A 57,671-nucleotide genomic window follows, 5' to 3' on the forward strand; every position below is an offset into this window, starting at 1 on the left:
CGTCAGCGCTTCAGCTCCGCGTACGCCTCCGGGCTGCTGTCCTGCAGGAACTGCCAGCAACGCTCCTGCTCGTCCTTCTCGCCGACCGCCCCGGCAGCGCGGGCGAGGGCGGCGAGGCAGCGCAGGAAACCGCGGTTGGCCCGGTGGCTCCAGGGGACGGGCCCGTGCCCCTTCCAGCCGGCCCGCCGCAGCGCGTCCAGACCGCGGTGGTAGCCGGTGCGGGCATAGGCGTACGACTCGACCACTCGCCCGGCCTCGAAGGCGTCGTCGGCGAGCATGGCCCAGGCCAGGGAGAACGTGGGGTACTTCGCCGCGACCTCGGCCGGCTGCAGGGACTCCTCGCCGAGCAGGCGGTAGGCCTCGTCGTTCTCCGGCAGATGCGTCGGCTCGGGACCGTCGAGCAGGTTCTTGTGGGTCGTCATGCCGCCAGTCTGCCACCCCCGTCGCCCCGGGCGAGGTGCGCCCGCAGGCCCGGCGACGGCACGCACGATCAGGGCGGGGCGCCGGGCGGTGAGGGCCGTGCGGAGGACCCGCCGCCGTGCCGTCCCGCCGCCCCGGACCCCGCGCGCGGCGGACCGGCGGGGCGTGCGCCCGCGAAACGGGTGAGTACGGGTGCGGCCACGGCGAGCACGACCACGTAGGCCGCCACCAGTGCGCCGAGCCGGTCCTGGCCCACCCCGGCCAGGCCGATGATGATGATCGAGAACTCGCCGCGGGCGACGAGGACCGTTCCGGCGCGGATCCGGCCCGCGCGCCGGACGCCCTCGCGGCGCGCCGCGTACCAGCCGGAGGCCAGTTTGGTCACCGCCGTGACCAGGGCCAGGACCAGAGCGGCGGGAAGCACCGGGAGCAGGGCGCTCGGGCTGATGGAGAGCCCGATGGCGAGGAAGAACACCGCGGCGAACAGGTCCCGCAGCGGGCTCAGCACGTCGCGTGCCCGTCGGGCCGTCTCACCGCTGAGGGACAGCCCGATCAGGAACGCCCCCACGGCCGCGGACACGTGGACGGCCTCGGCGAGGGCCGCGACGATCAGCGTGACCCCGAGCACCCGCAGCAGCAGTTGCTCCGACTCCGGGTGCGATAGCAGCCGTCCCAGGTGATGACCCCACCAGTACGACACGGTGAACGCGGCCAGCACCGCGCCGAGGGCCAGCAGCACTCCCAGCAGCGCCTCCCGCCAGGTGCCGCCGGTGGCGACGACGGCGAGCAGCGGAAGGTAGGCGGCCATCGCGAAGTCCTCCAGCACCAGCACCGACAGCACCGCCGGGGTCTCCCGGTTGCCCAGGCGCCGCAGGTCGGCCAGCAGCCGGGCGATGATGCCCGACGAGGAGATGTACGTGGCCCCGGCGAGGGCGAGGACCGCGACCGCGTCCCAGCCGAGCAGCCAGCCCGCCACCGCTCCCGGAAGCGCGTTGAGCACCAGATCGACCGCGGCGGACGGCAGGTGGCGGCGCATGCTGACGGCGAACTCCGGCACCGAGAACTCCAGGCCGAGGGTCAGCAGCAGGAGGACCACGCCGATACCCGCGCCGGTGTCCACGAAGGCGCCGGCGGCGGGGACCGGCAGGACACCACCCTCGCCCAGGGCCAGCCCCGCCAGGAGGTAGAGCGGGACGGGGGACAGCGAGTAGCGCCGGGCCAGTGCTCCGAGCACGCTCAGCGCGGTGAGGATGACCCCCAGTTCCAGCAGGAGGGAGACCGAGATTCGCACCTGGTCAGCCCCGGATGAGCTGTTCCACCGCGCTGATCCCGTCGTGGGTGCCGATCACCACCAGCACGTCCCCCGCGCGCAGTACCTCCGTGGGGCCCGGGGAGGGGATGACCTCCGTGTCGCGGACGACCGCCACGATCGAGGCGCCGGTGCGGGTCCGGGCCCTGGTCTCTCCCAGCGGGCGGTCGGCGAACGGCCCCTCCGCCCGGACCTCCACCTGGCCGGCGTTCAGCCCGGGCACCTCCCTGGTGAGATCGGCGAACCGTTCCGCGATACGCGGGGCGCCCATGATCTCGGCGAGGGTGTCGGCCTCCTCCCCGGTGAGCTGCAGAACCGTCCGCGCCTCGTCGGGGTCCGTGCTTTCGTAGACCATCAGGTCGAATCCGCCGGAGCGCAGGGCGACCACGCCGATCCGTTCGCCCGCGCGGCTGTCGAACTCGTAGCGCAGCCCGACCCCCGGCAGCAGCACCTCGTTGACGTCCATCCCCCCATGATGCAGGCCGTGCCCGGCCCGCGACCGCCCGGCCACGCGCGGCGCCGCTGATCGCCGGGAGAACCGGTGACACCCCATCGGAGGAATCCCCGGCCCACCCCGGGCCGCTCGGCCCGCGCCCGGCAGCTCGTCCGGCTCCCGGGGCCCCGGCCAGGGCCCCGGGGACAGGGCGGGTGCCGACGACGGGACGGGGGCCGGTTCTTGGGACAGAGTGGGGTGAGGAGGTCTTGCCGATGACGAGTGCCGGACACCTGCACGTGCCCCCTCTGCACGTATCCCCTTTGCCCCTTCTGCGCGTATCCCCTCTGCGCGTATCCCCTCTGCACGGCCCTTCCGCCGTGCCCGTGCCCGTGCCCGTGCGCCCGGGCCGGAGCGGCGGCGGCCGCGCGTCGGGGGCGGTACCCGGGCGGACGGAGGGCGCGCGGTGAGCCGGCCGGTCGTGGTGGGCGTCGACGGCTCGGCCGGCAGTGCGCAGGCCGTGGCGGTCGCGGTGCACGAGGCGCGGCTCCGCGGCTGCGGACTCGAGGTGGTGCACGCGTTCTTCTGGCCGGCCGTGCACGTGCCGCTCGGGCCCTGGCAGCCGGGCTCCCCGGAGGAGATGCTCCGTGAGACGGCGCGCCGCCTGGTGGCCGAAGCGGTCGAACACGCCCGGGCGGTGGCGCCCGACGTCGAGGTGAGCGGCGCGGTGGTGGCGGGCGGGCCGCCGACGGTGCTGCAGGACCGGTCGCGGACGGCGGAACTGGTGGTCGTCGGCAGCCGCGGGCTCGGAGGCTTCGCGGAGCTGCTGCTGGGGGCGACGGCGGTCCAGCTGGCCGCGCACGCGGCCTGCCCGGTCATGGTGGTGCGCGGCCGGCTCGAGAGCACCGCCAGCACCACCGCCAGCGCCAGCACCCCCACCGGCACCCCCACCGGCACCGGCACCAGCACCACCACCGGCACCGGTGGCAGCACCGGCCCGGTCCTCCTCGGCGTCGACGGCTCACCGGCCGGAGCGGCCGCCGTCGAGTTCGCCTTCACCGAGGCCGCCCTGCGCGGTACCGGAATCGTCGCCCTGCACGCGTGGACGCCGTGGAGTGTGCCGCCGTCGCCGCCACCGGATCCGTCGGCGCCCTACGCCGCCGGTCCCGGCGAGCTCGCCGAGGGCGAGCGGCGCCTGCTCGCCGAAGCCACCGTCGACTGCCGCGCGCGCCACCCGGACGTCCCGGTCGAACAGGCGCCGGTCCGGGGCGGGGTCCGCGAGGCGCTGATCGAGGCGAGCGCGGGCGCCGGACTGGTCGTCGTCGGCGCCCGGGGCCGAGGCGGGTTCACCGGGCTGTTCCTGGGCTCGGTCAGCCAGGCCGTACTGCACCACGCCCACTGCCCGGTCGTCGTCGTCCGGGGCTCCCGTGCCCGCTCATGATCCGGCGGGCGCCGCGCCCCGGCGGACTCCCGGTCCCGCGGCGGAAGCGCACCACGCCCTGGCGGCCCGTGAGGTCGTGCTGCTGCTGGAGACCGACGCGGACGGCGGACTGAGCGGCGAGGAGGCGGCGCTGCGGCTGGAGCGGTACGGGCCCAACGAGCTTCCCCCGGCGGCCGGCGCCGGCCTGCTGCGCAGGGCTGTGGCCCAGTTCCACCACCCGCTGGTGCACGTCCTGCTGGCCGCCGGCGTCATCACCGCTGTGCTGGGCGAGTACGTCGACTCGGCGGTGATCTTCGGTGTGGTGCTGGTGAACGCGCTCGTCGGGTTCGTGCAGGAGTCGAGGGCCGAGACCGCGCTCGAGGGGCTGCGGGCGATGGTGCGCACGACGGCGACCGTGGTGCGCCGGGGCCGGCAGCGGCAGGTGCCCTCCTCCGCCCTGGTCCCGGGGGATCTGGTGCTGGTGGAGGCGGGGGACAGGGTGCCCGCCGACGTCCGCCTGGTCCGGGCCGACGACCTGCGCGTGGACGAGTCGGCGCTGACCGGTGAGTCCGCCCCGGTGGCCAAGGACGAGGTGGTGCTGCACCCGCGGACCCCGGTCGCCGACCGGAGGAACATGCTGCACTCCGGGACCCTGGTGACCGCCGGGCGGGGGGCCGGGGTCGCGGTCGCGACCGGCCCGGAGACCGAACTGGGTGCCATCCACCGGCTGGTGGGGGCCGCGGAGACGCTGGCGACCCCGCTGACCGCCAAGCTCGCCGCCTTCAGCAGGATCCTCACCGCGGTGATCCTCGCTCTGGCGGCGATGACCTTCGCGATCGGCCTGGTGCGCGGGCAGGAGGCGGTGCCGACCTTCACCGCGGCCGTCGCCCTGGCGGTGGGCGCGATCCCGGAGGGGCTTCCCGCCGCGGTCACCATCACCCTGGCCATCGGGGTCGCCCGGATGGCCCGGCGCCGCGCGGTGATCCGCAGGCTTCCCGCCGTGGAGACACTCGGCAGCACCACGGTCATCTGCTCCGACAAGACCGGGACGCTCACCGAGAACCAGATGACCGTGCGCACGGTCCGGACACCCGACGCCGCCTTCGACATCACCGGTTCGGGGTACGCGCCCGACGGCGACGTACGGGGCCCGGACGGCTCCGCCGCCCCCGCCGAAGCGGACCGCGCCCTGTGGTGGAGCCTGCTGGCGGGCGCCGGCTGCAACGACGCCGTTCTCACCCGCAGGGACGGCCGGTGGGACCTGCTGGGCGACCCCACGGAAGGAGCGATGCTCGCCGCCGCGGCCAAGGGCGGCCTGCCCGCCGCGGAGGTGAACGAGCGCTTCCCCCGGATCGACACCATCCCCTTCAGCTCCGAGCGGCAGTACATGGCCACCCTCCACCGCACCACCGGCGGCCCGGTCGTGCTGGCCAAGGGATCCGTCGAACGGATCACCGGGATGTGCCGGCGCCAGATGGCCGCCGACGGCGGCGTCCGGCCGCTGGACCCCGCCGCGGTCCTCGCCGCCGCCGAGCAGCTGGCCTCCGCCGGCATGCGGGTCCTGGCCACCGCCGTGCGACCGCCCGGCGAAGCGGACACCCTCGGTGAGCGGGAGCTGCCGGGCACGCTGGTCCTCACCGGACTGCAGGCCATGCTGGACCCTCCGCGCGAAGCCGCCACCGCCGCCGTGGCCGCCTGCCGGACCGCCGGCATCACCGTCAAAATGATCACCGGGGACCACGCGGCGACCGCGTCCGCCGTCGCCGACCGCATCGGACTGCTCGACCGGCCGGGCGGGAACGGGCGGCGGGTGCTCACCGGAGCCGACCTGGCGGCCCTGCCCGCCCAGGAGTACCCGGGCGCGGTCGACCGGGCGCACGTCTTCGCCCGGGTCTCACCGGAGCAGAAACTCGGGCTGGTCCGCGCTCTGCAGGACCGCGGGCAGGTGGTGGCGATGACCGGCGACGGTGTCAACGACGCCCCGGCCCTGCGCCAGGCCGACATCGGCGTCGCCATGGGGCGCGGCGGCACCGAGGTCGCCAAGGACGCCGCCGACATGGTCCTCACCGACGACGACTTCGCCACCATCGAGGCCGCCGTCGAGGAGGGCCGGGGCGCCTTCGACAACCTCACCAAGTTCATCGTGTGGACCCTGCCGACCAACATGGGCGAGGGCCTGGTCATCCTGGTGGCGATCCTGCTGGGCGCCACCCTGCCGATCCTGCCCACCCAGATCCTCTGGATCAACATGACCACCGCCGTCGCCCTGGGCCTCATGCTCGCCTTCGAACCCAAGGAGGCCGGCATCATGAAGCGGGCGCCCCGCGACCCCGCCCGCCCCCTGCTCACCGGCGCCCTGGCCCTGCGCGTCCTGCTCGTCTCCGCGCTCCTCGTCGCCGGCTCCTGGTGGCTGTTCACCTGGGAACGCGGCACGGGCGCCGGACTGCCCGGGGCGCGTACCGCGGCGGTGAACCTCTTCGTCACCGTCGAGGCCTTCTACCTCTTCAGCTGCCGGTCCCTGACCCGCTCGGCGTGGCACCTCGGCCTGTTCACCAACCGGTGGATCATCGGCGGCCTTCTCACCCAGGCGGCCGGACAGCTCGCCCTCACCTACCTTCCGGCCATGAACCGCCTCTTCCACACCGCCCCCCTCACCGGCCGGGCCTGGCTGCGCATCCTCGGCGTCGCCGCTCTCACCGCACTCGTGGTGGCGGCGGACAAGCGCCTGCGCCGCCGCCCCATGTGAGCGGTGCACCGATCCGCCGCCCCGGGCGCGCGGCCTGCGCTGGTGTGCGGCCCCACCGTCCGGCGAGCATCCTGTGATCGTGACTGTCGCCGTCGCCGTACCGGCCGCGCTGCTGGCGGCCTGCTGCTTCGCCGTGGCGGCCGTGCTGCAGCAGGAGGCCGCGGCGACCGTGCCCGAGAAGGAGTCCCTGCACCCGCGGCTGATCCTCGTACTGGCCCACCGGCCGCTGTGGCTGGCCGGTATCGCCCTGTCGGCCTTCTCCTTCCTCGTCCAGGGGGTGGCGCTCGCCGTCGGCCCGCTGGTGCTGGTGCTGCCGCTGGCGTCGACGGACCTCCTGTTCGCCCTGCCGCTCCTCGCCCGGCGCCACCGCCGGCGCCTCACCCGCCGCGAGGTCGCGGGGGCGGTGTGCACAGCGGGCGGGGTGGCCGCCTTCCTGGCCGTGCTGCCCTACTCCGCAGCGGAGAGCCGGCCCGGCGCGGCGGAGTGGCTGCCGCTGCTGGCGGTCGTCGCCGCCTGCCTCACCGTGCTGGTGCCGACCGGTCTCCGCTCCTCCGGCCGGGTCCGCGCGGGCGTGTACGCGGCGGCCGCCGGGCTCCTCTTCGCCCTGCTGGACGCGCTGACGAAGAGCGCGGCCGTACTGTTCCGGGACCGGGGTGCGGCGGCGCTGGGGCACTGGGAGCCGTATGCGCTGCTCCTCGTCGGCTCGGCGGGGCTGCTGCTGGCGCAGAGCTCCTTCCAGGCCGGATCCCTGGCCGTCGGCCTGCCCCTCATCGACACCGTCGAACCCATCGGCGCCGTCCTGATCGGTGCCGCCGTCTTCCACGAGCGGCTGGCCGCGTCCGGGTTCCTCGCCCTGCAGATCCTCGGTGCGGCCCTGGCCGTGACCGGCATCGTCATCCTGGACCGGTCGCCGCTGGTGCGGGAAGGACCGGGGGCGCCCACCACCGGGTGACGCGCCGCACCACGGCACGCACCCCGCGCGGCGAGGACGTTCGCGGGCCGCTCCACGCGGGTTGCTCCATACGGGTTGCTCCATACGGGTTGCTCCATGCGGGTTGCTCCATGCGGGTTGCTCCATGCGGGCCGCGGGCGGCACCGGCGGACGGGCGGGCCGGGCGCACGTCGAACGGGTGAGTCGGGCGCCGCCGGACGGGCGGGCCGGGGAATCGCCGGACGGGCGGGCCGGGCGCTTGCCGACCCGGCGGGCCGGGCGCGCGCGGCACCGGCTGCCGGTGCCGGCCGGGGCGGTCTGTGACCAGGCGGGCCTTGCGGTCGCCGGAGTGATTGCCGAGGATTCGGATGGGGACCGGGGCCCCCGTGCCGGCATCGGCAGGGGCGGACCGCTACCCGGAGCACAGCAGGAGACAGCGATGTCCCAAGAGGCTCTTGAGCCCGAGACCCCGCATCTCGATTTCCACGGCACCACGCCGTACGAGGACTACGTCAAGGCGGACGTCCTCACCCACCTCCAGCACACCCTCTCCGACGACCCCGGGGAGATGGTCTTCCTGGTCACGACCCAGGTGATGGAGCTGTGGTTCACGGTCATCGTCCACGAGTGGGAGACCGCGGCCCGCGCGCTGAGGTCCGACGACGTGCCGACGGCGATCGCCGCGCTGAAGAGGTCGGTCCGCGAACTGGAGGCGCTGAACGCCTCCTGGACGCCGCTCGGCCAGCTCACCCCGGCCCAGTTCAACTCCTACCGCTCCGCCCTGGGCGAGGGCTCCGGGTTCCAGTCGGCGATGTACCGGCGTATGGAGTTCCTGCTCGGCGAGAAGTCGGCGTCGATGCTCGTGCCGCACCGGGGCGCCCCCCGGGTGCACGCCGAGCTGGAGAAGGCGCTGCACGAGCCGAGCCTGTACGACGAGGTGGTCCGGCTGCTGGCGCGGCGCGGTCACGCCGTCCCCGCGTCCGTCCTCGACCGCGACGTGACCCGGCGCCACGAGTCCTCGGATGCGGTGGAGGAGGCCTGGGCGGCCGTCTACTCCGGTGACCAGGACGACGAGCTCGTGCGGCTCGGCGAGGCGCTGACGGACGTGGCCGAGCTGGTGTGGCGCTGGCGCAACGACCACCTGGTGGCCACCCGCCGCGCGATGGGCGCCAAGCAGGGCACCGGCGGCTCGGCCGGGGTCGCCTGGCTGGAGAAGCGGGCCCGGAAGAACGTGTTCCCGGAGCTGTGGACGGCGAGGTCCCATGTCTGACACGGCGGAGCGCGCGGAGGAACTGGACGCGGCGGACGGGCTGGCCGCGAAGCGGGCCGAGTTCGTGCTGGACGACGTCGTCTACCTGGACGGCAACTCGCTGGGCGCGCTCCCGGCCGCCGTCCCGGAGCGGGTGGCGGACGTGGTCCGCCGGGAGTGGGGCGAGCTGCGCATCCGCTCCTGGGAGGAGAGCGGCTGGTGGACGGCGCCGGAGCGGATCGGCGACCTGATCGCGCCGCTGGTCGGTGCGGCCCCCGGGCAGATCGTGGTCGGCGACTCCACCAGCGTGAACGTCTTCAAGGCGCTGGTGGCGGCGGTCCGGCTGGCGGGTGAGGACCGGGACGAGGTCCTGGTCGACGCGACCACCTTCCCCACCGACGGCTACCTGGCGCAGTCGGCGGCCCGGATGACGGGCCGCACGCTGCGGCCGGTGGCGCCGGCCGAGGTGTTGGGCGCGCTGGGCGACCGCACGGCCGCCGTACTGCTCAACCAGGTCGACTACCGCACCGGCCGGCTGCACGACCTGCCGGCGCTGACGTCGGCGATCCGCTCGGCGGGCGCGGTGTCCGTCTGGGACCTGTGCCACAGCGCGGGCGCGCTGCCGGTGGGGCTGGACGAGCACGGGGTCGACCTCGCCGTCGGCTGCACCTACAAGTACCTCAACGGAGGTCCCGGGTCGCCGGCGTTCCTGTACGTCCGCCGGGGCCTCCAGGACGCCTTCGACTCCCCGCTGCCGGGGTGGAACTCGCACGCGGAGCCGTTCGGCATGCGGGCCGGCTACGAGCCGGCGTCCGGCGCCGTGCGGGGCCGGGTCGGCACCCCGGAGATCCTGTCCCTGCTGGCCCTGGAGGCCGCCCTCGGGGTGTGGGAGGGGGTGTCGATCGAGGCGGTGCGCGCCAAGTCGCTCGCCCTGACCGACTTCTTCCTGGAGTGCGTGCGCGCCCACGTCCCCGAGGACCGGGTGGAGTGCCTGACGCCGCTCGCCCACCGGGAGCGGGGCAGCCAGGTCGCGCTGCGCTGCCCGCCCGGCCCCGGCCGGGCCGGGGCCGGGCGCGAGTCCCTCGCCGGGGCCGTGATGAAGCGGCTGATCGAGCGGGGCGTGGTCGGTGACTTCCGCGCCCCGGACGTGCTGCGCTTCGGGTTCACGCCGCTGTACGTGGGATTCGCGGACGTGGAACGGGCGGCGCGGGTGCTGGGCGAGGTTCTGGCGGAGTTCCCCGCGCAGTAGCCGCGGTCGCGGTCGCGGCGGGCCCGGGGCCCGGCACCTGCCCGGCCCCGGGACCCGGCGCGACCGCGTCAACCCGGTGCCCGCGCGGTGGCCGGGATCCGGGCCCGGCGGGCGCGGCCGGTCCGGTACGCGGCCGCCGGGGTACGCGGCCGCCGGGGTACGCGGCTGTCGGGGTGCCGGGGTGCCGGGGTGCCGGGGTGCCCGCCCCTCTTCCGGGCGAGGGTGGTCGGACGTGTGCTCGGCCGGGTGCGGTCGGCGGTCCGGGCCGCCGACCGCCGGGGGAGGCGCGGTCGGCCGTCCGCATCCCCCGGTATCGGCGTGGGCGCGTACCGCCGTCCGCGCACGTTCGGTGGGCGGTTCGTGGCGCAGGGTCGCGGCCGTGGTGGACATGTCGGGCCCCGGGGGACATGCGGTCGGCGGGACCGGATCGCAGAACCGTTTACCCCTCACCCTGCGTGACATCCCCGTATCCGCGCACGTCACCGGCCTGATAACGTCCCGGCCAACGGCCTGATTCACCCCTGGTCCGCCACACCGGTTCACCAAGTCCGTTTCGTCGTTGAGAGGTTGGAGCATGCCGGACGACGTCGCCGTATCCCGGGCCGCCGCCGAGGAGGAGTCCGCCTTCGCGCACTCGCCGGTCGAGCCCGACGCCGCAGCCGCCTACGGTGACCACCCCGACCAGGTGATCGACTTCTACGCACCGCGCGGCGGCGACGCCGTCCCGGCCGGACTCGCCCCCCTGGTGGCCGTGCTGCACGGCGGCGCGTGGCGGGCGCCGTACGACCGGCGGCACGTCAGCCCCTTCGCGGACTTCCTGGCCCGCAGGGGCTTCGCGGTGGCAAACGTGGAGTACCGGCGCGGCCCCGGCGAGGACGCGGGGGACGCGGGCGGCGAGCCGGTCGCGGGCCGCTGGCCGGACACCTTCGACGACGTGGCGGCCGCCCTCGACGCCCTCCCCGCGCTGGTCCGCGAGGCGCTCCCGCAGGCCGACCCGCGCCGCACGGTGCTCACCGGCCACTCGGCGGGCGGCCACCTCGCCCTGTGGGCGGCGGCCCGCCACGTCCTGCCCGCGGACGCCCCCTGGCGCACCGCGCACTCCGCCCCGCTGCGCGGGGTCGTGGCCCTCGCCCCGATCGCCGACTTCGCGGTCGCCCAGAAGCTCGACGTGTGCGGCGGCGCGGCCCGGCAACTCCTCGGCGGGGACGACGCGTTCGCCGAGCGGCAGCCGTACGCCGACCCCGCGCTGCTGCTGCCCACCGGCATCGCCACGGCACTGGTGCAGGGCCGCACCGACCTGGTCGTCCCGCAGGCGGTCGCCGAGTCCTACGCGGAGGAGGCGGCGAAGGCCGGCGAGGTGGTGGGGCTGACCCTGCTGGAGGACGTCGGCCACTTCCCGCTGATCGACCCGGCGGCGGACGCCTGCGCGGTGGTGGCGGAGGAGATCGCCCAGTTGGCGTGGTGAGGCGGCCGCGGACGGCCTGCGCGGTCCGTCCGGCCCGCGCGGCCCGGTCCGGGCCCCAGCGGTGCGGCCCGGACGGCGGCCGAGACGGCGGCGGCCCGCGCGGCGGTGGCCGGTGAACCCTGGCCGACCCGGGGGCTGAGCGGCTAGCGTCCCGGCATGGCAGCCCCCTCCGAGCTTCCCTTCCGCCCCTGGGATCCGGCGTTCGTCGCGGATCCCTACCCCGCCTACGCCGAGCTGCGGGAGCGCGGGCGCGTGCTGTACCACGAGCCCGGCGACCAGTGGCTGGTGCCGCACCACGCGGACGTGGCCGCCCTGCTGCGGGACCGCCGGCTGGGGCGCACGTACCTGCACCGGTTCAGCCACGAGGAATTCGGGCGGACGCCGCCCCCGCCCGAGCAGGAGCCGTTCCACACCCTCAACGACCACGGCATGCTCGACCTGGAACCCCCGGACCACCCCCGGATCCGCCGGCTGGTGTCGAAGGCGTTCACCCCGCGGACGGTGGAGCGGCTGGCACCCTACATAGAGCGGCTGGCCGGCGAGCTGGTGGACCGGCTGGTGGCGTCCGGCGGCGGCGACCTGCTCGCGGAGGTCGCCGAACCGCTGCCGGTCGCCGTCATCGCCGAGATGCTCGGCATCCCGGAGCCCGACCGGCCCCGCCTGCGGCCCTGGTCGGCGGCGATCTGCGGGATGTACGAGCTGGACCCGCCGCCGGAGACCGCCGCACGCGCGGTGCGAGCCTCCGAGGAGTTCTCCGGGTACCTGCGCGCGCTCATCGCCGCCCGGCGGGCGGACCCCGGCGACGACCTGATCTCCGGGCTCATCGCGGCGCACGACCGGGACGACCGGCTGACCGAACAGGAGATGGTCTCCACCGCCGCGCTGCTGCTCAACGCCGGCCACGAGGCCACCGTGAACGCCACGGTCAACGGCTGGTGGGCACTGTTCCGCAACCCGGAGCAGCTCGCCGCACTGCGCGCCGACCACACGCTGGTGCCGTCCGCGGTGGAGGAACTGCTGCGCTACGACACCCCGCTGCAGCTCTTCGAGCGCTGGGTGCTGGACGAGGTGGAGATCGACGGGACGGTCCTCCCCAGGGGCGCCGAGATCGCGCTGCTCTTCGGGTCCGCGAACCACGACCCGAAGGCCTTCCGGGCACCCGGCCGGCTCGACCTCGCCCGCCGGGACAACCCCCACATCTCCTTCAGCGCCGGTCTCCACTACTGCATCGGCGCGCCCCTCGCCCGTATCGAGCTGGCCGCCTCCCTGCGGGCGCTGCTGCGACGGGCGCCCGCACTCGCCCCGGCCGCCGAGCCCGAGCGGAAGCCGAACTTCGTCATCCGGGGGCTCCGCGCACTCGACGTGGTGGTCTGACCCCGCCGGGCAGGCGGACGCGCCGCCTGTTCAGCGGCCGCGGTGCGGGTCCGCCGTCCTCCGGCGCAGGCCCCGCACGACCAGCGCCCAGACGGTGAGGGCGGCGGCGGTGCCGCCGAGGACCGCGAGCGGCAGCTCGGCGTACAGGACGCTCCAGTCGGGCATCTCCTCGAACCGCCACAGCCGTGCGCGGGCGTCGAGGGACCACAGCGCCAGTCCGGCGCCGGCCCCGGCGACCGCGGTCACGCATCCCGTGGCGGCCTGTGCACGTTCTCCCATGGGGGAGGGGACGTGCCCGGGCCGCCCCGAGGTTCCCGGCGGGCCCCTGCACCGGCCGGGCGGTGTCGGGCCCCGTGCCCGTCGGGCGGTGTCGGGGTCCCTGTGCCCGTCGGGCGGTGTCGGGGTCCTGCGTTCGTGCAGGTCGGACCGCCCGGTCGGACCGCCCGGTCGGACCGGGCGGTCGGACCGGGCGGTCAGGACGACGACGTCAGGTCGCGCCGTCGCAGTGCCGCGAGTCCGCCCGCCGTGGCCGCCGCCGACATGGCCAGCAGCACCAGCACCGGCTGCCAGCGCATCGGCCCCCCGGGCAGCCTGGGCAGATGGCCGAACGGGGAGAGGTCCAGGACGAACTGCGGCGCGTCCAGGGCCGGGCCGATCCAGCCGATCAGCAGGACCGCGCCGGCCGCGGCCCAGGCCGCGGGCGCCAGCCGGGGCGACAGGCCGTACAGCAGCACCGCCGCACCGCCGACCGTCCACACCGCCGGGATCTGGACCAGGCACGCCCCGAGGATCGGGCCGGCGTCCCCGCCGTAGCCGGCGGTGAAGCCCAGCCCCGCGAGCAGCATGATCCAGATACTGCCCGCGAAAGCGGTCAGCAGGTGGCCGGCGGCCCAGCCGAGGCGGCCGACGGGCGCCGCCAGGACCGGTTCGGCCCGCCCCCCGGTCTCCTCGCCGTGCAGCCGCAGCACCGAGGCGACCGCATACAGCGAAGCGACCAGCCCCAGCAGGCCGATCACCGCGGCGAGGAAGGCGTCCGTGAGCCCGGCCTGCCCGCCCATCCGCCGGAAGACCTCACGGGCCTGCTCGTTGTCGCCGACCAGGTCGACCGCGCCCTGTGTCATCGCTCCGTAGACGGCCCCGGCGAGGAGGAAGCCGGCGCTCCAGCCGAGCAGGGTGCCGCGCTGGAGCCGCCAGGCCAGCGCGGCCGCGGTGCCGAGGCGGCCGGCCGACGGGCCGGGGCGGGTGGGCAGGAAGCTCGAACCGAGGTCCCGGCGGCCGGCGAGCGCGTACGCCACCGCCGTCTGCGCGGCGACCGCCGCGGCCGGCAGCAGCAGCACCCACCAGCGGTTCCCGGCGTACGCCCGTACGTTCTCCAGCCAGCCCAGCGGGGACAGCCAGGTCGCCGCGGACGAGCCGCCGTCCGTGGCCGAGTCGCCCGCCGCGCGCAGCACGAAGGCCGCTCCGAGCGCCGCCGCCGTCATACCGCGGGCCAGCCGTGCGCTCTCGGTGAACTGCGCGGCGATCGCCGCCACGGCGGCGAAGACCATGCCGGTGCCCGCGACGGCGAGGCCGAGGGCGAGCGCGCCGGAGTACCCCTGCCCGGACAGGCCCGCGACCACCAGCAGCGCCAGGACGGCGTCGGAGACCGCCGCGGCGAGCAGTGCCGCGGTCAGCGGCGCCCGGCGGCCCACCACACCGGACGCCACCAGTTCCTGGCGGCCGCTCTCCTCCTCGTCCCGGGTGTGCCGCACGACGACGAGCATGCTCATCACCGCCGCGAGCACACCGGCGTACACGCCCACCCGCCAGGCGGTGAGCGCGCCGAGGGAGTCGCCGAAGACCGGGCCGATCATGGCGCGCAGTGAGGAGTCGGCGGACATCTGCCCCGCCAGGGCGGCGCGCTGGGCGTCGGTGGAGTAGATGCCGGCGAGGGCGTGCGGCATCGATCCGACCATGAGTGCCGTGACCGCGATCCACATCGGCAGCATCAGCCGGTCGCGGCGCAGGGCGAAGCGGAGCAGGGCGCCGGTTCCGGCGAGCCGGGGGCTGCCGGCGGCGCGGGCCGGGAGGACGGCGGTCACCGGGACGCCTCCGGCCGGCGCAGGTCCTCCCGGTAGTGGCTCAGGAACAGTTCCTCCAGCGTCGGCGGGGTGGAGGTGAGCGAGCGGACCCCGGTCGCGGCGAGCTGCCGCAGTACCGCGTCCAGCCGGTCGGTGTCGACCTGGAGGCGCACCCGGTTCCCGCGGACGTCGAGGTCGTGCACGCCGGGCAGCGAGGCCAGCCCGTCGGGCGGGCCGGCCAGGTCGGCTGACACGCTGGTCCGGGTCAGATGGCGCAGTTCGGCGAGCGAACCGCTCTCCACGGTGCGCCCCTTGCGGATGATGCTCACCCGGTCGCACAGCTCCTCCACCTCGCTGAGGATGTGCGACGACAGCAGGATCGTGCGGCCGCGCTCGCGCTCCTCGGCCACGCAGCGCTGGAACACCGCCTCCATCAGCGGGTCCAGGCCCGAGGTCGGTTCGTCGAGGACGAGCAGGTCGACGTCCGAGGCGAACGCGGCCACCAGGGCGACCTTCTGCCGGTTGCCCTTGGAGTAGGTGCGGCCCTTCTTGGTGGTGTCGAGTTCGAAGCGTTCGACCAGTTCGGCGCGGCGGGCGCCGTCGAGGCCGCCGCGCAGCCGGCCGTACAGGTCGATGACCTCGCCCCCGGAGAGGTTGCGCCACAGCGTCACGTCGCCGGGGACGTAGGCGATGCGTCGGTGCACCTCCACCGCGTCCCGCCAGGGGTCGCGGCCGAGTACCCGGGCGGTGCCGGCGTCGGCGCGCAGCAGGCCGAGCAGGACGCGGACCGCGGTGGACTTGCCGGACCCGTTGGGGCCGAGGAAGCCGTGGACCTCTCCGGTCTCGACGTCGAGGTCGAGGCCGTCCAGCGCGTGGGTGCGGCCGAACGACTTGTGCAGACCGGAGACGGTGATTGCCTTCGTCATGAAGCAGAACGTACGCTTCTTTCAGAAGTTTGTGAAGTTAAGGAACTCAGTGAACGGCGGATAGACTCACCGGGGAGCCACCGGCCGGTTGCAGCAGGGGAGATGATCGAGGCATGGCGGAGCCGGAGACGGCGGAGCGGGATCCGGAGGCGGTCTCCCGCTTCGTGGAGCGCTTCGCGGCGCAACTCGTCGAAGCCGGTCTGCCGCGGATGCCGGCACGGGTCTTCTCCGCGCTGCTCGCCTCGGACGACGGTGCGCTGACCTCCGCCGAACTGGGCGGGCAGCTCAAGATCAGCCCGGCTGCCGTGTCCGGCGCGGTGCGCTACCTCTCCCAGGTGCACATGCTCTCGCGCGAGCGGGAGCCCGGGTCCCGCAGGGAGCGGTACCGGGTGCACGGCGACCAGTGGTACCAGGCGCTCACCAACCGCGAGGCGATCATCAAGCGGTGGGAGGCCGCCCTGCGCGAGGGCGTCAGCAGCCTCGGACGCGAGACCCCGGCGGGGCGGCGGCTCGCGGAGACCCTGGCGTTCTTCGAGTTCATCGAGCGGGACGTGGCCGAGATGATGGAGCGTTGGCAGGCACACCGCCGACGCCTGTTCGGGTGAGGGCGCGTCGAGAGTGCGCGCCGGGCCCCGCGGGCGCCGCGCGGGAATCGGTATCTCGGAACGCGCCCTAGCCCGGCACCACCAGCCCCAGCTCCCCCTCCCGCACCGTCCAGGTCCGCCGGCGTACCGGCCCGCACACCCCGGCGTCCGCCCGGTACCGGAAGTCCTCCCCCGAGACGGACACCGTCCGCCCCACCGTCCGCACCGGCTCCTCCTCCGAGCCCGCCGGCGCCGACCGCACCTCCACCTCGGCCACGCCCGAGTCCCCCGGTGTCACGGACACCGCCGCCACCGGCTGACCGAGGTCCACCACCGTCACCCCGTCCACCTCCACGCGGATCCGGGACGGGCCCGGTGCGCCCCCGTCGGCCCGGCCGGGGCGGGCGGGGACCAGGGTGCGCACCAGGGAGCGGCAGGTCCGCAGCCAGGGAGCGGCCTGCGCCGGCGCCTCCCCGGTGTCCTGCGGTACGGCGGCCGGGGGAATGCCGACGGCGCCCAGCACCACCCCGTCGCTGTCGTCCACCAGCAGGTCCCGCCGCTGCTCCACCCCGTCCAGCACGGCCCGCGCCGCCGTGACCGCGCCGGTCGGCAGGCCCAGCGAGCGGGACACCGACAACCTGGGGCCCACCGGCACCACCGAGAGCGGGCAGCCGGCCAGTTCCCGCTGCCGGTGCAGCAGCGACACCGTGCGCAGGAAGGCCCGGTCGTCGCCGACCACCACCGGCCGGCGCGAGCCGCGGCGCGCCAGCGCACGGGCGAACTCCTCCGGGTCGTCCGGCAGGCACACCTTGGTCGCCGCACCCGCGCTGAGCACGTCCTTCGCGATCCGTACCGCCTCTCCGTCGGCCCGCCGGGCCACCGGATCGATGATCACCAACAGCTGGTCGGACGTCGCGAAAGTCGCCACCTCGGTCCTGCCTCGCTTCCTCGGGTAGCATCTTTGTGCAAGAGCCCCTTGCGCTATTGCGCCAGGGGCTTCGTCTATTCCGGGGCATCCGGTCCGACGGTCGGGCGGCCGAAGACGGTCGCGGCGGTCCGCGGTGGGAACCCTCCGCGGACGCGGCGGGAACTCTACGCGTACGCCCCCGGCCTTGGACATGCCCCGCCCGGAAGGGGTGTACGCGCGTGCCCGCACTTGTGCTGCTCGGTGCTCAGTGGGGTGACGAAGGCAAGGGGAAGGCGACCGACCTGCTCGGCGGGTCGGTGGACTACGTAGTGCGCTACCAGGGCGGCAACAACGCCGGCCACACGGTCGTCGTCGGCGACCAGAAGTACGCACTGCACCTCCTTCCTTCCGGCATCCTGTCGCCCGGCTGTACGCCCGTCATCGGCAACGGCGTCGTCGTCGATCCCTCGGTCCTGCTCTCCGAGCTGAGCGGCCTGAACGAGCGCGGCGTCGACACGTCCAAGCTGCTGGTCAGCGGCAACGCGCACATCATCACGCCGTACAACGTCACGGTCGACAAGGTGACGGAGCGCTTCCTGGGGAAGCGCAAGATCGGCACCACCGGACGGGGCATCGGCCCCACCTACGCGGACAAGATCAACCGCGTCGGCATCCGGGTGCAGGACCTGTACGACGAGTCGATCCTGACGCAGAAGGTCGAGGCGGCCCTCGACGTCAAGAACCAGGTCCTGACCAAGCTCTACAACCGGCGCGCGATCGCCGTCGGCCAGGTCGTCGAGGAGCTCCTCGACTACGCGGAGCAGCTCCGGCCGTACGTCGCGGACACGGTGCTGGTCCTGAACCAGGCGCTGGAGCAGGACAAGGTCGTGCTGTTCGAGGGCGGGCAGGGCACCCTGCTCGACATCGACCACGGGACGTACCCCTTCGTCACCTCCTCCAACCCCACCGCGGGCGGCGCCTGCACCGGTGCCGGCGTCGGCCCGACGAAGATCAGCCGGGTCATCGGCATCCTGAAGGCGTACACCACACGCGTCGGAGCCGGCCCCTTCCCGACCGAGCTCTTCGACGAGGACGGCGAGGCGCTGCGCCGGATCGGCGGCGAGCGGGGTGTGACCACGGGGCGCGACCGGCGCTGCGGCTGGTTCGACGCCGTCATCGCCCGGTACGCCACCCGCGTCAACGGCCTCACCGACTTCTTCCTCACCAAGCTCGACGTCCTCACCGGCTGGGAGCGGATCCCGGTCTGCGTCGCCTACGAGATCGACGGCAGGCGGGTCGAGGAGCTGCCCTACTCGCAGACCGACTTCCACCACGCGAAGCCCGTCTACGAGACGCTGCCGGGCTGGTCCGAGGACATCACCGGGGCGAAGTCCTTCTCCGACCTGCCGAAGAACGCGCAGGACTACGTGAAGGCGCTGGAGGAGATGTCCGGCGCGCCGATCTCCGCCATCGGCGTGGGCCCGGGCCGGAACGAGACGATCGAGATCAACTCGTTCCTCTGACCCGACGCCGGCCCGGCGGGCGGACCTCCTGCGAGGTGCCGCCCGCCGGCCGCGCCCGGACGTCCGGTACCTGACGCTGCGGCCGGGCCGTCCCCCGCGACGGGGACGGCCCGGCCCGGCCGGCGCTTCGCCGCCGTGCGCGGTGTGGTCCGCACGTGCGGTCTGACCACGTGCGGTCTGACCACGTGCGGTCTGAGCGCGCGCACGGACCGGCGGATGCGCTGCCGGGGGTGCTGTGGCCGCCGCGGATCAGGCTGAACGACCGTCCCTGAGACGGGGTATGCCCGACATCGACTGTTCCTCCGCTGTTTCCCGGGGCACCCTGCTGACCGATCCTTGACCTGGACATGGTTATCTCCTGGTTTTCGGCCCCGGCGGGCGCTAGCACGATCTACGCGAGTAGCCCCGCACGGCAAGCCCGTCTGCACGCGTCGCCACAGCCCCAGGAGCACTGCATGCCCGTCAGCCCCATGAACCGCCGGGAGTTCGTGAAGAAGTCGGCCGTCACCACCGCGGCCGTGGCCGCCGCGGGAGCGGTCGGCACCACCACCGCCGAGGCCGCGGAGCGAGGACCGCACCACCACCACAGGCCCCCGCACACCTGGTCGTTCTCCATCCTCGGCACCACCGACCTGCACAGCCACGTCTTCGACTGGGACTACTACACGGACGCCGCCTACACCGACAGGGCGGGCAACTCGGTCGGTGTCGCCCGCGTCGCCACCCTCATCAAGCAGCAGCGCGAGGCCAAGGGCGACGACCGCGTGCTCCTCGTCGACGCCGGCGACATCATCCAGGGCACCTCGCTGGCCTACTACTTCGCCCGCGTCGACCCGATCACCGGCGACGACGCCCCGCGGCACCCGATGGCCGTCGCCATGAACGCCATGCGGTACGACGCCGCCGCCCTCGGAAACCACGAGTTCAACTACGGCATCGAGCTGCTGCGGAAGTTCGAGAGCCAGTGCCGCTTCCCGCTGCTGGGTGCGAACGCCTGCGACGCGAAGACGCTGCGGCCCGCGTTCCAGCCGTACACCATCAAGCGCGTACGGGTGCCGCACGGACCGGACATCAAGGTGGGCATCCTCGGTCTGACCAACCCGGGCATCGCGCTGTGGGACAAGGACAACGTCGCCGGGAAGATGGTCTTCCCCGGCCTCGTCGAGCAGGCGAAGAAGTACGTGCCCCGGCTCCGGGCCCTCGGCTGCGACGTCGTCTTCCTCACCGACCACTCCGGACTGGACGGCTCCACCTCGTGGGGCGACGAACTCCCCTACGTGGAGAACGCCTCCAACCTCGTGGCCGAGGAAGTGCCGGGCATCGACGCGATCCTCGTCGGCCACACCCACGTCGAGGTGCCCTCGTACACCGTGAAGAACAAGCACACCGGCAAGGACGTCGTCCTCTCCGAGCCGTTCTGCTACGGCAAGCGGCTCACGGTCTTCGACTTCGACATGGAGTTCGTCCGCGGGCAGTGGCGGGTCGTCGGCATCGAGGCGGCGACCCTCGACCCGGCCGGCGTCGACGAGGACGAGGAGATCACCAAGCTCCTCCGCGCCGACCACGAACTGGTCGTGTCGTACGTCAACACGCCCGTCGGCACCTGCACCGCAGACCTCTCCGCGGCCGAGGCCTGCTGGAAGGACGTGCCCGTCATGGACTTCATCCACGAGGTCCAGATGAAGCAGGTCGCCTCCGGGCTGTCGGCGGCCGACGCGGCCCTGCCGCTCATCTCGGTGGCGGCCCCCTTCAGTCGCACCGCCGACATCCCCCAGGGCGACGTCACCATCCGCGACATCGCCGGCCTCTACATCTACGACAACACCCTCTACGGCAAGAAGCTGACGGGCGCCCAGCTCAGGGACTACCTGGAGTACGCGGCGAAGTACTACCACCAGGTGCCGTCCGGCACGGCGGTGGACACCGCGACGCTGACCAACGCCAACAGCTTCTGGGACTACATGTACGACACGGCGGCGGGCGTCTCCTACGAGATCGACATCGCCCGGCCCGAGGGGTCCCGGATCAGGAACCTCACCCACGACGGCGCCCCGGTCGCCGACGACCAGGTCTTCGTCGTCGCCGTCAACAACTACCGGGCCAACGGCGGCTCCGGCTACCCGCACATCGCCGGCGCCGACATCGCCTTCAGCTCCACCACCGAGATCCGCCAGCTCATGATCGACTACGTGACCGAGAACGGGACCCTCGACCCGGCCGACTTCGCGGCCACCAACTGGCGTCTGACGCAGGACGGCACACCGGTGTTCTAGTCCCCCTCCGGCAAGGGGCCGGCGAGCAGGGGGTCCGCCGGCAGGGAGCCCCGGGCGGCGGCGTCCGGCGCGCGCGGCAGGACTGCGCGCCGGGCGTCACCCCCCGGCGGGCACGCAGTCGAGGCAGTCGGGCGGCAGCCCCAGGCAGGCGTGGAGGGTGAGGCCCAGTCGGCGGTCCACAACCGCGCGCGCCTCGGCCGCCCGGCCGGCGTCCGCCGCGGCCGGCGGAGTGAGCGCGTAGGGAAGCGCGGCGGTCAGGACCGCCAGGGTCACCGCGTCCCGCCGGGCACCCGCGGGCAGATCCGCGGTCACGTGCGCGCACAGCCACTCCCACGCCGTTCCGTGCCAGACGGTGCCCGTGTCCAGCACGGCCGCGTGCACCGCCTCGGGTTCCTGCCGGGCCAAGGCCCCCACGACCGGGTGCTCGCGCAGCAGCCGTGCCGCGCGCAATACCAGCAGCACCGGGAGGCAGCGCGGCGGCGGCAGCCTGCCCGGCACCTCGCGGGCCACGAGGAGCAGGCGGTGGAACTCCCTCAGCGCGGCTTCCCGGAGCAGGGTTCCGGCGTCCCCCCAGTGCCGGTACAGGTACGACCGGTCGCAGCGCGCCAGCCGGGCGATGTGCGTGATGCCGGTCCGCCGGGGGCCGTGCCTGGCCAGGGCTTCCAGGGCGGCGCGATGCACCGTCCCGACGCCGGTCCCGGGCGGCGAGGCGGAGGGGCGCGATCCGGTCATGGCGGGCAGCATGGCAGGCGGGGAGGGGTGCCGCACGAAAAGCCGCTACAGATCCTTCGGAAGTGTCGCAGTTTTTCGAGGAGGGACTCCGAAGTCCCCCGAAGCGCCACCGGGAAGGAGCCCGCAGAGGAGCCTGCAGAGGAGGCCACGGAGGAGGCCACGGAGCGGGCGGCCGGTGGATGCCGCCGTGTCCTCGCGCCCGCGAAGGCGCCGCCCCCCGAGGTCAGGCGGCGGCGCCGAGGCGGACGTGCACCTCGGTGGCGTCGTCGGGCACGCTCCCGCCGCCCGGACCGGTGACCGACTCGACCTCCAGGCCGGCCTCCCCGGCCAACTCCTCGAACCTCCGCCGCCCGTACCAGTGCACGACCCACGGACGCTCCAGGACGTCGTACCGCGAGCCGTGCAGGCGCTCGTAGCGCAGCAGCGTCGTCCGGGTCCGCGCGGTCTCGTCGCGCTGCTCGGCGACGACCGACACCCGCAACTCCGCGCCGTCCGGGGCGACGGCCGTCCGGACCCGCCCGACGTCCTCTGCCGGGGTCGGCCCGGGAGTGAACAGGGGCACCAGGAACCTGCCTCCCTCCGCCAGGTGGGCGCGGACACCCCGCAGCGCGGCGAGCGCCGCGGCGTCGTCGGGGAGCAGCGTGAACGTCGGCCCGGCGAGGAAGACCGCCCGGTAGCGGCGCGGCAGGTCGAGCTCCTCCATGCGCTGGTGGTGCACGGTGACCGGGGTCCCCTGCCCGGCAGCCCGGCGGCCGAGGCGCGCCAGCATGTCGGCGGAGGAGTCCACGCCCTCGACGTCCAGGCCTCGCCGGCGCAGCTCCAGCAGCGGGTCACCGTCCCCGCACCCCAGCTCCAGGGCGGGCGCCCCGGCCTGCAGCACGAACCGCGCATACGGTTCCGGATCCTGCGGGAAGGACTTCAGCGGGCCGTAGAGGTCCGCCACGAGACCGGTGTAGAAGTCCGCAGGCTGCATGGCCGGCACCCTAGACGGCCACCGGCCCGCGCCGCACCCGGATTTCGCGGGGGCGGGGCGCCGCCCTCCGGACCGGGAGCGGACGGCGGCGTACGCCCGGGAACACGTGGGGGAGGGGGCTCAGCTGAACACGATCATCGAGCCCTGCGCCAGGCTCCGGGTCGCCGCCGCGTGCAGGCCCAGCCACACGTGGCGCTCCCGGGCGAAGGGACTCGGGTCGGGCGGAGCCGGGGCGGCCGGCTGCTCCAGGTCGGTGGGGCCCGCGGGGGGCGCCGGCGCCGCCGGGGGGTTCGCGGGGTCGATGCCGATAGCCGGGGCGACCGCCTCCAACTCCCGCAGCAGCGCGTGCGAGGAGCCCAAAGGCCCGCCGCCGGCCAGGAGTTCGTCGTTGAACAGGGGCGCCGGGAAGTCCAGGGGGACATAGGCGCCGGCATGGTCGTAGTGCCACACCAGATGGGACTGCTGGGCCGTCGACTCGAACATCTCCAGCAACTGCTCGTAGTCCCCGCCCAGTTCGTCGACCGGCGTCACCTGCAGTCCGCACAGCTGCAGCAGGTGGGCGCGGCGCAGGAAGTGCAGGGCGTCGTAGTCGAACCCGGCCACCGGCGCGACGTCGCCCGACAGGCCCGGCATGTACTGGTACACCGGCACCGGCGGCAGTCCCGCCTCGGCGAGCGCCTTGTTGTATTGCGCGAGTTCCTCGGCGAACGGGTTGTCGGGCGTGTGGCACAACACGTCGACGAGCGGTACCAGCCACAGGTCACAGGCCAAAAGAGGGCTCCTCACACAGCGTCCCCGAACGGCACGGCGGTCACGGCACGATCAGCAGTTATGAAGGGTAGTCCGTGCCGCCCGGCGCGGCTCCCGCCGTGCGTCGGGGCGGGCCGTCCGCCCTCGGCCCCGCGGCTCAGCCCGCGGCCAGCCGTTCGATCAGCGCGAGGGAGTGCGCGTTGTGGCCGGCGACGATCGTCCGGGCCGCGGCGGTGTCGCGCCGTACCAGGGCGTCCACCAACTCGGTGTGGCCGGACCACAGATGGCCCCGCAGGTCGGCCAGCCGCCGCAGATGCTGCACCGCGCACACCCACGACTGGACCCGCAGCCGGTGCAGGAAGTCGCCGAGGTACGGGTTGCCGAACAGGCCGCTCAGCTCCCGCCAGAAACGCAGGTCGTAGCCGATCAGCACGGCGAGGTCACCGGCCGCGGCCGCGCGCCGCGCCTCGTCGCCGCGCCGCCGCACGCCCGCGACGGCTCCGGCCAGCCGCGGATCCGCCAGGCGCTCGTAGCTCCGGTGCCCGCCCTCCAGGGCGAGCAGCATGCCCTCGGTGACCAGGCTGCGGGCCTCGACGATGCCGCGGTAGTCGCCGAGCGAGTACTCGTGCACCCGGAAGCCGCGGTGCTGGTCGGCCTCCAGCAGGCCCTGCGCGGCCAGATCGACCAGCGCCTCGCGCACGGGCGTCGCGGAGACGCCGTACTGCTCGGCGATCTCCTTCACCGTGAACTCGCGGCCCGGCCCGAGCCTCCCGCCCAGCACCTCGTCGCGGAGCGCGTCGGCGATCTGCTGCCGCAGGGTGCTGCGGGTGACGGCGCCGTTGCCGGTGCTGCCGGACATGATGGGGTGGCTCCCTCGTGCGTGCGGGTGTCGTGCTCGTCCGAAACGGTGCGTTCCTGTGAGCACGTCACCTTACGCGGTGGCCCGCCGGCCCGCGCGGCCCGCCGCAGCCCCCGCCGCCCGCGCGGCCCCCGCGGTCGCCGCCCGCCGCGTGCTGCCGCGGGCGGCGGACCGTTCCCCTCAGTCGGTGTACGTGTCGGCGACGGACAGCGCCGCGTCCAGCGCGGCGAGGCCCTCCTTCAGCTCGGCCTCGGTGACCGTGCACGGCGGCACGACATGCGTCCGGTTCATGTTCACGAACGGCCACACCCCGTGCGCCTTCGCGGCGGCCGCGAAGGCGGCCATCGGCGCGTTCGCCTCGCCGGTCGCGTTGTACGGCACCAGCGGCTCGCGCGTCTCCCGGTTCCGCACCAGTTCCAGCGCCCAGAACATGCCCACCCCGCGGACCTCGCCGACGCTGGGGTGCCGTGCGGCCAGCTCGCGCAGGCCGGGCCCGAGGAAGGACCCGCCGAGCCGCGCCGCGTTCTCCACGACGCCCTCCTCGGCCATCACGTTGATGGTCGCGACGGCGGCGGCACAGGCCAGCGGGTGCCCGGAGTAGGTCAGGCCGCCCGGGTAGGGCCGCCTGCCGAAGGTCTCCGCGATCCCGCCGGACAGGGCCACACCGCCGAGCGGTACGTAGCCGCTGTTCACGCCCTTGGCGAAGGTCATCAGGTCGGGCACCACCCCGTAGAGGTCCGCGGCGAACCACTCGCCCGTCCGCCCGAAGCCGGCCATCACCTCGTCGAGCACGAAGACGATGCCGTGGCGGTCGCAGAGCTCGCGCACCCCGGCCAGGTAGCCGGGCGGCGGGGCCATGACGCCGGCCGTGCCGGGGATGGTCTCCAGGACGATCGCGGCGATCGTGCCCGGCCCCTCGAAGGCGAGCGTCGTCTCCAGGTGCTCGAGGGCCCGCGCGCACTCCTGCTCCTCGGTCTCCGCGTAGAAGCGGGAGCGGTACAGGAACGGAGCCCAGAAGTGGACCACGCCGCTGCTGCCGCTGTCGCTCGCCCAGCGGCGCGGGTCGCCGGTGAGGTTCACCGCCTGCTGGGTGCCGCCGTGGTAGGAGCGGTAGGCCGAGAGGACCTTGGGGCGCCCGGTGTGCAGCCGGGCCATCCGCACGGCGTGCTCCACGGCGTCCGCGCCGCCGTTGGTGAAGAAGATCTTGTCCAGGTCGCCGGGCGTGCGCTCGGCGATCAGCCGGGCCGCCTCCGAGCGGGCCTCCACCGCGAAGGCGGGCGCGAACGTGGCCAGGTGTGCGGCCTGGTCCTGGATCGCGGCGACGACCCGGGGGTGCTGGTAGCCGACGTTGGTGTAGACGAGACCGCTGGTGAGGTCGAGGTAGCGGTTGCCGTCGTAGTCCCAGAAGTACGACCCTTCGGCACCGGCGACGGCGAGCGGGTCGATGAGGTCCTGCGCGGACCAGGAATGGAAGACGTGCGCACGGTCCGCGGCCTTCACGGCGGCGCCGGTCCGGGGCTGAGGGGCGGGCTGAGGGGTCATGCCGCCGAGCGTAGGCGCCGGGATCGCGGGCCCGGTATCGGCGACCTGTCTGCCCGGCGCGGGTTTCCGGCGACAGGTTGTCGACGAGGCGCCCCACCCCGCCGTGCCGCCACCCCGCCGTGCCGCCACCCCGCCGTGCCGCCACCCCGCCGTGCCGCCCTGCCGCCGCGCCGACCCGTACCGGCCGCGCCCCGGCGTGCCGGACCGCCGCGGCCCGACTGCGGGGACCACCCCGCCCACCTGCCCGGACCCGGCACTATCCTCATCTCGTCGGAGGGCGCACACGGGGGAGGGGCGGTCGGCAATGGAGGGACTCGGCCCGGGGGACCCGCAGAGCATCGGCGCGTACCGGTTGCTGGCACGACTCGGATCCGGCGGCATGGGGCAGGTGTTCCTGGCCCGCTCCGACCGCGGCCGCACCGTCGCCGTGAAGCTGGTCCGCGAGGAACTGGCCGCGCGGGAGGAGTTCCGGGCCCGCTTCCGGCAGGAGGTCCGGGCGGCCCGGCGGGTCGGCGGCCACTGGACCGCCCCCGTGCTGGACGCCGACACCGAGGCCGCCGTGCCGTGGGTCGCCACCGGGTACGTCGCCGGACCCAGCCTGCAGCAGGTCGTCGGGCACGACCACGGCGCGCTGCCCGAGCGCTCGGTACGGATCCTGGCCGCGGGCCTGGCCCACGCCCTGCTGGACATCCACCGCGCCGGCCTCGTGCACCGCGACCTCAAACCGTCCAACGTACTCGTGACGATCGACGGCCCCAGGGTCATCGACTTCGGCATCGCGCGGGCGCTGGAGTCCGTGGCGGAGGAGGGGATGACGAGCACCGGGTCCCTCGTCGGCTCGCCCGGGTTCATGGCCCCCGAGCAGGTGCGGGGCGAGCGCGTCACACCCGCGTGCGACATCTTCTGCCTCGGTTCCGTCCTCGCCTACGCCGCCACCGGCAGACTCCCCTTCGGCGCCGCCCACAGCGGTGTCCATGCCCAGCTGTTCCGCATCGCCCAGGAGGCCCCCGACCTGGAGGGCGTCCCCGAGGGCGTCGCCGACCTGGTCCGCGCCTGCCTGAGGAAGGACCCCGCCGCCCGCCCCGCACCCGCCGAGGTCCTCGAACGCACGGGAGCCGAGGACACCGTCGCCGACGGCCGCTCCCGCGACCCCTGGCTGCCGAGCGCCCTCGTCGCCCAGCTCGGCCGGCACGCGGTGCGGCTGCTGGACGCGGAGAACCCGGTCGACCCGTCGTCCCCGGCACCCGGCACGGGAGGCCCCGGGGGAGCGGCGGACGAGGCCGCGCCGTCCGGGACGCCGACTCCGCCCGGCCCCCCGGCAACTCCTGAACCGCACGGGACTCCCGGGGAGGCCCAAGCCCAGGCCCGGCACCAAGCCCAGGCCGGGAACCAAGCCCAGGCCGGGAACCAAGCCCAGGCCGGGAACCAAGCCCAGGCCGGGAACCAAGCCCAGGCCGGGAACCAAGCCCAGGCCGGGAACCAGGCCCAATTCCGGGCCCAGGCCCCAGACCGGCCGGCTCACGGGGCTCCGGCCTCCACGCCTCCGCTCGGCCCGGCGGGCCCCGTCGGCCCCGCTGGCCCCGTCGGCCCCGCCGACCCGTTCGGGGACGCGGGGCCCGCACGGCCCGCGGCCGCCGGTACCGGGCCCGCGGACCGGGGTGCACCGGCCGGCTCCGGCGGACCGGTTCACCAACCGGGCGACTCCGGGCGTCCGGCCCCGCCTCACACCACGCCCGCGCAGGACCCGGCCGCCACCACCCCGGCGCCCGGCACCCCCATGCCACCCGGCGCACCGCACTCCTACGGCCACGGCCGGCCGCAGCCGCCGGTGCAGCCGCAACCGCAGGCCTACGGCTACCCGCCCGGGCCCGCGCAGGCACCACCGGCGGCGCCCGCGTACGGCCACCCGCAGCAGGCGGGAGGGTGGAGCGCCGGCCCGCCCGCCGCACAGCCGCAGCAGACCCACCCGCCGCAGCAGACCCACCCGCCGCAGCAGACCCACCCGCCGCAGCAGACCCGCCCGCCGTACCAGCCGTACGGGCCGGGCCCTGCGGACGGCTCGGGGCACGTTCCGCCGACCGCGCCGTACCCGCCCGCCGAGCGGCCGGAGCCACCGCGCCGGGGCGGCCGCAGCACCGTGCTCCTCGTGGTGATCGCCGTGGTCGTCGCACTGGCCGCGGGCGGCACCGTGTACGCGCTGCTGAGCCGCGGGAACGAGGCCGCCCCGGACCCCAAGCCCACCTCCGGGCCCGCGACCACCGGCGCGTCCGCGTCGCCGGGCCCGGCGTCCGCCGGCCCCTCCGTATCCCCGTCGCCGTCGGACGGCGGTGCGTCGCCGCAGACCGGAGCGGTCCCGGAGAAGTACCTGGGCACCTGGACGACGACGATCGACACCGGCAGCGGCGCCAACCCGCGCCGGCTGACCATCAGGCAGGGCGAGGCGGGCGAGACGGTGCTCACCCTGGTCGCCGACGGACCGACCGGCACCGGCTCCTACCACTGCGTGTTCACGGCTCCGCTGAGCCAGCGGCCCCGCCCCGAGGGCCCCCTGCAGATGGGCCCGTCCAAGGTCACCGAGGGCCGGCCGGCCTCCTCGTGCGCGCCGGGCGACCCGACGGAGGTCTCGCTGCTGCCCGACGGCCGGCTGCAACGGACCAACACCAGCACCGGCGAGAAGCTGACGTACACGAAGCAGCGTTGAACGAGCTTTCGCTGAGCGGTAGTTGAACGTTCCGCGAACAGTCGCGGCGCACACCCGCCTCCCCGCCCGCTCGGACGTACGGTGACCGGACGATCCGGCGGGCAGGGGGCGGGGGCACCCACGGTGGAGTGGCTGAGCGCGGAGAACGTGGTGGCTGTGGGGACGGCGGTGCTGGGCATCGCCGCATCCGGGGTGATGGTCTGGTACGAGCGGCGCGTGCCGCGGCGCAAACGGATCGGCTACCGCATCCAGATGGACAACCCGATCGGCGGCGGCGTGCGGTCCGGACGCCCGAACCGGCGCCTGGGCCTGTTCGACGAGATCGCCGGCATGGCGGACGCGACGCTCGTCCTGCTGCGGATCGAGAACGACGGCTGGCTGGGCGTGGCCCGCGACGACTACACCGGCCCCGAACGGCACGGGTTGACCGCGGTGTTCACGGGCCGCACCGTCCGCGGTGTGTCGGTCACCCAGCCGACCGACACCGACCACCTGATGGACCACTTCACCGCCGAGCGGGGCTTCGGCTTCGAGGCGAACCGGCTGCGCGTCCCGCGCGTCCCGCTCAACCGCGGCGAGCACTTCAAACTGCTGGTGCTGCTGTCCGGCGGGGACGTCGGCAACGAGGTGCGGCTCATCGGCGGCCTGAGCGAGGGCGAGGTGCACCCCAACCGCAGCACCACGCTGGACGACCGGGCGCCGCTGTTCAGCCGGCCCGCGCGGACGATCGGCGTCCTGCTCGCGGTGTGCGTCGTCGCCCTGGCCGCGCTCGTGGTCGCCCACGACGACACCCCGCCGCCGCTCGGCTGCGCGAAGGGGACGCTGACGGTCGTCGGGTCGACCGCGTTCGCCCCGGTGGCGCGGGAGGCCGCGGAGAAGTACGAGCGGGACTGCCCGGGGTCGTCGATCACGGTGGACCCGCACGGTTCGACGACCGGGGTACGGGCGCTCGCGGCCACCGGCGCCCGGACCGGCAAGGGAGCACCGGCGATGGTGGCGCTGTCGGACGGCCCCAAGCCGGACGGGCTGCCCGAACTGCGGGAGAACCGGGTCGCGGTGTCCGTGTTCACGCTCGTCGTCAACAAGGACGCCGGGGTGACCGGCCTGTCCACCGAGCAGGTGCGGAAGCTGTACCGCGGCGGTGTCACCGACTGGCGCGAACTGGGCGGCGCGGACCTGCCGGTACGCCTGGTCAGCCGCGACGCCGGCTCGGGCACCCGGCGGGTGTTCCAGCGCCGGGTCCTGGACCGCGGGGAGATCGCCAACTCGTCGGCGGACTGCCTGCACCGGGACGACCCCGCGGTGCCCGTCGTGCGCTGCGAACTCAACTCCACCGAGCAGGTACTGACCATGGTGGCCGGAACCAGCGGCGCGATCGGCTACAGCGAACTGAACCTCGCCGAACAGGCGAAGGACCGCCTGCACCTGGTCAGCCTGGACGGACACGAGGCCTCCGTCGACGACCTGGAGCACGGCGACAGCGCCTACCCCTACCGGGAGGTCGAGTACGCCTACACCTACGGCCGGCCCCCGGCAGACTCGCTCGCCTCCGGCTTCCTCGCCTACCTCACCCGCGGCGACGGCCAGGCCGTCATCCGCACCCACGGCCATGTGCCGTGCTGGACGCCGGAGGGGCTGCGGCTCTGCGGGCAGGACACGCCCGGGGACCTGACGGCGCCGTCGGCCCCGGCACCGGACGCCGGCTGAGCCGCGCCGCGGGACTCCGGCCGGTGCCGTCGGCGGACGCCCGCGCCCGGCCCCGCCCGCCCAGGCCCGCGCCCCTCGCCGCGCCTGCCGCGGGCTGCCCCACCCGGCCCTCGCGTCCCCCGGCCCTCGCTCCCGGGCCCGGTGGGCGGTGCCGCACTCACCTCGGCTCGGGCGGCCGCTGCCGCGGCATGTTCGGGCGGGCGGTACCCGGTGGGGCCGGGAACCGGCCCTGGACGACGTTGGCCTCCTGCCGCGCCGTCCCCGGGGCCACGGCGGACTGGATACCCATCGGAGTGGACCCGGTGCGGAACTCGACCATCCAGTCGGCCGTCTCCGACCGCACCAGCTCGGTCACGTCCTCGCAGAACCGCCGCAGCACGGCGAGGCAGCGTTCGGCGGCCTCCCCCGCGGTCCCCTCCGCCGGCCCCAGCACCTCCCGCACGCTCTCCGACGCCCAGTCGAACTGCAGGGCCTGGAGTCGCCGCTGCACGGCCTGTGCGGTGGCGACGTCCCTTATCCACCCGGACGTCACACCGAAGAACCGGTCCGCCCCCACACACGCCACCGCGAGCAGCAGCGCCAGGTACCCCCACACGGCTCCCCCGCCCAGCACGCCGGTCAGGTCCAGCAGCGGAAGCGCCGCGCCGGACACCGCGCCGACGGCCGCGCCGGTCCGGAGCACGCACGCACCCCGCCGCTTCCAGACCCGGTCGTCGAGGTACCAGGCCGCCGTCTGGAGCGCACCGCTCTCCACCCAGCGGTAGAGCTCGTCCAGCCGCTCCGCGGGCTCGCCCCAGTCGCCGAGCGGGAACGCCCGCCCGCCCAGATCGCCCGGCCGCAGACCGGCCGCACCCTCGCCCCGCCCGTCCCGAGGCGGACGCTCGGGCTGCATGTCCGGCTGACCCACCCGGCACTCCCTATCGGTCTATCGATCACGGCCGATCACTTTGCGTGACATTTCATGCCGACACGCGGCACCCTTCCTACCGCCCAATGGGTGGCGGGGTGCACGGTTCCCCCTCTTTTCCGCCTGGAAGAGGGCCTTGATCAGGTATAGGGCTGCCGACGCTCTCACTCGAAAGAGTGGTGGGGCGAGGGCCCCGTGGAGCACGTAGGCTCGTGCCGAGGAGCAGACGAAGAGGAGCTGATCGTGATCCCCGGTGGTGGCCAGCCGAACATGCAGCAACTGCTGCAGCAGGCGCAGAAGATGCAGCAGGACCTGGCGAAGGCCCAGGAGGAACTGGCGCAGACCGAGGTCGAGGGCCGGTCCGGCGGCGGCCTGGTGCAGGCCACCGTCAACGGGGCCGGCGAGCTGCGCGGCCTGCGGATCGACCCGAAGGCGGTGGACCCGGAGGACACCGAGACCCTCGCCGACCTGATCGTCGCCGCGGTCCAGGCGGCCAACGAGAACGCGCAGACCCTCCAGCAGCAGAAACTGGGCCCGCTGGCCCAGGGGCTGGGCGGTGGCGGCGGTGTCCCCGGTCTGCCTTTCTGAGGGGCGCACCCGCCTTCTGCGCGGGGCCGCGGGCAACTACCGTACGTACCGTAAGGGAACCAGGAAGGACGGCAGTCCGTGTACGAAGGCGTGGTCCAGGACCTCATCGACGAGCTGGGGCGGCTGCCCGGCGTCGGTCCCAAGAGCGCGCAGCGGATCGCCTTCCACATCCTGCAGGCGGAGCCGACGGACGTGCGGCGCCTCGCCCAGGCGCTGATGGAGGTCAAGGCCAAGGTCCGCTTCTGCGCGGTGTGCGGCAACGTGGCGCAGGAGGAGCACTGCGCCGTCTGCCGGGACACTCGCCGCGACCCCGCCGTCATCTGCGTGGTGGAGGAGCCGAAGGACGTCGTGGCGATCGAGCGGACCCGCGAGTTCCGCGGCCGCTACCACGTGCTGGGCGGCGCCATCAGCCCGATCGAGGGCGTCGGCCCCGACGACCTGCGCATCCGGGAGCTGCTCGCCCGTCTCGCCGACGGCACGGTCACCGAGCTGATCCTCGCCACCGACCCGAACCTGGAGGGCGAGGCGACCGCCACGTACCTCGCCCGCATGATCAAACCCATGGGCCTGAAGGTCACCCGCCTGGCCAGCGGCCTCCCGGTGGGTGGCGACCTGGAATACGCGGACGAGGTCACCCTCGGCCGCGCCTTCGAGGGGAGACGACTCCTAGATGTCTGACGCCACGCTGCACGCGACGGAACAGAACCCGGACGACTTCGCGGTCCAGATCGCCGACCAGGTGGAGAGCTTCCTGGTCGCCGTCACCGAGGTCGCCAAGGGTGACGAGCCGGACTCGGCGGTGCCCTTCCTGCTCCTGGAGGTCTCCCAGCTGCTGCTGGCCGGCGGCCGCCTCGGCGCGCACGAGGACATCGTTCCCGACGAGCGCTACGAGCCCGACCCCGGCCCGGAGCCGGACGTCGACGGTCTGCGCGAGAACCTGGCCCGGATGCTGGAGCCGGTCGACGTCTACTCCGAGGTGTTCGACCCGTACGAGCCCCGCAAGGCTCCCGTCGCGGCGCGGATCTCCGACGATCTCGCCGACGTCATCACCGACCTGCGCCACGGAATGGCCCACTACCGCGCCGGCCGCACCACGGAGGCGCTGTGGTGGTGGCAGTTCTCCTACTTCTCCAACTGGGGCTCCACGGCGTCGGCGACCCTGCGGGCGCTGCAGTCGGTCGTCGCCCACGTCCGCCTCAACCAGCCGCTGGAGGAACTGGACGGGCTGGACACCGACCAGGGCATCGGCGACGAGACGCTCGAGTTCGAGGCGGGCCAGGTGATGGAGGAGGAGATCGCCGAGCCGCTGGGGCTGCGTGCGGGCGAGTAGCGGCCCGGCTGACCCGTCCGAAACGTTTCCCCGGCAGCGCCGGAGGGGCGGCGAGGTGTCCCCGTGAGCGCCGGAAGGGTGGCGCTCACAGCTCCCACAGGCCCCTGGCCAGCGCGGTCGCGCCACCCGCCAGCGCCAGCAGCAGCACCAGCAGCCGGGCGCGCCGGTCGGGGATGCGGCCCGCCGCCGCGCGCCCGAGCGCGGCGCCCGCGACGAGTGCCGCCCCCACCCACGCCCAGCGGGCGGCGCCCAGGTGCGGGGTGCCCTTCGCCGCGAGCGAGAGGACGTTGACGAAGACGCTGTAGAACTGGGCGTTGGGGACGAACTCGCGGACCGTCCAGTCCGCGTTCACCGCGTACAGCGACATCGGCGGCCCGCCCACGCCCGCCGCGCTGTTCATGAAGCCGCCCGCCGCGCCCGCCGCGACCGCGCCCCTCCGGCCGCGCAGCGCGGGCACCCGGGCGCCGCGCAGGACCAGCAGGACCGCGGCCGTCACCAGGCCGCCCATGACCGCGGTCAGGGCCGGCTCGGAGAGGCGGCGGGTGAGCCAGGCGCCCGCCGGTACCGTGCAGGCCGCGGCCGCGCACAACGGCACCATCGCGCCGACCCGCACCCTGCGCCAGCCGCTCGCCAGTCCCACCGCGCTGATCGCCCCGGCGGCGCAGTTCGCCAGCAGGACGCCGTCCGCGGGGGTGAGGAGCAGCACCAGTACGGGGACGGTCACCAGGGCGAAACCCATGCCGGTGAGCCACTGGACGCCCGCGCCGACCAGCACGACTCCCGCCAGTAGCACATCACCCGTCACGAGGCGCGATACTAGTGAGTCGAGTCACGTAATCGGCTTGAAATCCAATTCGCACCCATCACTTCGCCTTCAGTGGGCAGGGACCCCTCTGGACGGGTGACGGGACCCCTCCCGTGGAGAGCCGCAGAGGCCGCCTTTCGGGGCATCTCACCATGCGGCACCACAGGGGTGGATATCGGACGCTCGTTAGACTGAGCCGACCGCGGTACACCGTCGTACATGCGGAAAGAACACAAACGGAGCGAGGAGCGCACGTGGGCCTTGTCGTGCAGAAGTACGGAGGCTCCTCCGTAGCCGATGCCGAAGGCATCAAGCGCGTCGCCAAGCGGATCGTGGAAGCGAAGAAGAACGGGCACCAGGTGGTGGCCGTGGTTTCCGCGATGGGCGACACGACGGACGAGCTGATCGATCTCGCCGAGCAGGTTTCCCCGATGCCTGCCGGGCGCGAGCTCGACATGCTGCTGACCGCCGGAGAGCGGATCTCCATGGCACTGCTGGCCATGGCGATCAAGAACCTGGGCCACAACGCCCAGAGCTTCACCGGCAGCCAGGCAGGTGTCATCACCGACTCGGTCCACAACAAAGCGCGGATCATCGACGTGACGCCGGGCCGGATCAGGGCGTCGGTGGACGAGGGCAACATCGCCATCGTCGCCGGCTTCCAGGGCGTCAGCCAGGACAAGAAGGACATCACCACGCTGGGTCGCGGTGGTTCCGACACGACCGCCGTGGCCCTCGCCGCCGCGCTCGACGCCGAGGTCTGCGAGATCTACACCGACGTCGACGGCGTGTTCACCGCCGACCCGCGCGTGGTGAAGAAGGCCCGGAAGATCGACTGGATCTCGTTCGAGGACATGCTCGAACTTGCCGCGTCCGGGTCCAAGGTGCTGCTCCACCGGTGCGTGGAGTACGCCCGCCGGTACAACATCCCGATCCACGTCCGGTCCAGCTTCAGCGGACTCCAGGGCACATGGGTGAGCAGCGAGCCGATCAAGCAAGGGGAACAGCAGGTGGAGCAGGCCATCATCTCCGGTGTCGCACACGACACCTCCGAGGCCAAGATCACGGTCGTCGGCGTACCGGACAAGCCGGGTGAGGCGGCCTCGATCTTCCGGTCCATCGCCGACGCCGAGATCAACATCGACATGGTGGTCCAGAACGTGTCCGCCGCGTCCACCGGCCTGACGGACATCTCGTTCACGCTGCCGAAGACCGAGGGCCGCAAGGCCATCGACGCGCTGGAGAAGAACCGGGGCGGCATCGGCTTCGACTCGCTGCGCTACGACGACCAGATCGGCAAGATCTCCCTCGTCGGCGCCGGGATGAAGACCAACCCCGGCGTCACCGCGGACTTCTTCACCGCGCTGTCCGACGCGGGCGTCAACATCGAACTGATCTCCACCTCCGAGATCCGCATCTCGGTCGTCACGCGCGCCGACGACGTGGCCGAGGCGGTCCGCGCCGTGCACAGCGCCTTCGGGCTGGACTCGGACAGCGACGAGGCCGTCGTCTATGGAGGCACCGGACGATGACCCGCAAGCCGACGCTCGCGGTCGTGGGTGCGACCGGGGCCGTCGGCACGGTCATGCTCCGGATCCTGTCCCAGCGTGCGGACGTCTGGGGCGAGATCCGCCTGATCGCCTCCCCGCGGTCGGCCGGCCGCAAGCTGGCCGTGCGCGGGGAGGAGGTCGAGGTCGCGGCGCTCACCGAGGACGCCTTCGACGGCGTCGACGTCGCCATGTTCGACGTCCCCGACGAGGTCTCCGCGCAGTGGGCGCCGGTCGCAGCGGCCCGGGGCGCGGTGGTGGTCGACAACTCGGCCGCGTTCCGGATGGATCCGCAGGTGCCGCTGGTCGTGCCGGAGGTCAACCCGCACGCGGTGCGCAACCGGTCGCGCGGCATCGTCGCCAACCCCAACTGCACGACCCTGTCGATGATCGTCGCCGTCGGTGCGCTGCACGCCGAGTTCGGTCTGCGCGAACTGGTGGCGTCGTCGTACCAGGCGGTCAGCGGTGCGGGCCGGGCCGGCGTCGAGACGCTGCGGCGGCAACTGTCCCTCGTCGCCGGTTCCGAACTCGGGACCAACCCGGGCGACGTGCGGCGGGCGGTCGGCGACGACACCGGCCCGTTCCCGGAGCCGGTCGCGCTGAACGTGGTGCCGTGGGCGGGGTCGCTGCGCGAGGACGGCTGGTCCTCCGAGGAGATGAAGGTGCGGGACGAGTCCCGCAAGATCCTCGGGCTGCCGACCCTGCCGGTCGCGGTCACCTGCGTGCGCGTGCCCGTGGTCACCACGCACTCCCTCACCGTGCACGCCCGCTTCCAGGGCGAGGTCACGGTCGAGCGCGCCCAGGAGATCCTCGCCACCGCGCCCGGCGTGGTGCTGTTCGACGACCCGGCCGCGGGGGAGTTCCCCACGCCCGCCGACGCGGTGGGCACCGACCCGACCTGGGTCGGCCGGGTGCGCCGGGCGCTGGACGATCCCACCGCGCTGGAACTGTTCGTCTGCGGCGACAACCTGCGCAAGGGCGCCGCGCTCAACACCGCCCAGATCGCCGAACTGGTGGCCGCCGAGCTCTCCTGAGCAAAGCCGCCGGAAAGCCCCCGGAAAAGCAGCGGACGGATCCTGTGCGCTTTTGTAGGGTCTGCGTGGGTCATGTGACCAGGGCAATGGTCCGGACCACTTGAAGTGCGCCCCTCCGGCGTTCGAAGATCTTCTCCCCGTCCTCCGCAACCGCGTGGAGGGCGGGGAGCGTCTTTGCCGTCGCCCTCGGTCCGTCGTCGGACGGGCCTTCGACGGGACACGGGGACGCGTGCCATTCCAGGACGTGGGGACGGCCTGGGCGCGGGCGTGGGGACGCCCGTCCGGAGGAACTAGGGGATGAGCGGGACGCATGAGGGCAATCGAGGCACAGCCGGTCCTGCCTGACGCGGGAGCGGTGCCGGCCGGCGCGGACGCGGCGCCCGGCGCGTACAACCCTCGCGGGGGCGGACGGGTCCAACTGGCGTGGCTGAGGTACTCGACTTCGCGGCCGCGCGCCGAACGGCCGCGCGCCGAACGGCCCTGCGCCCGCCCCGCGCCGCACTCCGAACCGTCGTGTCGGGCGCGACCGGCGGCCTGCCGGTGATCGCGCCGATGCCCGCGGCACGGCCCACCCGTCTCCCCGGCCAGCGCGACGGCGGCGAGCAGACCGTCACGGCCGGAACCACCGTCGACCATCTCACCGAGACCTACCGCGTCCACTACCGCTCCCTGCTGGGGCTGGCCGCTCTGCTCCTCGACGACACCGCCTCCTGCGAGGACGTCGTCCAGGAGGCGTTCATCCGCGTGCACTCCGCCCGCAAACGGGTCCGCGACCCGGAGAAGACGCTCGCCTACCTGCGCCAGACCGTCGTCAACCTGTCCCGTTCGACGCTCCGGCGCCGCATCCTCGGCCTGAAGCTGCTGTCCAAGCCGATGCCGGACATGGCCAGCGCGGAAGAGGGCGCCTACGACCTGCTGGAGCGCGACTCCCTGATCAAGGCGATGAAGGGCCTGCAGCGCAGGCAGCGGGAGGTGCTGGTGCTGCGCTACTTCGCGGACATGACGGAGGCCCAGGTCGCCGAGGCGCTGGGCATCTCACTCGGCTCGGTCAAGGCGTACGGCTCCCGCGGCATCGCCGCCCTCCGCGTCGCCATGGGGGCCCACTCGTGACCGGCGGCGCCCCCGACGGCGAGTCGCACGCCCGCGCCGACGGCGCCGACGGCGGTCCTCGCGGACGCGGTGACGACGGGCACGACCGCACCGACGGAGATCCGCACCCGCGGGACGGGCGCGAGCGCCACGAACCGTACGCGTGGCACGAGCCGACGCGGCCGCGCACCCCACAGCACCAGCGAGCGCACCTTGGGAACGGAACAGTGAACGACGGCCTGGACGACCGGGGCCCCGCGGGACTCGACCCGGACGAGCTGGCGGTGCGCCGGCTGCTGCACGAGGCGGTCCGGGAGATGGAGCCGCGGGACGGCAGCCTGGAGCACCTGCGCCGTGCGGTACCGGCCCGGCGGGCCCGCAAGCGGCAGGCCGTGGTCGGCATGGCCGCCGCGGCCCTGTTCGTCGGCACCGCCGTCCCCGCGCTGGTGCACGTCTCCCGCTCCGCCGGTTCCGAGCCCGACCCCTTCATGGCCGGCAGCAGCTCGCAGGCCCAGGGCGGCACCAGCCAGGGCAAGGACCCCGGCGAGCCGAAGGACACGGTGGGCACCGACACCCGCAGGACCCCGGAGCCGACCGACCGGCACCGGCCGCAGCGGACGCCCGCCGCCGACCCGGGCAGCACCAGCCCCTCCGCCGACCCCACGGCCGCCGCGGCGACCCCCGCGGTCTGCACCTCGGCCCAGCTCGGCCGGGTCACGGCCACCGCCGAGGTCCCCGACGCGGCCGGCATCGTCTACGGCACCTTCCGCGTCAGCAACGTCTCCGACGGCGAGTGCACCGTCGGCGCCGCGGGCACGGTGGCCTTCGTCGCGCGGGGGGCCGCCGACGCCACCCGGATCACGGTGGTGCGGCACACCGCGGGCGACGCCGCCGCCGACCTGCCCGACCCCTCGTTGTTCGTGCCCCGGGTGTCCCTGGCGCCCGGCTCCTCCTACACGGTCGAGTTCGCCTGGGTGCCGGCCCGCACCTGCCAGGCCGGCAGCGGCGGCGGCACTTCCGGAGGCGGGGCCGCGAGCGGCGGCACCGCCTCGCCGGCGCCGTCGCCCAGCAAGGACGCCGACTCCGGCAGCACCGGAACGGGGACCGGCGCCGGCGGGGGCACCGGCACCGGCACCAGTACCCAGCCGGCCACCGCGGACGGCACGGCGGACGGCAGCGTCGTCGTCTCGCACACCCCGGACGCCGGTGAGCCGACGGCATCCGTCACCGTCCCCAACGCCTGCGCGGGGACGATCTACCGGACCGGGCTGCTCACGGCGCCGTAGGGCTCCCGGACGCCCGGGCCTCCCCGAGCGGCTCGGGCGTCCCCGCGTCCACGTCCTCGGAGGTCCCGGGCCGCGTGCCGGTGCCGGGTTGCGTGTCGGTCCCGGGCCGCGTGCCGGTCCCTGCCCCGGTCCCGGTTCGTGCCCCGGTCCCGGTTCCTGCCCCGGTTCCGGCTCCGGTTCCGCCGGGGAGGATCCCCAGCGCCTCGTCCTTCCGGTACTCCACCTCGCGCCGCAGCAACCGGAACCACATGAACACCACGAACCCCGCGAAGACGAACCACTCCCCGGTGTAGCCGAGGTTCTGGAACGCCTTCAGGTCGAGGCCGGTGCCCGGGGCCGCGGTCGCCGGCACGGCCGTCATGCCCGCGTCCGCCTCGTCCAGCGTGATCCACGCGTCGTACAGCCGGTACGGCACGAGGTTCACCAGCGAGGCGTCGCTGATCGCGGCGGTCTGGCCGGACGGGAGCCCGCCGCGCGCGCTGACGCCGTTGTCGCCGGGCGTCTCTGAGGCCTGCAGGGCCCCCGTGACGGTGACCTCGCCGCCGGGCGGCGCGGGCGCCTTCGCGGCGTCGGCGTCCCCGGGGAGCCAGCCGCGTACGACCGGCAGCGCCCGGCCCGCGTCGGTGCGCAGCAGGGTCAGGACGTAGAAGCCGCGCCTGCCGTCCAGCTCCCGGTCGGGGACGAGGAGCTGGGCGCCGTAGCGGCCGGTGGCGGTGGCCTGCTTGCCTGAGGTCCGCTTGTCGACGGGCAGCAGCTCGGCCAGCGGCCGGGCCGCCTCCGTCTCGTTCGCCGCGGCCTGCGCCTTGGCCTCGCGGTGCTCGTTCATCCGGGCCTCGAACCGGCTCAGCTGCCAGGACCCCATGAACACGCAGAACGGGATGGCCAGCAGCACGAAGACGTTGATGCCCCACCAGCGGGGCGTCAGCAGGAACCGGTACACGCCCTCCACGGTACGGGGCGAGCCGGGAGCGGCGGGCGGCGGGGCGGCCCGCGGCCGGCCCCGCGGAACCCCGTCGCGGCGATCCGGCCGCACGGCCGCGGCCCGCGCGATCGGAAAGTTGTCCACAGGCTGCGGCCCCGGCTCCGCCGAAGCCGACCGGAGCAGGCACTATGGGTCCATGACTGAGAGCAACGGGTCCACCACAAGGGACTGCGGACGCAGCGAGGACGGTTCGGACGAGGCGGCGCAGGGGACGCCGGACTGGGAGAAGCGCTTCAGGGCGGCCCGGGTCTCGCTGCCGGACTGGGCGGAGGACGCCCCGCACCGCTCCCTGTTCGTGTCGAACGCCACCGGGACGTACGAGCTGTACTCCTGGGACCGCTCGACCGGCGAGCAGCGCCAGGTGACGAACCGGCCGAACGGCACGACGGACGGGGTGCTCTCGCCCGACGGCGGGTGGATCTGGTGGTTCGACGACAAGGACGGCGACGAGTTCGGCGTGTGGCGCCGCCGCCCCTTCGAGGGCGGTGAGGACGAGCTGGCCACGCCCGGCCTGGACCCGTCCTACCCGGCGGGCCTCGCCCTCGGCCGCGACGGGCACACGGCGGTCGTCGGCCGCTCCACCGACGAGGACGGCACCACGATCCACCTGGCGCGCACTGGCGAGGCGCCGGTGCAGATCTACCGCCACCGCGAGTCCGCGGGCGTCGGCGACCTCTCCCACGACGGCACGCTGATCGCCGTCGAGCACACCGAGCACGGCGACGCGATGCACTCGGCGCTGCGCGTGCTGCGCCCGGACGGCACGGCGGTCGCCGAACTCGACGACACCGCCGGCGGCACGGTCGAACTGGGCCTGGAGGTGCTGGGCTTCGCGCCCGTCGACGGCGACACCCGGCTCCTCGTCGGCCATCAGCGCCGGGGCCGCTGGGAGCCGCTGCTCTGGGACGTGGCGTCCGGCGAGGAGACCGACCTGGCCCTGGACCTGCCGGGCGACGTGAGCGCCGAGTGGTACCCGGACGGCGGCTCCCTGCTCGTCGTGCACGGCTTCGAGGCCCGCAGCGAGCTGTACCGCTACGACCTCGCGGCGCGGGAGCTGGTGCGGATCCCCACCCCGCCGGGCACGGTCTCCGGCGCGTCGGCCCGCCCGGACGGCACCGTGGAGTACCTGTGGTCCTCCTCGGCCGAGCCGTCCGCGGTGCGTTCCACGACCGGCGGGGTGGTGCTGAGCCCGCCCGGGATGAAGTCCCCCGGGTCCGTCCCGGTCCGGGACGTGTGGGTGGAGGGCCCCGGCGGCCGGATCCACGCCCTGGTCCAGAAGCCGGCCGGGGCCACCGGCCCGCTGCCGACGGTGTTCGACATCCACGGCGGCCCGACCTGGCACGACAGCGACTCCTTCGCGGCCGGCCCGGCCGCCTGGGTGGACCACGGGTACGCGGTGGTCCGCGTCAACTACCGCGGCTCCACCGGCTACGGCCGCGCCTGGACCGACGCGCTCAAGCACCGGGTGGGCCTGATCGAGCTGGAGGACATCGCCGCGGTCCGGGAGTGGGCGGTCTCCTCCGGACTCGCCGACCCGGACCGGCTGATCCTCACCGGCGGCTCCTGGGGCGGCTACCTCACCCTGCTCGGCCTGGGCACCCAGCCGGACGCGTGGACGCTCGGCATCGCGGCGGTCCCGGTCGCGGACTACGTCACCGCCTACCACGACGAGATGGAGGCGCTGAAGGCGATGGACCGCACCCTCCTCGGCGGCACCCCCGAGGAGGTCCCGGAGCGTTTCGCGGCATCGTCGCCGCTCACCTACGTGGACCGGACGAAGGCGCCGGTGTTCATCTCGGCCGGGGTGAACGACCCGCGCTGTCCGATCCGCCAGATCGAGAACTACGTCGAGCGCCTCGAGGCGCTGGGAGCGGTCCACGAGGTCTACCGGTACGACGCCGGGCACGGTTCCCTGGTCGTCGACGAGCGCATCCGGCAGGTCCGGATGGAACTCGACTTCGCCGCCCGGCACCTCGCGGCGGTCAGGGCCTGACGACGGGCGGGGGCGGGCGGGCCGACCTCGCCCCTGCCCTCAACCGCCTCCCCGCACCAGCGCTATCGTGCTTGCAGGACGCCCGGTCGCGAAGAAGCCGGTGCGGGGGGACGCGAGACGGGAGCCGACGGTGCGCGCGTGTGATCTGGCGGTGGAGTACGAAACGGTCGGCCTCGACACCGAGGCGGTGGACGCCGCCCGGCTGATGGCCGAACAGCGGCTGCCCGCCCTGCTGGTGGTGGACGTTCTGGGCGCACCGAAGGCGATCCTGCCCGCCTCCCAGATGATCAAGATACTGGTGCCCGGGTACGTCCTCGACGACCCCACGCTCGCCGCCGTGGTCGACGAGCGCCACGCCGACCGGCTCTGCGCGGCGCTGGCAGGCCGCAAGGTCAGCGACTGCCTCTCGGCGAGCGTGCCGCCGCCCGCGGTGGTCGCCCCGGACGACACCGCGCTGGAGGTCGCCGCGCAGATGGCCAGGCTCCGCAGCCCCCTGGTCGCGGTCGTCGGACAGGACAAGGCGGGACCCCACCTGCTGGGTGTCATCACCGCCGCCCACCTGCTGGACCGGCTGCTGGCCGCGGCCCCCTGCTGACCCCCGCCGGCCCGGCACGGACGACGCCCCGCCCGCCCCTGCGCCCGCACCGGGTTCGGCGGACCGCGGCGCGGGGCATCGACGTCCCGACGAGCCGGCTCGAGACTGGAGTGCTTGCCATGCGGATCTCCGTGGACCCCGAACGGTGCTACGGCTCGGGAGACTGCGCGTACCGGGTGCCCGCCGTCTTCACGGTGGTCGACGGCTTCGGCGCCGTGCAGCCGGGCCGCGAGGACGCCGGTGACGATCCGGCCGTGCGGGAGGCGGTCGAGGGCTGCCCCTCGCAGGCGATCACCCTGGCCGAGTAGTCCGGAAAGCGCCTCGGCGGCGCGGCCAGCGGAGGGCACGACCGCCGCGGCCGGTACCGACCGCGGCGACGGCGCGGAGCGCGCCCGTGCCGGGAGCCCGTCGGTGCCGATGGCGGGAGCGAGTCCGCGCCGGCGGAGGCGGCGTGTCCGTGCCGACAGCGGGAGCCTGTCCGTGTCGACGGCGGGAGCCTGTCCGTGCCGACAGCGGGAGCGCCCGTGCCCACGGCGGGAGCGCCCGTGCCCACGGCGGGAGCCTGTCTGTGTCGACGGCGGGAGCCTGTCCGTGCCGGTGGGGCAGCGGGTCCGCGCCGGTGGAGGGAGGGCGTCCGTGCCGGCGGCGGGAAAGCGTGGGCGTGCCGGTGGGTCCGGGCTGCGGGACCGCCCGGGAGGGCTGACGTCCCGGCAGGTCAGCCGCCGACCGGATGGCCCCACCGCAAGGCGGCCAGCGCACGCGCCCTGGCCTCCACGACGGCCATCCGCGCCGCCCGCTCCACCGGATCCACGTGCGCCGCCTGGCCCGTGGCCTGGCCCTCCCACTTGCGGTAGAACAGGCCGACCTCGCCGGTGAACCAGCCCCGGCTCACCGCGTTCAGGGCGAGCAGCAGACCGGTGTCCTCCGAGGCGGGCAGCGCCATCCAGCCGCCCAGCGCGAGCAGCAGCTCCCGCCGCACGCAGAGCGTCGCCGGATGCACCGGAGCGAGGAACCCGCCGGCCTTCCACGCCTCCAGCACGGCTCCCCGCTCGATCGGGCCGTGCTCGGGATCGCCGGGGAAACCCGCGGTGGAACCGTCCGGCAGCAGGTCCAGCACCCGGGACGTGGCCCAGCCGAGGGCGGGGTCGGCCTCCAGCGCCGCGAGGTCCCGGGCGAGCGCACCCGGCGGGAGCCGGTCGTCGGCGTCCAGGATCCGCACGTACTCCCCGTCGGCGTGCGACAGCGCGATCGTCCGGGCCACCCCCGGTCCCCCCGGGCGCCCCTGACGGAACGTCACCCGCCGGTCGCGCGGCACCTGCCGCAGCACCTCGTCGGTCCGGCCGTCCTCCTGGATCACCCAGCGCCACTCCCAGCCCGGCGGCAACTCCTGGGCGCACAGCGAGGCGTGAGCCTCCGGCAGGTAACGGGCCGAAGGGGCGTGGACGGCGGTGACGACGGTGACGCGCCGGGACACGGCGGCACTCACCACCTCTCCGTCGGGGCCTGCGGTCACACAAAGGCCCGACCGCTGGCGACGGGGGATGCACCAGCGATCGGGCTGAGCTCCAGAGTAACAAGGCGACCGGTGCCGTGGGGGCAGACCGCTCGACGGACGGCAGGTGTGACCGGGATCACGGCACCGGGGTGCGCGGCGCGTTCGGCGGGACGCGAGCCGAACGCGCCGCACGCCGCCTCACGCGGCGCACGAGCGGTGGAACGACAGCCGGGGCAGGTACTCCTCCCAGGTCGCGCGCGTCAGCACGTGCCGTGTGCTCGCGCAGATGCGCCGCACCGCCGAGTCCACGTCGAGGTTCCACAGCCGGACGGTGTCGGTTCCGCTGGAGACGCCGAGCAGGCGCCCGCCGCGCGGACTGAACGCGAGGAAGGTGCCCGTTCTGGCCCCCGGACTCATCGACCGGCCGACGGCCGAGGCCCGGGTGGGGTCGGCGACGTTCCACAGCCGCACCGAGTTGTCGGTCCCGCCACTGGCCAGGGTGCGCCCGTCCGGACTGAACGTCAGCGACACCACCGCCTCGCTGTGCCCGGTGAGCGGGTCGGCGGCCGGTGCCGCCCGGGAGGGGTCGGCGACGTCCCACAGCCGCACCGAGTCGTCGTCGCCGCCGCTGGCCAGCGTGCGGCCGTCCGGACTGTAGACGACCGTGTTGACCGGCCCGCGGTGGCCCGTGAGGGGTGAGCCGAGCGGCGCGGCGCGGGACGGGTCGGACACGTCCCACAGCCGGACCGTCCGGTCGGCACTGCCGCTGGCCAGGGTGCGTCCGTCCGGGGAGAAGGCGAGTGCGTTGACGAACCCCCGGTGCCCGGTCAGCGGTGGGCCGAGCGGTGCGGCGCGGGACGGGTCGGACACGTCCCACAGCCGGATGGTCCGGTCGTCGTAGGCGGTGGCGAGGGTGCGCCCGTCCGGGCTGTACGCCAGCGCGTCCGGTCCCATGAAGCGGGTCCGCAGAGCCAGCGGGGGACCCGCGGGGACGGGCCGCTCCGGGTCGCTCACGTCCCACAGGTACACCGCGCGGCTGCCGGTCAGCACGGCGAGCGTACGGCCGTCGGGTGAGAACACCATCGATCGCTCACCGCCGTCCGCGCGCATGAAGGGCCGGCCCAGCGGCCGCGGCCGACCGGACCGGCGTACGTCCCACAGCCTGAGCCGGCCGTCCCGCCCGGCCGTGGCGAGGACCCGGCCGTCCGGGCGGAACACCCCGCTGTGCCCGGTCATGTCCGAGGTCGGCACCGTCCACAGGCGGACCTTGCCGTCTCCGCTGCCGGTGGCCAGGGTGCGGCCGTCCGGGCGGAACCCCAGCGCGTACATCTCGCCGCTGCCGCCCGCCAGGGGTTCGCCGATCTGCGAGGGGTGCTCCGGATCGGCGACGTTCCACAGGCTCGCGGTGCTGTCCGCGCTGGCCGCGGCCAGCGTCCCGCCGCCGGGACTGAACGCCACCGACCAGATCGGCGCCTTGTGCGCGGTCAGCGGGATCCCGACCGGCCCGGCGCGCGCGGGGTCGGACACGTCCCACAGCCGCACGGTGTCGTCGGCGCTGCCACTGGCAAGGGTGCGCCCGTCCGGGCTGAAGGCCACCGAGTGCACCAGGTCCGTGTGCCCGCTCAGGGGCGTGCCGAGCTGCTTCGGGTGGCGCGGGTCGGCGACGTTCCACAGCCGGACCGTCCGGTCGTCGCCGCCGGAGGCCAGAGTGCGCCCGTCCGGGGCGAACGCCACCGAACGCACGGCGGCGTCGTGCCCGGTCAGCGTGGAGAGCGGTGTCGGGTCGGCCGGGTCGGACACGTCCCACAGGCGCACCGTGTGGTCCTCGCCCGCCGAGGCGAGGGTGCGCCCGTCCGGGCTGAACGCGATCAGGTAGATCGTGCCCTGCCGCGCGTCCTGCGGGTCGCCCAGCCGGGTCGGACGGCGGGGGTCGCGCACGTCCCACAGCCGGATCCGCCCGTCGTCGCCGGCGCTGGCGAGGGTGCGGCCGTCCGGGCTGAAGACGGCGCTGCTCACCCAGCTCCCGTGTCCGGTCAGCGGCGAGCCGAGCGCGGCCGGGCGGGACGGGTCGGACACGTCCCACAGGCGGACGGTCCGGTCGTAGCCGGCGGTGGCCAGGAGCCGGCCGTCCGGGCTGAAGGAGGTGAGGTAGACGGCTCCGGTGTGGCCGGTGAGCGGCGTGGCCAGCGGAGCGTTCACGATGGACACCAGGCGGTTGCGGGTGTCCGCGTCGTCCGGGCGCAGCCCGTGCGCGACCAGGTCGAGCCGGGCGGACAGCGACGGATCGGTGTACTGCACCCGGTCCGCCTCGGCGAGCACCTGCGCGAACACCGCGTCGTCGCGCTGCCGCCAGGCCACCACGGCCGAACCGCCCGCCAGCACCGCCAGCACGACCAGCACCGCCACCGCCGTGCGGCTCAGCCACACGATGCGCCGGCGCAGCCGCACCGAGGCGGTGAGGAACTCGACCGCGCTGCGCGTGAGGTAGGCGTACCCGGCGGACGTCGCCCAGGTGTGCGCCTGGTCGAGCCGGGAGCCCCGGTACAGCAGCGAGGAGTCGCGCTGCGAGTCCTCCCAGGCCCTGCCGTCCTCCTCCAGCCGCTGGCGCAGCAGGTTGCCGCCGCGGTCCTCCTCGATCCATTCACGCAGCCTGGGCCAGGCGTGCAGCAGCGCCTCGTGGGTGATCTCCACGGTCTCCGCGTCCAGCGTCACCAGCCGGGCACGGACCAGCGCCTCCAGGGACTCCTCCGTCTTGCCGGGGTCCGTCGACTCCTCCGCGAGCTGGCGCCGGGTGCCCCGCCTGCGGGTGGCCTGGGTGTCCTCGCCCAGCCGGACGAGCCGGAGCAGCAGCAGCCGGGCCGCCGTGCGCGCGCCGGGGTCCAGACCCGACCAGGCCCGCTCGGCGGTCGCCGCCACCGCACCCTGGATGCCCCCCGCCGCCCGGTAGCCGGCCAGCGTCAGCCGGCCCGCCTTCCGCCGCTGCCAGGTGGCGAGCAGGGCGTGCGAGAGGAGCGGCAGCACGCCCGCGTCGTGCGCGCCGCGCGGTCCGTCGCTGCTCACCTCCCGCACGATGAGCTCCGCCAGCCCCGGCTCCAGCTCCAGGCCGACGGCCTTCGCCGGGCCGGTCACCGCCTCCCGCAGTTCCGCGGTGCTCAGCGGCCCGAGCACCATGTGCCGGTGCTGGAGCGCGTCGGCCAGCTCGGGGTGGCGCAGGCACTGGTCGTAGAAGTCGGCGCGCACGCCGAGCACGACGAGCACCGGGACGGCGGCCCCGGGGGCGGAAGCGGTGCACGCGGCGTGCAGAACCTGGATGAAGGTGCGCCGGTCGGCCTCCGAGGAGCAGAGCGTGAACGCCTCCTCGAACTGGTCCACGATGACGACCGCCCGCTCACCGGCATCGTTACCGCCGGCTCCGCCGTCGCGGCCGGTTTCGCCGTCCTTGCCGGTTTCGCCTTCCCCGCTCCGCTCTGCCGCCCAGGCGGCGAAGACCTCCCGGACGGCCGTCGTGAAGCGGCTGCCGCCGGACCCGCCGGACCCGCCGGACCCGACGGACGCGCCGGACGCGCCGGACGCGCCGGACGCGCCGGACCCGCCGGACCGCGCCCGTGCGGGCGTGTCCGGTTTCCTGCGTGCGTAGGCGGACCTGCGGTTCGCGTCCCTCGCGTCCCTCGTGTCCCTCGCGTCCCTCGCGTCGGTCGTGTTGTCCGTCGCGTCCGTTCGGGTGAGGGTGCCCGACGCGGTGGCGGTGTCCGCCCGCTCGCCCGTGGGCCCTTCCACCCTTCCGGCCGCGGCCGGTTCCGCGGTGTCGTACGGCTCCGGGGCGATGCGCAGGACATCGGCCAGCCCGGGTATCCGCTCGGCCAGCTCCGCCAGCGGATCGGCACCGGGAACCAGCTGGACCACCTTGCGCGCGCCGCCCGGGTGCTCCTCGTCCGGCGCTCGGCTCTGGAGGGCGGGCACCAGCCCGGCGCTCAGCAGCGAGGACTTCCCGGCACCGGAGGCACCGACGAGCATCACCAGCCCCCCGGTCCGCTCCGCCCGGCGGAGCTGGGCGAACAGGGCGTCCGTGCTGCGTCTCCGGCCGAAGAACCACCGCGCGTCCTGCCGGCGGTACGAGGCCAGGCCCCGGTACGGGCAGACCCCGCCGGGGACGGCCGCCTCCCCGGCCGGGGAGGGCTCCTTCTCCTCCGGAACCCCCTCGGTCCGCTCGTTTCCGGCCGGCCCGGCGACCGCCCGCTCCCAGAGCTGCTGCCACCGGGCCACGTCGTACAGCCCCGGCGACACCGGCACCGGGCGCTCCCGGCGCGCCTCGGGGATCAGGACGTGCAGCACCGCGGCGAGTGCGGCGAACTGCGCCGGCACGTTCCGGGCCCGCCGCCAGTCGCTGATCCGCTGCGCCGACACCCGTACCGGACGCCCCCGCTCGTCGACCCGCTGCAGCCGGACGACCGCCTCGGACACGCGCTTGAGGGGAGGGTTTCCGGCCTCCTTGTAGAGCAGTGCAAGCCACTCCGCGAAGGCCGAACGAGCCGCCGAACCGGAACTCTGGGTGTCCAACCGTCATCTCCCTGTACACGCGACCGTCCGGACCGGAAAACTCACTCTATACGGCTGACCTGCGGTTACGTGCCGAATCCGGCGCCATCACCTCCTCGCGGGGGCCCTGTGAATGGCAGGATCCCGGTCGGGCGCCAGGAACGCCGCTCGGTACCCGGCAGGCCTGCCTGCTCAGAGCCCGAAACGATCTCGGCGCCCGCAGAGACGACGTACGACTTCCATCCTCCGGCCCCGTTCACCCGAGGCGGCACGGCGTCCGCAGCCCGCAGCCGGTCGCTCGCCCCGCTCGTCCACGACCGCCCACCATCCACGAGCTTCCGCCGTCCGCGAACCGCTCACCGACACCCGTGCCGCCGGTCCTGCCGGATAGCCACCCCCCCATGGTTTCGGCACCGGTCCCCGCGAGGGGAGGGACCGGTGCCGCACGACGTCACGGGCGCGTCCCCCCGGCCGCGCCGGGTGTGCGGCGCCCGCGCCCGCCCGGTGCGCGCGGAACTCCTCATGCGGTGCCCGGCGCAGGCCCCGCGGCCCCGGCCTCGGTGCGGGCGCCGGCCCACGGGCAAGCCAGGCCCTCGGCGTCGGCTCCGCGGGGCCGGGCCCCGCCCTCAGAGCCGTACGACGACCAGGGCGATGTCGTCACGGGCACCGCCGGCAACGCCCAGATCGGCCAGGACCCCGTCGGCCAGCTGCTCCGGGCTTTCCCGGCCGTGCCGGGCCAGCGCCGCCCGCAGGCGCGCCAGCCCCGTGTCGATGTCCTCGCCGCGACGCTCGATCAGCCCGTCGGTGTAGAGCACCAGCGTGTCGCCGGCGCTGTAGGCGTGCCCGGCCTGAGGCCGGGGGACGTGCCGGGGGCGGGTGGCGAGCGGCGGGTCGACCGCCTGGTCCAGCAGTTCGCTGCCGCCTCCCGGGTGTAGCAGGACCGGGGGCGGGTGACCCGCGTTGCTGTAGATGATCAGACGGCTGCGGGGCTCCACCATCGCCTTGACGGCCGTGGTGCCCAGCGCGCCGTCGACCGCGCGGGCGTACAGGCCCAGGACCTCCAGCGCCTGGGCGGGCCGCTCCAGAGCACGTATGGCCGCGCTCAGCGCACTGCGCAGCATCCCCATCACGGCGGCGGCCTCCAGGCCGTGGCCGACGACGTCACCGACCGCCACCGCGAAGCAGCCGTCCGGGAGGTCGACCATGTCGTACCAGTCGCCGCACACGTTCAGGGAGCCGGTGGCGGGCAGGTAGCGCACCGCGACGTCGTCGTGGTGGCTCAGGTCCGGAACCTGGAGCATGGCCTCCTGCAGGGTGACGGCGACCTGCCGCTCGCGGGTGTGCGCTCGGCGCAACTCCTCGTTGAGCCGCTGCAGCTCCCGGGCCCGGGCGTACAGCTCGGCCTCCAGTGCCTCCCGCTCGCTCAGCCGGCCGGTCGGCGGGCGGCTGCCGGAGGCGCGGGACTGGACGAACGCGGTCACGTCCTCCACCCGGTGGATGATTCGCTCCACGGTGCCGTCCGGGGCGAGGATCGGCGTGTTGATCGGCGACCACCACCGCTCCTCGAACGCCTCCGGCCTGCCCGCCACGGGGATGTCGTACTTCTGCAGGGCCATCGTGTCCGGCTCCCGGGTCAGCAGGACACGGTGCAGGGAGGCGTCCAGGTTGCGGACCCCGTCGGCCTCCGGATCGGCCGGATTGTCCGGGAAGGCGTCGAAGACGTACCGCCCGAGCAGGTCGTCCCGGGTGCGGCCGGTCGCCTCCAGATAGGCCCGGTTGACCTCCACGATCACCAGGTCCGGGCCCAGGACCAGATACGGGCTCGGGGTCGCGGCGAACAGCGCCGCATAGTCCAGGTCCGCCATCATCGACCACCCTCACGCCGCCCGCCGGTTTCCTCCGCCTGCGCCACTCGTCGACCTTCCGCGTCGTGTCCGCCATCTCACTCTCGCGTGAATTCCTCCCGCCGTCCTGCCGGAGCCTTCCCGCCGTCCCGGCTGCCGGACCCCGCCGTCCTGGCCACCGGAGCCTCCTCCGGGCCTTTACGGCGCCGGATCGGAGCCTTCCCGGCGTCGGCCCGGAGCCGGAGCAGAGCGGGATCGCGGCGGGACCGCGCGGCGTCGCCGGGCGGGCGGAGGCCACCGCACACAGCGTCGCTTCCACCGCTCCGGGGGTGGAGCCCGCGGTGGCACGGGCAAGGTCGGCCCACTGCCCCACAGCAGCCGCCGCACCGCCGCCGCAAGGACCCGACAGTGAACACCCCGCTCGCGGAGACCGTGTCCGTGGCGCTGCTCGCCCTGGTGCTGACCGGTGCGATCGCGCGTCCGCTCGGCCGGCCGGAAACGACGACCGCGGTTCCGGCGGCCGCACCGGTCCTGGCGCAACTCTGTGAGGAGGACAGACTCTTCGCTACCCGCGGGCTGAGCTCCACCCGGTTCGCCGCACTGACGGCGCCGCCCTGGCCGGCCGCGATCACCGTCGAGTTCGCCGTCCTCCGGCGCTTCTTCGCCGGCGACCCGAGCGCCGGGACTCAGGCCCCGGCCGGCGCCGGCCCACCCGCCATACCGGTGTCCGCTCCCGGTCACGCCGGGCTGCACCCTGGCCGGGTTCGCCCTGGCCTCCGCGGTCGGTGCGGATCCGGCCTGGGCCGCGCTCGCGGGCGCCGCCGTGCCGGCCGTGCGGCCCCTGCTCCGGCGGCGTACCACCGCGAGGGCGCCGGGTGCCGGGCGCCGCGCACGGAGCGTTCGCCGGTCTCCTCGGCCGCGGCCGTCCGGAACGCGATCCCGGCAGCCGGTGGGAGTACCTCGCGGCCGGCTCCGCCGAGCAGATCCTCCGCGCCGCCCCCGAGCGGCTGGGCCGCCCCGGCACCCGTACCGAACGCACAGGCCGGGTCGAACGAGAGGTCGTCACCGCAGCCGCCGCAGCCGCCGGAGCCGACCTGCTGATCCTCGCCCGCGACGGCGATCCCGCTCACCTCGGACCGCGCAGTCTCGGCCCGGCCGGACGCTTCGTCGCCGACCACGCCCCCTGCCCGGTCCTGCTGGTCCGGGCCGAGTCCGCCCCCGGCACCGACACGCTCCCCTCCCCGCCCGCCTTCTCCGGCGGCTCCGCCCGCCCACCCACCGCGTCACCTCCGTCACGGACGCGAGGAGCACCGGGCGGGGTACGGCCCCGCCACCGCGCCTGCCGCCGAAGCGCACCACAGCCCGGGAGGCCCGGCCCCGAACGGTGGGGGCGCGGCCGCGACGGTCAGGGCGTCCGGCTCAGAGATCGAACTCGTGCGGCGGCAGACCCAGCGTGAAGCAGGCCTCCCGGACGACGGCCTGCTCGTCCTTGTCGAAGTTGCCGTCGGCACCGCCGATGACGACGCCGATCTGGATGACGGCACGCGCCTCGGCAGGCTTCTTCTTGGCCTTGGCGACCTCCTGGAGCACGCTGACCTTGCCGAAGGCGAAGTCGGTGGCGAGCTTGTTCAGGTTGTCCTCGAAGCGGCGGCGCAGGTCGTCCGCGTCGAAGTTCTGCAACACCTCGTTGGTGGAGATGAGCTGGGCCACCCGCTGACGCTCGGAGGGGTCGACGGTGCCGTCGGCGGCAGCGACCAGCGCGCACATCGCCATACTGGCGTCGCGGAAGGCGCCGCTCTTGAGGTCGTTCTTCTTCGCCACGAGCTGGGTCTGCATCTGCGATGCGGATTCCTTGACGCGGTCCCACAGGGCCATGAGAACTCCCCACGATCGAGTAGAAGGCCGGTCCGCCCCGACGGCGAACGGCCGTTGATTACTGCAGCACCGTGGAAACTAGCGGACTGCCGGATAAGTTCCAGCCATCACCCCCTGTCACCCTCGCCAGCGACGCCCCTCACCACGCCGGCAGGCGCGCCCGGCAACGCCCGGCAGGCGCGCCCGACAACGCCCGGCAACGTTCCTGCAGTCGGACCGGCTCCCCCGCCCGCGGCCCGCCGCGCCGTACCCCTGTGCCCGCTCCGAGGGGTGCCGCCCCCGCCACCCGCCGCGAGCCGCCCCCTCCGACACCCCGTCAGCGCCCGTGCCGCTCCTGCGCCCTCGCCCGGGTCTCGTCCTCTCCCGCCGGCACCTCACCTCGCGGCTCCGCGAAGAAGACGTCGTCGTGGCCGTCGTAGGCCATCCGGGTGCCGTAGGCGGCCCGGTGCTCCACCAGTTGCCGCACCCAGCCGTCGACCTCGGTGGACCAGTCCCCCGTGTGGTGGTGGCCGACGGTGAAGCGGGCCAGCGCGTCGTCGCCCTCGGAGCAGGAACCGCCGCGCTTGTCGGCCTCCAGGACGACCTCCACCCCGGTCGGGCCGGCGAGGAAGGTCAGCTCGACCTCGTCGACCTGGTGCGCGTACTGCGGGGCCGGCGCCAATTCGACCTCCTGCCGGAAGGGGAGCCGTTGACTTGTACCGCCGATCCGGCCGTGCTCCAGATCGGCCGACCGGAAATCGAAGCCGATCCGGCCGAGAGCGTCGAGCACCGCCTCCTGTACCGCCAGCGGACGCACCGCCAGCGGATCCAACTCGCTCCGGTCCACTTCGCCGGCCGCCGCCAACTCGGTGCGCACGCCGAGCGCGACGCCGAGCGACCGACCGTGCAGCTCCGTCACCGGCGCCTCCCACGGCAGGGACACCTCGAACGGCACGCTCCGCAGTTCCTCCTCGCCGAGCCGGAACCCGCCGCCGATCGTGAATCGTTCGAAGGCGACGAGCCCCCCGCTCTCCCCGGCCCCGCGGGCGGACCCGTTCTCCCCGCCCTCGCGACCGGCCCCCTGATCCGCCTCGACCCGGGCGACCAGCTCGAGCGCGATGTGGTCCACGTCCACGGCCGCCCCGCCGCCTCGCAGGCGCACCTGCCCCGACAGCACACCGCCCGGCGGTACGGAGTCCCCGTCCAGAACCGTGTCCACCGAGGGACCGCCGAGGCCTCCGAGCAGCCGCTTGAACACCATTCCGGGGTCGCTCCTTCACTGTCGTGCCGGTCGTACCGAGAGATCACACCACGGTCCGTCCGACCCGACCCACCTCGCCCCCGGAAGCACTACGTCCCTCGACGAGGTTCCCCGACGCCCCCGTCGCGATCCGCCGGGCGGCGACGCCTCTGTATCTCCGTCGACGGCGTGTTCCCGGCCGTCGTGCCGGGACCGGCCACGATCGAATTCCCCGCAGCGGGGCACCGGCACCGTGAGGGGGAGGACCGGGAAGTAGTCCTCCAGTTTGAGCAGGCGAAGCATGCGGCCGGTCCGCGGGTGCGGGCAGGCGAGCCAGAGCCGCTTGCGCCGCGCATGCAGGCGCTGGTCGACCTCGACGAGCGGTTGCACACCGCTGCTGTCCATGAAACCGACACCGCACAGGTCCACGACGACCGAGTACTCGTGCGCGTACCGGAGAGCCGTGTCGAGCGCCCGGCGCAGCAAGGGGGCGGTGGCGATGTCCGCCTCTCCGGAGACGGAGACGAGGACATGGTCGATATGTACGGTGCATACAGAGTGAAGGTGCACTGAGTGACTCCTGGCCGCGGCAAGGCTTCGGTCCCTATGTCCGCCGGGGTCTGGGGCGGCACCTCGTGCGGGATCGGTCACCGCGGCGACCGATCCCTTCACCAGGCAATTTACCCGTCATGTGGACCGCTTCGGGTGGAAATGACGACAACTGCGGGCTGTGCGATCTACCCCTCGGAATGCGGCTGTCGCCCCGAAACGCGGGGGACGCCGGTCACGGCGACCGGCGTCCCTCGCGTTTCTCCTCCCCGGACGGCTCTGCCATGGGCCGGCGGGGCAGGACCGTGTCGGGAGCCGTGACCACCTGGAGGGCCACGTCGACCAGCTTGCGGTTGTCGTTGCGCGCCACGGTGCGCAACGCGTTGAAGGCCCCGTCGAGGGAGACCTGCAGGCGGTGGGCGAGGAAGCCCTTGGCCTGTTCGATGATGACGCGGCTGTCCAGCGCGTGCTGGAGCTGCTGGGCGAGGATCTCACGCCTACGGGAGGCACGTTCCTGCAGGATGCCGATCGTGGCGATGTCCGCCAGGGCCTGACCGAGCATCGCGTTCCGGTCGTCCAGGACGCCCGGTTCCGCGCGGAAGAGGTTCAGAGCGCCGATGACCTGCCCGTTGTGCCGCATCGGCAGAGCGCACACGCTGTGGAAGCCCTCCTGCCGCGCCGCCTTCGCGAAGCGCGGCCAGGGCAGCGCCTCGGCGGGAGCACCGGGATCGGCGTCGTCGTAGTCGACCCGCCGTCCCTCCGTGTAGCAGGCCACGCACGGCCCCTGGTAGCCCTGGAGCTGGAGGAGCTCCAGGAGCCGGGCCTTCTCGCTGGACGCGGCGATCAGGTGGAGGCGCCCCTGGGGATTGGTCAGGAGGATGCCGGCCGCGTCGACGTCGAGCAGTGCCACGCTGTGTCCGGCCAGACGGTTCAGGAACTCGATGACGTCGAAGTCCTCGACCAGCGTGTCCGCGAGGTCGACGAACGCGGTGATGAGCGCTTCTTCGCTGGACATGGAGTGGTGCCCCTCACCGTTCCTCGTCGTGCCCGGAGTCGGGGCGGGTGCCCTCGTCCCCGGAGGGGATGAACACCACTGTTCCGTCCAGCACCCGCGCGGCCACGGTGGAGATGGTCAGGTCCTCGCTGAAGGCGCGGCCGCGCAGACGCGAGAACGCCTCCTCGACTCCCACGTCCAGCTGAGCGGCGACCATCCCGGTGGCCTGGTAGACCTTCAGGCTGTCCTCTCCCAGGCCGAGTTCGTGGTCCTCGGGCGTGTCCGCCTCCACGGAGAGCTCGAGCAACTGCTCGAGAGCCATGGCACTGAGCAGGAGCGCGTCGCGCGACTCCCCCTCGCCCAGGGCGCCGGGCTGGAGGCGGTCGCTCCCCGCCGGGTTCCTCGGCCCGCGCCGGCCGGCCCGCGGGAGCACACGCCCCGTACGCTGCGGGCGCCGCCGGCCGCACCGGCCGCATCGGCCGCATCGGCCGCATCGGGCATGCGGTGGCCGCGGGGGTGGACTCGGGGCCGTGGCGCGGTCCGTCGCCCGCCCCGGACGCCACCGCACATCCGATCGCCGGGATCGCGAACCCGGCGAACCTTCGCGGTCGGAGCACCGGCGGGCCGACGGGCCGGCGGACCGGGGTGCCGGGGTGCCGGGTGTCAGCCCGCCAGGGCGGTCGCGAAGTCGCCGGCCCCCTGCTGCACCCCGCTGCAGTCCGACCGCGCCCCTCCGGTGTCCGCGCCGCCGTCGCACGGACGATCACGGAACGCGGCCCACATCGACAGCCCGCCCAGCCCCTTGGCTTCGGCGAACCTCCGGACCTCGGCCGCGTCGGACAGCGTGAAGGTCTCGCCGGCCACGTCGTTGACGCCGATCATCGCCGTCAGCGACAGGCCGTGCCAGGCGTCGGCGGAGGACAGCGCGAAGGCCTTCCCCACCTGGTCGTGGGCGGCCGTGGCGGCGGACAGCGCGTAGTCGCCCATGTCGCCGGTGTAGGAGGTGCCGTAGTTCATGGCCATGATGTTGACGCTGGACACCGTGACGCCGCTCCTGCGCGCGGAGTCCAGGACGTCCAGCGCGTCCCGGCCCAGTCCCTCGGGCATGACGGGAAGGGTGAACGACACCCTGAGGCCGGTGCGTTCCTTCTGGAGCAGGGCGATGGCCTCGGAGCGAAGGGCGACAGAGGCGGGGTCGCTCAGCGCGCCCCCCTCGATGTCGAAGTCGGCCTGGTTGCCGTCGGCCGCGTCCAGCGCCTCCCCGTAGGCCTTCGCGAGGGCGGAGGCGCTGTCGCAGGTCCGGGCGAGTCCCGTGCCGTTCGCCCCGCCGAAGGACACGCGCACCTGGGAACCGGATGCGGTGAGCGCCGCTATGCGGTCCTCCACCGCGGCGTTGTCGATGGCGAAGGTGCCGCTCCAGGTGGGTCTGCACGCAGTGCCGTCCGACAGAACGAACTCCAGGTTGTAGGTGGAGGGTGAGCCGGTCGAGTCGGTGTCCGAGGGGGTGGTGGCGCTGACGTAGGGCGCGAAACGGGCCGATGACGCGGGGGTCGGGGACGCCGCCGTTGTTCCGCTGCCGGAGGCGTGCGGCTCGCCCGTGCCCGACGAGCAGCCCGTGGCGGCCAGGCCGAGCAGGCAGACGAGTCCGGCGGCCGACTTCAGGGAGCGCCTCATGTGTGCAGTTGTCCGTTCTCGCGATGTTCCTATCGGGAAGAACGATAATCCGCTTCAGCGCTGCCGTTCGCACGCTTGGTCGATGTTGTCCGATGTCACGCTCCCTGGGAGCGTCCTGCGCGACCCTGTTTCGTCGTCGGCGGCGCATCGCACGAAGCGACACGCTTCGCGGTGCAGCCGATCCACCGCCGAAAACTACAGATCAGCGCCGGTCTCAATCGGTTCTGCGGATCTCGGGTCAGGCGGCGGCCGGGCGCGGGCCGCCTCGGAAGACCTGGCCGGTGTGCCAGGACCGGTGGGCTGCCGCAACGGGCGGGATGCCGGGTTGCGGGCCTGTGAGCGGACGGCCCGCGAGTGCTGTCACATGCTCGTGGGCCGTCCGGCTGCGACCGATGAACTGCTGCGAGACCAGGATGCGGTGGCCGTCGCCCACGCCGAGGACGCCCTTGTCGAGGAGTTTGTGGTGCAGCGAGCACAGGCACAGTCCGTTGTCGACCTCGTCCGGACCGCCGAACGCCCACCAGCGCACGTGCGCGGCCTCCAACCCGACGGGCGCCGTACCGATCACGCCGTCGTAGCCGCAGAAGGCGCACTGGTACTCGTACGCGGTCAGCACCATCTCCCGCATCCGACGGTCCCGCTGCCGCCTCGCAGGCGCCGCGAGAGCGCCGGTCTCCGCCAGTTCCGGTTCCAGGCCCACCGCGTCGCACAGGTCCCGGTGCAGCGACGTCGGGAAGTGCAGATCCAGCAGCACCCTCGCCATGCGACCCAGCAGCGACGGTTCCCGCCGCAGCGCCAGCTGAAGGTCCGGCGCCAGCCGCCCGGTGGCCCGGCTGGCTCGTAGTTCCCGCACTCCGGTACCCGGGCTGCCGACACCGTGCGCGGTCCGCACCTCCCACACCCCGTCGCTGACCAGATGGTGGAAGGGATAGGCAGGCGTGGTTCCGCGCGACGGACCGTACTCCACCAGCAGTTGCTTCAGGTCCGCCTCCACCGCGCTGTACGGCAACTCGTCCGCGGCATCCGCCTGAAAACGCCCCAGCGCGTACAGCAGCAGCAACGGTTTGTGCGGCGCCCGCACCCCGTCCCGACTCCACTGCCTCAACTTCGCGGCACGCTCCAGCCAGTCCATGACCGTGATCGTAGCTATGCCCGGCGACGCCTCCCCTGCACGAGCCGGGGACGGCTCATCGGCG

47 protein-coding genes and 1 pseudogene are annotated in these 57,671 nt (G+C 74.3%); 23 read left to right on the top strand and 25 right to left on the bottom strand.

Annotated elements, in window-relative coordinates; all coding sequences use genetic code 11:
• Nucleotides 1-2 precede the first annotated feature (2 nt).
• The 3 genes from ACL02U_RS22165 to ACL02U_RS22175 form a co-directional block, all read right to left on the bottom strand.
• The gene (locus tag ACL02U_RS22165) at nt 3-422 is read right to left on the bottom strand and encodes a DUF3151 domain-containing protein (protein ID WP_412792634.1); all 420 of its coding nucleotides are present in this window, start codon (nt 420-422) and stop codon (nt 3-5) included.
• A 68-nt stretch (nt 423-490) separates the two neighbouring features.
• Nucleotides 491-1,711: a cation:proton antiporter gene (locus ACL02U_RS22170; RefSeq protein ID WP_412792635.1), complete on the bottom strand. Its 1,221-nt coding sequence runs from the start codon at nt 1,709-1,711 to the stop codon at nt 491-493.
• Nucleotides 1,712-1,715: 4 nt separating this feature from the next.
• Nucleotides 1,716-2,195 carry a cation:proton antiporter regulatory subunit gene (locus ACL02U_RS22175; protein ID WP_412792636.1) on the bottom strand — a complete coding sequence of 160 codons (480 nt, stop codon included), beginning with the start codon at nt 2,193-2,195 and terminating at the stop codon, nt 1,716-1,718.
• A gap of 433 nt (nt 2,196-2,628) precedes the next feature.
• Here ACL02U_RS22175 and ACL02U_RS22180 point away from each other — a divergent pair, with 433 nt between their 5' ends.
• The 7 genes from ACL02U_RS22180 (at nt 2,629) to ACL02U_RS22210 (ending at nt 12,596) form a co-directional block, all read left to right on the top strand.
• A complete protein-coding gene (locus ACL02U_RS22180; protein WP_412792637.1) occupies nt 2,629-3,603 on the top strand; it encodes a universal stress protein in 975 nt (324 codons plus the stop codon).
• Nucleotides 3,590-6,328, top strand: coding sequence for an HAD-IC family P-type ATPase (locus ACL02U_RS22185; RefSeq protein ID WP_412792638.1), 2,739 nt, complete (start codon nt 3,590-3,592; stop codon nt 6,326-6,328). Before ACL02U_RS22180 ends, ACL02U_RS22185 begins: the two co-directional genes overlap by 14 nt.
• 79 nt (nt 6,329-6,407) lie before the next feature.
• On the top strand, nt 6,408-7,280 hold the full coding sequence (locus ACL02U_RS22190; protein ID WP_412792639.1) for a DMT family transporter: 873 nt from the start codon (nt 6,408-6,410) through the stop codon (nt 7,278-7,280).
• A 418-nt stretch (nt 7,281-7,698) separates the two neighbouring features.
• Entirely contained in the window at nt 7,699-8,529 is an 831-nt protein-coding gene (locus ACL02U_RS22195; protein WP_412792640.1) for a tryptophan 2,3-dioxygenase family protein, read from the top strand.
• On the top strand, nt 8,522-9,757 hold the full coding sequence (gene kynU, locus ACL02U_RS22200) for a kynureninase (RefSeq protein ID WP_412792641.1): 1,236 nt from the start codon (nt 8,522-8,524) through the stop codon (nt 9,755-9,757). The genes ACL02U_RS22195 and kynU overlap by 8 nt, the downstream gene beginning before the upstream one ends.
• A gap of 574 nt (nt 9,758-10,331) precedes the next feature.
• A complete protein-coding gene (locus ACL02U_RS22205; RefSeq protein WP_412792642.1) occupies nt 10,332-11,222 on the top strand; it encodes an alpha/beta hydrolase family protein in 891 nt (296 codons plus the stop codon).
• A 156-nt stretch (nt 11,223-11,378) separates the two neighbouring features.
• Nucleotides 11,379-12,596 (top strand): cytochrome P450, encoded by a 1,218-nt coding sequence (locus tag ACL02U_RS22210; RefSeq protein WP_412792643.1) that lies wholly within the window; start codon nt 11,379-11,381, stop codon nt 12,594-12,596.
• A 30-nt stretch (nt 12,597-12,626) separates the two neighbouring features.
• On the opposite strand, the gene ACL02U_RS22215 is transcribed toward ACL02U_RS22210, so the two are convergent.
• The 3 genes from ACL02U_RS22215 to ACL02U_RS22225 form a co-directional block, all read right to left on the bottom strand.
• A complete protein-coding gene (locus tag ACL02U_RS22215; protein ID WP_412792644.1) occupies nt 12,627-12,875 on the bottom strand; it encodes a hypothetical protein in 249 nt (82 codons plus the stop codon).
• A gap of 194 nt (nt 12,876-13,069) precedes the next feature.
• Nucleotides 13,070-14,584, bottom strand: a complete 1,515-nt coding sequence (locus ACL02U_RS22220; protein WP_412792686.1) for an ABC transporter permease — start codon at nt 14,582-14,584, stop codon at nt 13,070-13,072.
• 89 nt (nt 14,585-14,673) lie between these two features.
• Nucleotides 14,674-15,582, bottom strand: a complete 909-nt coding sequence (locus ACL02U_RS22225; RefSeq protein WP_412792645.1) for an ATP-binding cassette domain-containing protein — start codon at nt 15,580-15,582, stop codon at nt 14,674-14,676.
• 113 nt (nt 15,583-15,695) lie between these two features.
• On the opposite strand from ACL02U_RS22225, the gene ACL02U_RS22230 reads away from it, so the two are divergent.
• Nucleotides 15,696-16,187 carry a GbsR/MarR family transcriptional regulator gene (locus ACL02U_RS22230; protein ID WP_412792646.1) on the top strand — a complete coding sequence of 164 codons (492 nt, stop codon included), beginning with the start codon at nt 15,696-15,698 and terminating at the stop codon, nt 16,185-16,187.
• A gap of 67 nt (nt 16,188-16,254) precedes the next feature.
• Here the strand turns inward: ACL02U_RS22230 and ACL02U_RS22235 are convergent, their stop codons facing one another.
• On the bottom strand, nt 16,255-17,094 hold the full coding sequence (locus tag ACL02U_RS22235; RefSeq protein ID WP_412792647.1) for a diacylglycerol kinase: 840 nt from the start codon (nt 17,092-17,094) through the stop codon (nt 16,255-16,257).
• A gap of 218 nt (nt 17,095-17,312) precedes the next feature.
• On the opposite strand from ACL02U_RS22235, the gene ACL02U_RS22240 reads away from it, so the two are divergent.
• Both ACL02U_RS22240 and ACL02U_RS22245 read left to right on the top strand, forming a co-directional pair.
• The gene (locus ACL02U_RS22240) at nt 17,313-18,596 is read left to right on the top strand and encodes an adenylosuccinate synthase (RefSeq protein ID WP_412792648.1); all 1,284 of its coding nucleotides are present in this window, start codon (nt 17,313-17,315) and stop codon (nt 18,594-18,596) included.
• A gap of 455 nt (nt 18,597-19,051) precedes the next feature.
• Complete coding sequence (locus tag ACL02U_RS22245) at nt 19,052-20,869, top strand: bifunctional metallophosphatase/5'-nucleotidase (RefSeq protein WP_412792649.1); 1,818 nt, start codon at nt 19,052-19,054, stop codon at nt 20,867-20,869.
• 96 nt (nt 20,870-20,965) lie between these two features.
• Here ACL02U_RS22245 and ACL02U_RS22250 read toward each other — a convergent pair whose 3' ends face one another.
• The 5 genes from ACL02U_RS22250 to ACL02U_RS22270 form a co-directional block, all read right to left on the bottom strand.
• Nucleotides 20,966-21,601, bottom strand: a complete 636-nt coding sequence (locus tag ACL02U_RS22250) for a TetR/AcrR family transcriptional regulator (RefSeq protein ID WP_412792650.1) — start codon at nt 21,599-21,601, stop codon at nt 20,966-20,968.
• A gap of 223 nt (nt 21,602-21,824) precedes the next feature.
• Entirely contained in the window at nt 21,825-22,574 is a 750-nt protein-coding gene (locus tag ACL02U_RS22255; RefSeq protein ID WP_412792651.1) for a class I SAM-dependent methyltransferase, read from the bottom strand.
• Between the two features lie 120 nt (nt 22,575-22,694).
• Complete coding sequence (locus tag ACL02U_RS22260) at nt 22,695-23,345, bottom strand: hypothetical protein (RefSeq protein ID WP_412792652.1); 651 nt, start codon at nt 23,343-23,345, stop codon at nt 22,695-22,697.
• A 136-nt stretch (nt 23,346-23,481) separates the two neighbouring features.
• A complete protein-coding gene (locus ACL02U_RS22265) occupies nt 23,482-24,183 on the bottom strand; it encodes a GntR family transcriptional regulator (protein WP_412792653.1) in 702 nt (233 codons plus the stop codon).
• A 180-nt stretch (nt 24,184-24,363) separates the two neighbouring features.
• The gene (locus ACL02U_RS22270) at nt 24,364-25,725 is read right to left on the bottom strand and encodes an aspartate aminotransferase family protein (RefSeq protein ID WP_412792654.1); all 1,362 of its coding nucleotides are present in this window, start codon (nt 25,723-25,725) and stop codon (nt 24,364-24,366) included.
• Nucleotides 25,726-26,029: 304 nt separating this feature from the next.
• Here ACL02U_RS22270 and ACL02U_RS22275 point away from each other — a divergent pair, with 304 nt between their 5' ends.
• The gene (locus ACL02U_RS22275) at nt 26,030-28,426 is read left to right on the top strand and encodes a protein kinase domain-containing protein (RefSeq protein ID WP_412792655.1); all 2,397 of its coding nucleotides are present in this window, start codon (nt 26,030-26,032) and stop codon (nt 28,424-28,426) included.
• Nucleotides 28,427-28,549: 123 nt separating this feature from the next.
• The gene (locus tag ACL02U_RS22280) at nt 28,550-30,133 is read left to right on the top strand and encodes a substrate-binding domain-containing protein (protein WP_412792687.1); all 1,584 of its coding nucleotides are present in this window, start codon (nt 28,550-28,552) and stop codon (nt 30,131-30,133) included.
• A gap of 157 nt (nt 30,134-30,290) precedes the next feature.
• Here the strand turns inward: ACL02U_RS22280 and ACL02U_RS22285 are convergent, their stop codons facing one another.
• Nucleotides 30,291-31,040, bottom strand: a complete 750-nt coding sequence (locus ACL02U_RS22285; protein ID WP_412792656.1) for an SLATT domain-containing protein — start codon at nt 31,038-31,040, stop codon at nt 30,291-30,293.
• Nucleotides 31,041-31,283: 243 nt separating this feature from the next.
• Between ACL02U_RS22285 and ACL02U_RS22290 the strand changes: the two genes are divergently transcribed.
• The 3 genes from ACL02U_RS22290 to ACL02U_RS22300 all read left to right on the top strand — a co-directional run bounded on the left by ACL02U_RS22290 (nt 31,284) and on the right by ACL02U_RS22300 (nt 32,958).
• Nucleotides 31,284-31,628 (top strand): YbaB/EbfC family nucleoid-associated protein, encoded by a 345-nt coding sequence (locus tag ACL02U_RS22290; protein WP_412792657.1) that lies wholly within the window; start codon nt 31,284-31,286, stop codon nt 31,626-31,628.
• A 78-nt stretch (nt 31,629-31,706) separates the two neighbouring features.
• Nucleotides 31,707-32,306 carry a recombination mediator RecR gene (gene recR, locus ACL02U_RS22295; protein ID WP_412792658.1) on the top strand — a complete coding sequence of 200 codons (600 nt, stop codon included), beginning with the start codon at nt 31,707-31,709 and terminating at the stop codon, nt 32,304-32,306.
• Nucleotides 32,299-32,958, top strand: coding sequence for a DUF5063 domain-containing protein (locus tag ACL02U_RS22300; protein ID WP_412792659.1), 660 nt, complete (start codon nt 32,299-32,301; stop codon nt 32,956-32,958). Before recR ends, ACL02U_RS22300 begins: the two co-directional genes overlap by 8 nt.
• Nucleotides 32,959-33,043: 85 nt before the next feature.
• Here ACL02U_RS22300 and ACL02U_RS22305 read toward each other — a convergent pair whose 3' ends face one another.
• Nucleotides 33,044-33,763 (bottom strand): TSUP family transporter, encoded by a 720-nt coding sequence (locus ACL02U_RS22305; protein ID WP_412792660.1) that lies wholly within the window; start codon nt 33,761-33,763, stop codon nt 33,044-33,046.
• Between the two features lie 254 nt (nt 33,764-34,017).
• Here ACL02U_RS22305 and ACL02U_RS22310 point away from each other — a divergent pair, with 254 nt between their 5' ends.
• The 4 genes from ACL02U_RS22310 to ACL02U_RS22325 all read left to right on the top strand — a co-directional run bounded on the left by ACL02U_RS22310 (nt 34,018) and on the right by ACL02U_RS22325 (nt 38,719).
• On the top strand, nt 34,018-35,295 hold the full coding sequence (locus tag ACL02U_RS22310; protein WP_412792661.1) for an aspartate kinase: 1,278 nt from the start codon (nt 34,018-34,020) through the stop codon (nt 35,293-35,295).
• The gene (locus ACL02U_RS22315; protein ID WP_412792662.1) at nt 35,292-36,344 is read left to right on the top strand and encodes an aspartate-semialdehyde dehydrogenase; all 1,053 of its coding nucleotides are present in this window, start codon (nt 35,292-35,294) and stop codon (nt 36,342-36,344) included. The genes ACL02U_RS22310 and ACL02U_RS22315 overlap by 4 nt, the downstream gene beginning before the upstream one ends.
• Before the next feature lie 423 nt (nt 36,345-36,767).
• Entirely contained in the window at nt 36,768-37,454 is a 687-nt protein-coding gene (locus tag ACL02U_RS22320; RefSeq protein WP_412792663.1) for a SigE family RNA polymerase sigma factor, read from the top strand.
• A 206-nt stretch (nt 37,455-37,660) separates the two neighbouring features.
• Nucleotides 37,661-38,719, top strand: a complete 1,059-nt coding sequence (locus tag ACL02U_RS22325; protein ID WP_412792664.1) for a hypothetical protein — start codon at nt 37,661-37,663, stop codon at nt 38,717-38,719.
• On the opposite strand, the gene ACL02U_RS22330 is transcribed toward ACL02U_RS22325, so the two are convergent.
• Complete coding sequence (locus ACL02U_RS22330; protein ID WP_412792665.1) at nt 38,706-39,659, bottom strand: SURF1 family protein; 954 nt, start codon at nt 39,657-39,659, stop codon at nt 38,706-38,708. The two genes, ACL02U_RS22325 and ACL02U_RS22330, sit on opposite strands and share 14 nt — an antisense overlap.
• A 178-nt stretch (nt 39,660-39,837) precedes the next feature.
• Between ACL02U_RS22330 and ACL02U_RS22335 the strand changes: the two genes are divergently transcribed.
• The 3 genes from ACL02U_RS22335 (at nt 39,838) to ACL02U_RS22345 (ending at nt 42,597) form a co-directional block, all read left to right on the top strand.
• Entirely contained in the window at nt 39,838-41,694 is a 1,857-nt protein-coding gene (locus tag ACL02U_RS22335) for a prolyl oligopeptidase family serine peptidase (RefSeq protein WP_412792666.1), read from the top strand.
• Between the two features lie 130 nt (nt 41,695-41,824).
• Nucleotides 41,825-42,289 carry a CBS domain-containing protein gene (locus tag ACL02U_RS22340; protein WP_412792667.1) on the top strand — a complete coding sequence of 155 codons (465 nt, stop codon included), beginning with the start codon at nt 41,825-41,827 and terminating at the stop codon, nt 42,287-42,289.
• A gap of 119 nt (nt 42,290-42,408) precedes the next feature.
• Nucleotides 42,409-42,597: a ferredoxin gene (locus ACL02U_RS22345; protein WP_412792668.1), complete on the top strand. Its 189-nt coding sequence runs from the start codon at nt 42,409-42,411 to the stop codon at nt 42,595-42,597.
• 407 nt (nt 42,598-43,004) lie between these two features.
• On the opposite strand, the gene ACL02U_RS22350 is transcribed toward ACL02U_RS22345, so the two are convergent.
• The 3 genes from ACL02U_RS22350 to ACL02U_RS22360 all read right to left on the bottom strand — a co-directional run bounded on the left by ACL02U_RS22350 (nt 43,005) and on the right by ACL02U_RS22360 (nt 50,188).
• Nucleotides 43,005-43,775: a glycosyltransferase family 2 protein gene (locus tag ACL02U_RS22350; RefSeq protein WP_412792669.1), complete on the bottom strand. Its 771-nt coding sequence runs from the start codon at nt 43,773-43,775 to the stop codon at nt 43,005-43,007.
• A 207-nt stretch (nt 43,776-43,982) separates the two neighbouring features.
• Complete coding sequence (locus ACL02U_RS22355; protein ID WP_412792670.1) at nt 43,983-48,341, bottom strand: hypothetical protein; 4,359 nt, start codon at nt 48,339-48,341, stop codon at nt 43,983-43,985.
• 605 nt (nt 48,342-48,946) lie between these two features.
• A complete protein-coding gene (locus ACL02U_RS22360; RefSeq protein ID WP_412792671.1) occupies nt 48,947-50,188 on the bottom strand; it encodes a PP2C family protein-serine/threonine phosphatase in 1,242 nt (413 codons plus the stop codon).
• A gap of 851 nt (nt 50,189-51,039) precedes the next feature.
• Between ACL02U_RS22360 and ACL02U_RS22365 the strand changes: the two are divergent.
• Nucleotides 51,040-51,411 (top strand): annotated as a pseudogene (locus ACL02U_RS22365) (universal stress protein); the annotation flags it as partial.
• A 172-nt stretch (nt 51,412-51,583) separates the two neighbouring features.
• Here the strand turns inward: ACL02U_RS22365 and ACL02U_RS22370 are convergent.
• The 7 genes from ACL02U_RS22370 to ACL02U_RS22400 form a co-directional block, all read right to left on the bottom strand.
• Nucleotides 51,584-52,039, bottom strand: coding sequence for a tellurite resistance TerB family protein (locus tag ACL02U_RS22370; protein ID WP_412792672.1), 456 nt, complete (start codon nt 52,037-52,039; stop codon nt 51,584-51,586).
• A gap of 316 nt (nt 52,040-52,355) precedes the next feature.
• On the bottom strand, nt 52,356-53,279 hold the full coding sequence (locus tag ACL02U_RS22375; RefSeq protein WP_412792673.1) for a sporulation protein: 924 nt from the start codon (nt 53,277-53,279) through the stop codon (nt 52,356-52,358).
• Nucleotides 53,280-53,294: 15 nt separating this feature from the next.
• Nucleotides 53,295-53,930, bottom strand: coding sequence for an STAS domain-containing protein (locus ACL02U_RS22380; protein WP_412792674.1), 636 nt, complete (start codon nt 53,928-53,930; stop codon nt 53,295-53,297).
• Between the two features lie 112 nt (nt 53,931-54,042).
• On the bottom strand, nt 54,043-54,822 hold the full coding sequence (locus ACL02U_RS22385; protein WP_412792675.1) for an ANTAR domain-containing protein: 780 nt from the start codon (nt 54,820-54,822) through the stop codon (nt 54,043-54,045).
• 13 nt (nt 54,823-54,835) lie between these two features.
• On the bottom strand, nt 54,836-55,123 hold the full coding sequence (locus ACL02U_RS22390) for an ANTAR domain-containing protein (RefSeq protein WP_412792676.1): 288 nt from the start codon (nt 55,121-55,123) through the stop codon (nt 54,836-54,838).
• 341 nt (nt 55,124-55,464) lie between these two features.
• A complete protein-coding gene (locus ACL02U_RS22395) occupies nt 55,465-56,475 on the bottom strand; it encodes a chitinase (RefSeq protein ID WP_412792677.1) in 1,011 nt (336 codons plus the stop codon).
• 238 nt (nt 56,476-56,713) lie between these two features.
• On the bottom strand, nt 56,714-57,607 hold the full coding sequence (locus ACL02U_RS22400) for a phosphorothioated DNA-binding restriction endonuclease (RefSeq protein ID WP_412792678.1): 894 nt from the start codon (nt 57,605-57,607) through the stop codon (nt 56,714-56,716).
• Nucleotides 57,608-57,671 lie beyond the last annotated feature (64 nt).

Source organism: Streptomyces sp. MS06, from assembly GCF_047200655.1.
In the GTDB taxonomy this organism is placed as follows: Bacteria; Actinomycetota; Actinomycetes; order Streptomycetales; family Streptomycetaceae; genus Streptomyces.

Bases quoted from the DNA above. Each gene is read 5' to 3' on its own strand.
- ACL02U_RS22250 (WP_412792650.1), bottom strand. From the start codon at position 21,601: ATGACCGGATCGCGCCCCTCCGCCTCGCCGCCCGGGACCGGCGTCGGG.
- ACL02U_RS22335 (WP_412792666.1), top strand. From the start codon at position 39,838: ATGACTGAGAGCAACGGGTCCACCACAAGGGACTGCGGACGCAGCGAG.
- ACL02U_RS22220 (WP_412792686.1), bottom strand. From the start codon at position 14,584: ATGCTGCCGATGTGGATCGCGGTCACGGCACTCATGGTCGGATCGATG.
- ACL02U_RS22195 (WP_412792640.1), top strand. From the start codon at position 7,699: ATGTCCCAAGAGGCTCTTGAGCCCGAGACCCCGCATCTCGATTTCCAC.
- ACL02U_RS22395 (WP_412792677.1), bottom strand. From the start codon at position 56,475: ATGAGGCGCTCCCTGAAGTCGGCCGCCGGACTCGTCTGCCTGCTCGGC.
- kynU (WP_412792641.1), top strand. From the start codon at position 8,522: ATGTCTGACACGGCGGAGCGCGCGGAGGAACTGGACGCGGCGGACGGG.
- ACL02U_RS22300 (WP_412792659.1), top strand. From the start codon at position 32,299: ATGTCTGACGCCACGCTGCACGCGACGGAACAGAACCCGGACGACTTC.
- ACL02U_RS22230 (WP_412792646.1), top strand. From the start codon at position 15,696: ATGGCGGAGCCGGAGACGGCGGAGCGGGATCCGGAGGCGGTCTCCCGC.
- ACL02U_RS22390 (WP_412792676.1), bottom strand. From the start codon at position 55,123: ATGGCTCTCGAGCAGTTGCTCGAGCTCTCCGTGGAGGCGGACACGCCC.
- ACL02U_RS22315 (WP_412792662.1), top strand. From the start codon at position 35,292: ATGACCCGCAAGCCGACGCTCGCGGTCGTGGGTGCGACCGGGGCCGTC.
- ACL02U_RS22165 (WP_412792634.1), bottom strand. From the start codon at position 422: ATGACGACCCACAAGAACCTGCTCGACGGTCCCGAGCCGACGCATCTG.
- ACL02U_RS22370 (WP_412792672.1), bottom strand. From the start codon at position 52,039: ATGGCCCTGTGGGACCGCGTCAAGGAATCCGCATCGCAGATGCAGACC.
- ACL02U_RS22175 (WP_412792636.1), bottom strand. From the start codon at position 2,195: ATGGACGTCAACGAGGTGCTGCTGCCGGGGGTCGGGCTGCGCTACGAG.
- ACL02U_RS22385 (WP_412792675.1), bottom strand. From the start codon at position 54,822: ATGTCCAGCGAAGAAGCGCTCATCACCGCGTTCGTCGACCTCGCGGAC.
- ACL02U_RS22255 (WP_412792651.1), bottom strand. From the start codon at position 22,574: ATGCAGCCTGCGGACTTCTACACCGGTCTCGTGGCGGACCTCTACGGC.
- ACL02U_RS22345 (WP_412792668.1), top strand. From the start codon at position 42,409: ATGCGGATCTCCGTGGACCCCGAACGGTGCTACGGCTCGGGAGACTGC.
- ACL02U_RS22205 (WP_412792642.1), top strand. From the start codon at position 10,332: ATGCCGGACGACGTCGCCGTATCCCGGGCCGCCGCCGAGGAGGAGTCC.
- ACL02U_RS22225 (WP_412792645.1), bottom strand. From the start codon at position 15,582: ATGACGAAGGCAATCACCGTCTCCGGTCTGCACAAGTCGTTCGGCCGC.
- ACL02U_RS22360 (WP_412792671.1), bottom strand. From the start codon at position 50,188: ATGATGGCGGACCTGGACTATGCGGCGCTGTTCGCCGCGACCCCGAGC.
- ACL02U_RS22245 (WP_412792649.1), top strand. From the start codon at position 19,052: ATGCCCGTCAGCCCCATGAACCGCCGGGAGTTCGTGAAGAAGTCGGCC.
- ACL02U_RS22400 (WP_412792678.1), bottom strand. From the start codon at position 57,607: ATGGACTGGCTGGAGCGTGCCGCGAAGTTGAGGCAGTGGAGTCGGGAC.
- ACL02U_RS22270 (WP_412792654.1), bottom strand. From the start codon at position 25,725: ATGACCCCTCAGCCCGCCCCTCAGCCCCGGACCGGCGCCGCCGTGAAG.
- ACL02U_RS22375 (WP_412792673.1), bottom strand. From the start codon at position 53,279: ATGGTGTTCAAGCGGCTGCTCGGAGGCCTCGGCGGTCCCTCGGTGGAC.
- ACL02U_RS22265 (WP_412792653.1), bottom strand. From the start codon at position 24,183: ATGTCCGGCAGCACCGGCAACGGCGCCGTCACCCGCAGCACCCTGCGG.
- ACL02U_RS22210 (WP_412792643.1), top strand. From the start codon at position 11,379: ATGGCAGCCCCCTCCGAGCTTCCCTTCCGCCCCTGGGATCCGGCGTTC.
- ACL02U_RS22215 (WP_412792644.1), bottom strand. From the start codon at position 12,875: ATGGGAGAACGTGCACAGGCCGCCACGGGATGCGTGACCGCGGTCGCC.
- ACL02U_RS22275 (WP_412792655.1), top strand. From the start codon at position 26,030: ATGGAGGGACTCGGCCCGGGGGACCCGCAGAGCATCGGCGCGTACCGG.